Below are 57,671 nucleotides of genomic sequence, written 5' to 3' on the forward strand. Positions count from 1 at the left end.
TAGAAGAAAATAAGGACACTAAAAATTTAATTATACACTCAGACCAAGGATTTCATTACCAACATAGTACTTGGACTAAAAAACTAGAAAAAATGAATATTAAACAAAGTATGTCAAGAAAAGGAAATTGTCTAGACAATTCTCCAATGGAGAACTTCTTTGGCATCTTGAAACAGGAAATGTTTTATGGAGAAGATTTTAAAAGTTATGATCATTTGAGAAATGAGATTGAAAAATATATTAAATGGTACAATGAAGATAGGATTAAAACAAAATTAAACGGAATGTCCCCTGTTATGTACAGATTACATTCCGCTTAAAAGATTATTAAATTATTCCGTGTTTACGGGTTCAGGTTATTATCGTGCGACTTTTCTACTCTATTTAATCAATTCTTTTACAACTGATTCATCTATTGAGTTTTCTCCACCAAATACATTAACTTTTTCAAATTTTGAGTCTTTGATAGCTTGTTTTGTGCTTTCAGGTACTTCGTTTGATTCTGCTAATAATATTGGGCAATCAATGGAGCCTATTACTAAGCTGTCTGCAAAGTTTGTTCCGTTTGCGATGTTAACTTCTTTTCTATCTTTGAAGCCGTATTCGTAGATTTTCTTTGCTGTTTCGTAACGGTTTGCTCCGGCAATTCTTGTAGGGTTTGGTAGTTTGTTTGCTACTTCCTTAGAGATTGTCTTTTCTCCACCTACAATTATTGCTTTATTGATTTGTTTCAATACTTCTTGTGTTGCTTTTGGTATGTTGTTTGGTTGTACAAGTAGTATTGGCATGTTGTTTTTATTTGCTAGTGGTGCTACTGTCAATGCGTCTGCGAATGTTTCTCCGCTTGCGATGACAGCTTGTGTTGTTCCTGTGCGTTTGATTATTTCTTGTGCAATCTTAGCGCTTGTTTCGTATCTGTCAGATCCAGCTATTGTTTGTACGTTGTATTTTGATAGGCTGTTTTTAGCTTCATCTACTGAATGGTTTCCACCTATTACAACTACATTTTTTGCTCCTAATCTCTTGATTTCTTGTGCTACTACTGAGTCTAATTGATCTTTTTTAACTAGCAAGATTGGTGCTTTTAATGCTTTTGATAATGCTGATGCTGACAAGCTGTCTGCGAATTTTTCGTAGTTTGCTATGATTACTGTTTCAGCTGAGTTGTAGTATTTCTTGGATACTTCTACTGCTGTGTTGATTCTGTCAGCTCCTGCAACTCTTGTTGTTGCTTTTGGTGTTTGAGCTGGTGTTTCTGGTGTTGTTGTTCCAGGTACACTTGGTGTTGGTGTTACACCTGGTGTTGGTGTTGGTGCTGGTGTTGGTGTTGGTGTTCCTGGATTATCCTTACCAGGTTCTACTGGTTTTGTTGTTCCTGGATTATCCTTGCCAGGTTCTACTGGTTTTGTTGTTCCAGCTTTTTGAATCTTTGCTATTTCGTCTTTGATTTCCTTAGCTAATTTGTCAACTTCTACTTGAGTTGCGTCTTCTTTCTTAGTTAAGTCTTCAGCTTTTTTAATCAAATCTTGTAATGCTTTTTGTTGTTCGTCAGTTAATTTAACTTCTTTCTTGTCCAACAAGTTTTGTGCGTCATCTTTTTGACCGATAAGTTGTTTCTTATCAATTTTCTTAACTTCTTTTTCTTTAATCTTAGCCAAAGCATCTGTCAATTTCTTGTTAACTTCATCAACCTTGTCTTGTGGTTGTTGTTCATCAATAGCAGTTTTTGCTTGTTCAATTAATTTGTTAAGTTCAGCTATTTGTTCATCAGTTACATCGTATTTTTCTCGAACTGATACTATTGAATTTGCTTTTAGCATATTTTCTGTCAATTCTTTTGTATTAACAGGATCTTTTGCATTAGGATCTTTTCTGTTGATTACAACATCTTGTAATGTTTCGTTTCCAGCATCGTCGTATGCTTTGATTTGGAATGTGTTTTCGCCAACTTCCAATGGAACTTCTATTTCGAATTCTCCATCAACGCCTTTTTTATCTTCGAATTTATCCCAAGTCTTGTCAACTCTTGAAAGCATATTTCCGTCAAGAGACATTTCCAAATAAGTCATGTTTTCATGACCTTTTACTTTGATCTTAGCCATTGGAGCTTTTTCATCTTTATGTTCTACAGTGTATTCAACTGTTGGAGCTACGAAGTCTTTTCTGATTCTTCTGATGATAGTATCTTCTATATCAACTCCGTGAATATTTGATCCTTTAGCTTTGATTTGTAATTCGTAAACACGTCCATCTTCTAAGCCAGAGATGTCTAATTCGTGATCAAATGAGAAATTGCCATCTTTTCCTTTTTTGCTTTCGATTTTATGAACTACATTATCAACTGGTTTACCATCTTTTGTAATAGTCAATGTTAATTCACTTAATTTATCGACATGAGTAACATTACCTTGTACATGAATCTTCTTGTAAGCGTCTTGGTTTTCTTTGTTTTCGTATTTACCAAATGCAGCATAGTAACCAGGGTTTTCTACTTTGATTACAGGTAAGTTGTAAACTGTAGTGTCTTTTGGTTGTGGTTGTTCTGGTTGTGGTTCTTCTTCTTTTGGTTCTTCTTTTGGTTTAACTATGACTGGAATTGTGTATTCAGTTTCCTTGTCGCCAATTTTTACCTTTACTTTAATTTCATATTTACCAGCTTTGTCAGTAGATTTAATATTGTCTAATATTATAACTTCAGCACCTTCTGGTAAGTTATCGATGTGTTGTTTGATTTCATCTAATCCTGGTATTTTATCATTTACTTTCAATTCAAATGGTTTGACTTCGATTTTAGGAGTCACTCCTGTGTTTACTTTTTCTCCAGCAACATTTCTTGAGTTATCCCAAGCGTAAATGCTTAAGTTAGCCAAGTCAAATCCATCAGCTATTTTGAATGTATAAGAGTAATCTCTATCGATACCAACATCTTTTCCAACTTGTTGTTCATACCATTGACCAGTTTTAGTATTTTCATATCCTACGCTAAATACTCCTGCCAAGTTATCTTTTGCAGTTACAGTTATTTCTCTGTTATCTTTATCGTATTTGTAGCTTAATTTAGGTGCTTCGTTGTCTAATACTATATTGTATTGATATTTTTGTTCCTTATCCTTAGCATCCTTGTAGTCTACGTGACCTTTGATTTGGTAGATATATTGTCCTTGTTCAACTGGATTTCCTTTTGAGTCTTTGAAATCCCAAGCAGCTCCACCAGGAACGTATTCGAAATTGTACTTGCCATTGTCTTTGTACAATCCATTGACTTTTAGAAGAATTGGGTCGATGAATAAGTTTCTCAATGTATTGCCATCTTTATCTAAGATGTCGTATTTTACATCAAGAGCGTTTCTCATGATTGTGATTACTGGTGCAACTTCTTTATTCATTCCATCTTGTTTGTTTGAGTTTACGAATACTGTTGGTTTGCCTTCTACATTCCAAGCGTTCCAGTAATTCCATCCACCTTTTTCTTGTCTTCTCATAAATCCTGATTTGTCTATTCCACCATCTGGATATACTATTGGTTTGTAGTTTACTTGATCGCTGAAATCAGGCATATTATCCAAGAATTGTGGTTGTGACCAATCTCCTTTAAATCCAGTATAAGGCACTGAAAGTGTAGGATTAGTTTTTGATTCGAACATTACATATCCTTGTGCGAATTGATTTTTGTCAATTCCTTCTGTAGATATTGTTGCAGTGTAAGTTACTTCACTGTTAGCTTTTACTGTAACTTGTGGTAATGTTTCTTCTTTTACACGTGATGAATGTTCTGTGTATCTTCCATCTTTTACTTCATCTTTTAATGAGATGTATTTTGGTGTAAATGTGATGTCTTCTTTTTTAGAGTAGTTTTTCAATTTGAAAGTTGCGTTGAATTGTTCTCCAACTTCACCTAATTCTAATTTACCGTCTTCTTTTGTATCTTTTCCACCTGTAGCTGTTACAGTTGCAAATGTCTTAACAACATTTTCAAGGTTTACAAGTCCTGCACCTTGTTGTTTTGGTGTGTACAATGAAGCGCCTTTTACTTCTGTGTCTTCTATTGGTGTAGCTGTGTTCATCATTACCAATACTGTCAAGTATTCTTGGATTGGGTCTGGTTTACCATCAGCAGTTCTATTCAACAAATGATCTTTGTACAATCTTTGCATTACTAATGCACTTGCACCTGCAACTTGTGGAGTTGCCATTGATGTACCACTCATCATTGTATATTTGCCATCGTTAATTGTTGAGTAGATTTGTCCACCAACACCTGCGATGTCTGGTTTCAATCTCAAATCTGGTGTGATTCCCCAAGATGAGAATTCACTCATTTGTCCACCCTTGTCATTTTTAACAGATTTTACTTCTGTAATGTTGATTTGTTGTTTTGGGTTTTTTTCTAATAGTTTTATTAATTGTTCTCCAGCTTCACTACTAATAAATACCGAAGGAAAATCCTTGTTTTCCATTCCTGACATAAATGATAAGTTACTGCCACCATTATTGTAGATTATTATACCGGCTGCATGTTTTGATTTTGCTAATTCAGCCTTATGGTTAAATGAAGCAGATCCTCTTTGTGCAAGAACGATTTTACCTTTTACATCTTGACCTTTGTAATCTGCATCTTCATTTCCTAATCCAACATGAACGTATTCACAATCTCCTGTTGTTGTCTTTTCGTCTGCACCTTCTGCAATACCTGTTGAGATTGGAGTGTCTTCTTGTCCTTTAATTACAACATTTCTTCCTCTAAGTTCTACGTTTTCCATTGATGCTACAGAATATGATGGATCTGCAACTGCAGGGTGTCCTGTAGTACCAAAGTCAGGGTTGATAGCTAAGTTTGTCTTACCTTCGCCACCCCAGTTTGTAACACGATCGTTACCCATGGCAACTGCGCATACAACTCCTGCAGCTTTTGCTTTATTGAATGCTTCATTTGTAGGAGATATTCCTTCTCTACTGTAACCTGAACCCATTCCCAAACTCATGTTCAATACGTCTGCGCCAAGTTTTACAGAATCGTCAATTGCCTTCAACCATACTTCTTCGTAAACTGTAGATACTAATGCATCGTTGCTGAACACCTTCATCGCTAATAATTGTGCATTTGGTGCTACTCCTCTTACTCCTCCAGTTTCTGTATTACCATTTGCAGCAACTATACCAGCTACGTGCATTCCGTGATATCCACCAATACCAGAATCTCTGATTTCTTGAGATTCATCAGCATAGTTGTATCCATAAGGAATCTTGTTGCTGAACCATTTACCTTTTAATTTGTTTGCATCAATAACTTTCTGAACGTCTTCTTTGCTCTTATATTTTTGAAAATCATTAGATTCTAATTGAATATCTTTGTGAGTTGGATCAACACCAGTATCTATAATACTAATTAACATGCCTTGTCCTGAGAAATCGTATTGATCCCACAAAGTATTAGCCTTAATCATTCCAGGAGCTGAAGCCAAAGATGGAGATGCTCCTACTTTTGGTCTTTCAGCCTTCATTTGTGTTGTGACTTTTTTAACTCCTGGTTGTTTTCTCAATTTGTCGATGTCTTTTGCTTTTACTTTAGCTGAGAAGCCTGTTATAACTGCAGAAAATTCATCGTCCTTGTCAACTTTAACGTTTTCTTTCTTCAACTTAGTTTCGATTTTTTCTGAAGTTTTCTTTACCTCTGCTTCAGATGCCTTTACAGCTTTTGAGAATCTCGCACTTTTTACGTTTGGTTCTCTTTCGATAGCAGCCTTGTCACTTGTTTCTACGATTACTTTGACTTCTTGGTCTGCTTTTACGCCTTGTTCTTGAAGTTTAGCATATGTAGTACTGTCTGTTTGGTTAGTTGCAAATGTTGTTGCACTTGGTAATGCCAATGAAAACAATAACACACCAGCTAAAAACTTTTTGGAATATGGTTTCATATTTCCCTCCTATTTCTTATATGCAAAATTAGCAAGAAATTTGCCTTTTTTGCTCATACCATAATTTTACTTAACTAGCTAAAAAATGTCAAACTATTTATAAATTTCAAAATTAATAAATATACTTCTATCGTTTTCATTAAAATAATGATTTGAAATCTTATAATCCGTAAATTAACTTGTTTTATCGAGACAAATTACTGATTATTTTTATTACTCATTGTTTTTATATTATTTAACTGAATAATAATGAGTAAAATAGTCGGGTTTGTTACATTATTTTCCAAAATTATTTTTTGCATAAATTGGTGCGTAAAATCTGTTACCATAAATTTTTCAAATTTTGTTACTATAAACCACAACACAAATACTCTATAATAGAAAAATAGGAGGACGACATGAACACTAAAAAAATTACTACAACAGCGATTTTTATAGCGCTTACAACTTTTTTCACAATGATAGTCAAAATTCCTGTGTCACCTGCGATGGGTTACGTTAATCTCGGAGATTTCATTATATTATTATCCACTGTCGCTTTTGGGCCAGTTATCGGAATGATTGCCGCTGCGTTTGGATCAGCCTTGGCGGATTTATTGCTCGGCTATGCAGCGTTTGCACCATTTACATTCGTTGTCAAAGGTTTGATGGCTCTTGTAATGGGATTGTTCTTGAAAAAAGTCAACAATCAAAAAATATCCACAGTTCTAACTGCGGGTGTTATCTGTGAATTGGTGATGGTTGTTGGATATTACTTCACATCTGTAATTCTTTACGGAAATAAAACAGCAATCGCTACAATTCTTCCAAACTCAGTACAAGCGGCTGTAAACTTCGTGATATTCGCACTTATTTGGAAGAGATTTTTGAAAATAACTGAATCTATGTTGAAAAATTAAATACAAACCAACAAAACACAGCCTGTCACTGATTAGTGATTAGCTGTGTTTTGTTTTTTGTTGAATGCAAAAAGTATCACGTGTGCGAGGACAACTCCGCATATCACATCGATGATGCTGTGTTGTTTGACAAGCATGGTGCTTATGCAAATTCCCACACTCCACAACAAGAAAAATACCTTCGATTTCTTGTTGTCTTTCAATATTTTTCTGAATTGATTGTAGATTATCACGGTTGTCGATACGTGAATGCTCGGACACACGTTATTCGGGGCATCAACCTGTTGAATTTTTCTGATTATCCACGAACAAATATCATTTCCAGTGATGTCTGTAACTCTGATGTCAAGTGCCGTCGGATATATCACATAAATTATCAGTGATATGAACATCGCAGCAAACATCGGGATGATTATGTTGTAGAGGTCGTCGTACGATTTTCTCTTTAATAGGTTGACAAATGGTATCACTAGCATCAAAAACCACGACGAGTAAATAAGTATCGCTGGTTTATAAAAGGGAATGTAGTCGTCTAGTTTCGAATATACTATGTGATAATTTCTGTTGGGTAGTTTTTCCATTGAAAAAAACCACACCAAATACACTGCATAGACTGCGATTATGAATTTGAGTGGGTTTTGATCGTAAATTCGTTTAATGTTTTTCATTTTAATAAAAGTTTCTTCTTTGATATCCTCTTGCTATCGCTATGATTGGCTTGTAGTCTGTGATTTGCGATAGGATTTTGTCCTTCACAATGTCGACAATTTTCTTGTCGTCCATTTTTTCATCGATGTCTACTCTGATGTCGAATATCATCTCGTCGCCTTCTTTTTTAGGACAAATTCTAAAATCGTTCAATATCCAATCTTCGTTGACATCTTTGATGATTTTTTCGACAATTTCGTGTAAATTTTGAACTTTCGGATTGTTGACTGCCAACGGATCCATGTGAATTGTCGAATACACGCCCTTTTTTTCTATCAAATCTCTCTCGATTTGGTCTACCAATGAGTGAAGTTTGATGAATTCTTCGGAGCTGTCAACTTGGACATCCGCAGTTATAAAGATGTGACCTGGACCATAATCGTGAACTCTCAAATCGTGTGCGCCGTAAATTCCATCGTAAGATGTGATGAAATCAGTGATTTCTCGTTCGAATTTTGCAGATGCACCTGTTCCCAAAAGTTTATCCACAGTGTCTGTTATCATTTCGTATCCGTTTTTGATGATGATAAGTCCTCCTAAAAGTCCGATGTAGGCATCTACATTAAGAGAAGTTAATTTGAACACAACAACTGAGATAAGTACGATGGATGTTGAAATACAGTCGCTTCTTGAATCGACAGATGTTGCCATCAACAAATCGGAGTCGATTTTCTTGGAAATTTTGTGGTAAAATTTGCTAAGCCAGAACTTCGCCACAATCGCTATTATTAGAACTACCAATGAATAAATGTTGAATGTGATGGCTTCCGGATGAATAATCTTTTTAAATGATGCAACTACAAGTTTAATACCGATGTAGATGACCAAAATCGTAATCAACGACGAGAAGATGTACTCCAATCTCGAGTGACCGTACGGATGTTTCTCGTCTGCGGGTTTCGTACTCATACTGAAACTTAGAACCATAAGAACGATGCTGAAACAGTCCGACAAGTTGTTGATAGCATCGGCCATTATCGCGATGGAATTGGTCAATAATCCTATTATTAGTTTTGTTGAAAACAAGAATAGGTTGATGAATAATCCCACTGCGCTGCTTAAATTTCCGTAAGATCTACGAGTAGCGAAGCTTTGCGTGTCTTCGTAATTTCTCACAAATTTTTGAATCAAATAATCTATCATAAAATCCTTCCTTAAAATATAATTATCATATTATTATATCAAAGTTTAGCAATAATTTTCAAAATTTATTAAAATTTTACAGTTTCCTTCAGAATAATCAACTTGTCTCCTGCGTTTAACGTGACACTTCCCGTAGGAACGATGATTTCGCCGTTTTTTGCTTGAATCATCACCACAAGTTCGGAATCAATCATGTCGATATCCTTCAATTTCTTACCATTCCAGTTGTTCTTGTCGCTGATTGTGATTTCAACCAAACCGTAGCCTGTCGGATCGAAATACGATTTTCCTCCAATAACAACAGTGTCATTCGCACAAATCACAGTGTCTCCACGCGGAATTACAAGTTTGTTGTTACGGATAATTTTCGCAACGATAATATCGAAATTAAGCCCAATCTCTTTAACTTTCTTACCAACAAGCTCACTATGCTCGTTAATTTGTGTTTCAATAAATCCGACATCGCTTTTCGAGCTGTAGTAGTTGAAAGTTTTAAGCACCGTATCGTCAGGGTCAATCATGTCCGTTTTTCTACAAATAATCGGGAAAAGGGAACCTTGTATCAAACAAGACAACAGACAAATCACGAAAATTATGTGGAACAAATCGACGGATAATTTGGCGTTACTATTGATTACCATAATCGCAAACGCAATCGCAGCCGCTCCTCTGAAGCCCGCCGCAGAAATTACGATGAGCTGATTTTTCTTGTAGCCAAATGGTTTCAAAAGCAAAATACTTGCCAATGGTCTCGCAATAATTGTGATGAAAACCATCACCAAAAAAGCCACAGGAGTAGCCTTCACGATACTTTGCGGATTTGCCAACAGTCCCAATAAAAAGAACAAGCCAATCTGCATTATTCCCGAGAAACCATCGAAGAAGAACACGACCTCTTTTTTCCTGTAATATTCCAAATTCCCAATCATAATCCCCAAAACATACACTGATAGAAACGCATTTCCACCCAAATTCTTGCTAATCGCAAAGGTTAAAAGTGCGCAGGAAATGATGAGAACTGTGAATAGTCCATCTTCTGAAAAATCGATCTTGAAAATCAATTTTTCGGTCAATTTTGCCATCACAAATCCAATCAATAGCCCGATACCAACTTGAAGAAGAATTAGTTTGAACACAGAAGTCTTGGAGCCTACCAAAATCGACAAGAAAATCATAGTCATTGTGTAAGCTGTCGGGTCGTTGGAGCCACTTTCGATTTCAAGCATGGATGCTGTGGAATATTTGAGGTTTAAATTCTTGCTTCGTAAAATCGAACTCACCGAAGCAAAATCCGTAGAACCAACAACTGATCCCAAAAGCATAGACTCCACGAAACTGATTTTAAGCACGAAATAACAAAAAACTCCCGTAAGGACAGATGTCAACACGACACCTGCACTTGCCATGATGACTCCTTGTGTTGTCACTGGTTTTGCCATTTTCAAATTTGTACCGAAACCACCGTAAAACATGATAAACAACAGAGCAACGCTCGAAAATTCGTCAACAAATTTGAAATTATTGAAATCTTTACCGAAAAAATTAAACGATATTCCTAGTAGAATAAACAATAAAAACGATGGAATACCGAATTTATCTGAAAATTTGACAGCCAAAAGCGCCAATAACAGCACAATGGCAACAATTAAAATATACATAAACCCTCCTTGGGGAAATTGATAAATGAATTAATAAAAAATGTTAAATTAATTATAGTATATCATAATCGATATTTATTTTAGTTTGATGAATCAAAAAAGCACCCACATTTTTACATGCAGATGCTTTCTTATTAGTGAATACAAACTTTTATTTTATCTTTAGATTCTTCATCTAGCTTTGCAGCTTTTATCCTGTTATTTTTTAAATATTTACCCCAGATAACCACGAACGCGAAAGCAACGAATGTTACAAATGTTAAAAAGTAAAAGAATAACCTATAACCTTGTGCTCCTGGATTATTATCTATTAATTTTCCTGCCATAACAGAAATAAATACTTCTGGAACGGCTCCAGCTGTCGATATTAGTCCCGCCGCAGTACCAGAATATTCTACAGGAATTCCTCCTTCTGTCATCATAGTCCAGCTCATAGCCATATTCATATTAAAAAATACAACTATAACCGTGAAAATAAATGTAATTATAAATAAAAGGGATGGATTTACAGGAACCAATAATAATACTATTTGAGATAGTAATACTACAAAGTAAGATATAAACATTACCTTATAAGTTCCTATATTATCAGTTAAATATCCTCCGAAAATATTTCCTCCAATTGATCCAAATTTTCGTAATACTCCCAAAAAAGCTCCAAAAACCACCGTAGCTTGGAATATATTTGTCGCATAAGGAATATAATAATACAAAGAAATACAATAAATGTGATTGCAAAATGATATTATACAAATAATCCAAATACTAGGATTCTTAATCAACTTGCCTATTCCTTTAAAATTTGATCTAGCTGAATGAAATACAGTATTCTCATCGTTTATAAAATGATATGCACAAATTGCTGTGATGATGTTTGCCAATGAATAAAACAATATTACATATCTCATGGCCAACAGTTTATTATCCATTCTCACTGCCGCTATATTAAATAACCATATAGCAATTAATGCAATTATACCAGCAAAAATATTTTTAAATCCTTCGAAAAATCCAAAAGCCTTTCCTTCACTGTCATTATCTGACATTATACGAATTGCCTTTACACAAGCAGGCCAAAAAGCAAAAGTAGTGGATATCCCCCATACACAATAAATCAGAACAAGTCCTTTAAAACCGATAGGCAATAAATGTAGTAGTCCACCAATTCCAGTGGCCGTTAATGATATTACAATAATTTTCTTTAGTTTAAGTCCGTCAGCTATAAGCCCACCAAACAAATACGAAAAAATACCAGTAATACCTATTATTGTCCCAAACATTCCCATCTGTGTATTAGTTAAATTATAAGTTTTTAAATAAACATCGTAATAATCAAACCTAAAAAATGGCAATCCTCCTATGATTGATACTGCAATCGCAATTATAAGGATTCTTCCAAAGTTTTCCTTGAATTTACCAGTTATACCCATTTTATGCATAAATTTATCCATAAAATATTCTCCTAATTCTATTTTTCATTAATAGATTCAATATGATAAGTGTCTCCTTTATCATAAGTCTTTGAAAAGATAATGAAATTATCATAGTAGAATCTTCCGGCATAAACGCCTCTTTCACATCCTTGATTACTCATTTCAAAATCTTTCCAATTTCCAACTTTGGATTTTACATCATCTTGTGTTACAGTCTTACCAATTAAATTTTCGGCGTTTTTTCTAACAATATTATTATCAGAACTATTTTCTGTTGCTGTAACTTTGTTTTCTTGACCAGGATTTGAGTTCTGGCTCATTTTAGTAACTCCCCAGAACCCTCCAATAATCAAAGCCAATGAAACAATTACTATTCCAATTACTTTACTATTTTTGTTTTTTGTCATCTAAAATATTAACTCCGTCTCTTACATCGTTTCCTTTTTCATCTACTACAGTATCTCTGTACTTGTCATAGTGAACTTTTTTACCAGTATGATCAATAAATTCATTGCCAAGATTAGACCATGGAATCCATCCATTTCCCCATTGCTTGATAGTTTCTATACCTGTGGATTGGCAGATGTAAGCTATACGTGCAGCTCCCCAACTATCACCACAGAAAAATGCAACAGTTTTCGAAGTATCTAAGTTATAATCTTTCATATGTTTTAAAAGTTCATTTTGAGTTCTAGCAGTGTTGTCTATATTTTCAAAATACATTCCTTCAGTTTCACTATATTGTGGACACCATATACTATTTTCGATCTTACCAGCTAAATCATGGTAGTTATATCCTGTATAAGTTCCTTCAAATTCCTTTTTACCTCTATTATCAGCTACTTGACCATCTTTCTTTCCAGTTAAAATATCTTTGATATCATTCGTCCATAAAATTTCATCTGGATTTTTTATTTCTTTTGTTCCAAAATCATCTATTGAATTTGGTACAACCAAAGTATTTTCATCTTTATCTAATTCATAGCCATTATATTTCCAAGCTGTTAAGTTACCACTCATTGCGTAAACCTTAACTCCTAATGATCTCAACATAAAACCAATACGAGCTTGAGGGGAGTTTTGAGTACCAGATACTATTACAATAGAATCTTTGTTAATTCCATATTGAGGACACAATTCGTCTCTAAATTGTTCCAATGAAATTAATCTCCATTCTTTAGCATAATCAGACCTTTTTTCTGGAACATATACACGAGGTCTTTCATAAGAATCTGTGTTAATATGAACAGCTCCAGGAACATGACCTTGTGAGAAATACGATGAAGCTTTTGCATTACCCCAACCAACATCAACAAGAACAACCTTATCAATACTGTCTCCTACAATACTTTTAGCATCTTCTGATAATTCCTTAGTTTTTCCTGTCTTATAATCTGAAATATTTTTTACAATTTCTGATGGAATAAACATATCAAAATTTTTGTTAGATTCAACATTATTAGCATCATCTATTAACTTATCAGCCTTAAGTACTTTTATATTATTAAATCCTTTGTTTTTTAGATAATCTGCAACAAAAGCTGATTGTTTTCCTTGATAGTCATAAATTATTATATTCTTATCTTTTTCAATCCCTTGATCCTTAGCTGCTCTGTCCAAATAAGCATCTCTTGGAGCTTTTTCTGAATATTCACAATCTAACCAGCGTGATGAAAATGATAATGCATTTTTCAAATGTCCTCCATTTTTTGCACCTTCTAATTTCCAACCAGAAAAACTTTCTTGAGTTCTAGCATCAATCAATAAAGTTGAAGTATCTTCTCCCTTTATAACTTTAAGAGCATCTTTTTCATTAGCTTGATCAAAATCACTCATTTTAGCAGTGTTTTTGTAAACTTTTGAAACTTTTTCTTCTTTTTCCTTTGATTCTTCATTTTCAGCAGGTTTTGCTTGTTCTTCAGTCTTAGTAGCAGACTTTTTTTCTTCTGTTTTGTTGTTGCAAGCACTAAAAGTAGTACATACAAAAACTATCGCTAACATCATAGCGAAAAATTTCTTTTTCATTAAATCTCTCCTTGTTATATTTTCTATAAATTAACAAATAAAAAAATTTATTAATTTTTTAACTAATATTATTATTCTATCATTTATTGCAAATTTTACAAATTTGTACACTATTAATTATAGATATCAATTTAGTGTATTTTTATTATTTAAACTAATGGCTTTTATTGTTAAAAATAGTTGTTAAGTTTGTTTTTGTGACGCTTAGATTTATTAAAATAAATTCTATTTGATATTTATTGTTATTTATGAAAATAAAAGCACAAATTAAATTTCAAAAACTCTCATTTATAGAGAATTTCAATAAATAAACCTACATTATTTTATGCATTTGGGATATAATAAGTATATAGAATATTTTAGGAGGGATTACATAATGAAGAAATTCATTAAAGCTTTAACATTGTTTGCCATGATTTTAGTTTTGGCAACTGGTTGTCAAAAGGCGGCTCCAGGAGCTGCAAAAGGTCCTGGTACTGCAAAAGACGGTAACGAACAAAAAATTGAAACTGCAAGTATGAAACTTGTAAATGCTGTTAACAAAGGTGGATATGAACTTGTATCTACAGAAGACTTGAATTCTTGGGTTGAACAAAAGAAAGACATGGTTATAGTTGACACTATGCCTGCCAAATCTTTTGACAAAAACAGAATTCCTGGCGCTGTAAATGCTGAATTGCCTATGAAAGCAGACGAATTAAAACCAGAACAAAAAGAAGCTTTCTTGAAAGCTTTGGGCGAAGACAAGAACAAAACTGTTGTCGTATATTGTGGTTTTGTTGGCTGTGCTAGAAGTGATGTCGGCGCAGTTCTTGCAAAAGAAGCTGGATTTACAAATGTATATCGTCATCCAGGTGGAATTGTTGCTTGGATGGATGCAGGATATAAAATCGAAGGTTCTGCAGCAAAATAAGATATTTAATTGGGCAATATTTAATATATTGCCTAATTTTATGCCAAAAAATATAAAGGGGGATGTTTTTTGAAAAAAGCATTAAAAATTTTACTTTTATTGGTATTTGTGTTTAGTAATAAATTATAAAAGAAAATCGGCTCTTAGTGAGCCGATTTTTTAGATGTTTTCTGAGTTTTTCTCAGTTGTGTTTTGTTGTTTTTCTGTAGGAAGATTTTGTTTTTCTTCTGGATTTTGTTTTTTGTTTTCTTTGTTTTCTTTATTTTCTTGTTGTTTTTCTTCTTGTTGTTTTTCTTCTTGTTGTTTATCCTCTGCTTTTTCTTCTGGTTTTTTATCTTCTACAGGTTTTTTGTTTGTTGATTCAGCTGTTTCTTTTTCACCAATTTCTTCTTCTGTTTCTTCAACTGTTTCTTCTTCTGATTCTTGTTTTTCAAGTTCTTCGTCACTTGGTATTTGAGGAAGTTGTCCTTTGAAGATTATTTGTCCGTTTTTCTTTTCAAATTCGCTTATGTGGAAGTTATTTGTTGTGTCTTTAGTGTATATGCTGACTTTTTCTTGTCCTATTTGGAAGATTCTTGAAGTGTCGTTTATTTTATAGTGAGATTTCAAGAATTCTATTACTTCTTCTATTTGCAAGTCTGATTTGTATGTCAAATCTTCTTCTGGGTGTTGGAACTTGTATTTCAATGTTGCGACTACATCTTTTGCAGTGAATCCTTTCAATGCTCCAGATTTTTCCATTTTTATCAAGTCTTTTATGCTTAGTGCATGGTAGTGGTCTCCATGTAGCCAGTAAAATACGTTGTCTTGTTTGTCTTCTGTTCCCATGATTGCGATTCCATCAGTCAATTTTCCATATCCTGTCATGTTTCGTAGATTGTCGTTTAATACTGCTTCGATTCCTTCGACTTTGTTAGCTTTTATGTCGTCATAATTGAATACATCTTTGTCTTCTACTTCTACATTTCCCACATCGATGTAATCTTTGATATATTCTGCATTTGGATAGTGATCTTTCGGATTTACTCTAACTACTGCAACTTCTTCATCTCCTCTGTACAAATGCCAGTGATCTTTGTGGTCTACGATTTTTGTGATATTTTCTGGCCATTTGAATTCATTATTGTTTGTTTGTGAATTGTTGTGGCTTCCTTCGTAGTTTCCAAAATAAGCATTTGGATAAAGGTCTTGTGGGTTGGTGTATGTTATCGCTTCGTTTCCGTTGGAGTCGTAAATGTGATAGTGGTCTTCGTGTTTTAAAATTTTTACGATATCAAATCTGTTAATTTCATTTACTGTTCCGTCTTTTCCCAATACTTTTGTTATTTTTAGTTCTTGTATTTTTTGTTCTCTTGTTTTTTCTGTTGGTTTTTCTTCTTTTTTGTCTGGTTTGTTATTTTGTGGTGTGTCTGTTGGGTTTTCGCCTGGATTTTCTTGTGGTGTGTTGTCTTTGTTGTCTTTTCTTGGTTGTTGTGGTTGTGTATGGCTACCTACATATGTTCCAACTGCTACATCTGGATATTTGGAAGATGGATCTTCATAAGTTATGAATTCTTCGCCATCTTTTGTGTAGATGTGCCAATGATCGCCGTGTTTTAGAATCTTGACTACATTGTGTTTTTTCTTGTTGTCTTCTACTTTTACAAGCTTTTCGTCTTTTATTAGCTTGTCTGAATTTTGTTTGGCGAGAGTTTTCTTAGAAGATTGTTTTTGTTTTTGTCTATCTTCTCGGATGATTTTTTCAATCATTTGTTTTCTGTTGGCGTGAGTTCCAACGTACTGTCCATACTCTGCGTTTGGATACAAACTTCTTGGGTCTGTGTATGACACGAATTCATTGCCTTTTGATGTGTAGATGTGATAATGGTCACCGTGTTTTAAAATTTTGATAACTCTTTCGTCATTTTTTTCAATTGTTTGTTTTATTTTTTGTTTTTCGTGTGCTATTGTTCTAGCATCCATTCTTTTATTATTGTGTTTTCTGTGATCACCGTGACTTCCTACATATGTTCCTACTTTTATGTGTGGAAACATTGCTGAAGGGTCTTCGTAAGTTAGATATTCTCCACCATTTCGTAAATAAACATGCCAGTGATCGCCGTGTTTTTTGATTGCAACGACATTTTGACCTTTGAGTCTATTTTTACCAACAACGCTGACCATTTCAAAGTTGGATGTGTTTTGTAATTTATTAGGGTCTTTGTATGTGATTTTTTCCCTGCCGTCTTTGGTGAACACATGCCAATGGTCTCCGTGTTTTACGATTTTTGCGATATCTTCTTTTTTGATTTCAGAATCTATCAACACTTCTGTCGTCTTGTCTTTTTTTATTGTAGATTGTTTGTTGCGGTCAGTTGTTTGTTCAACTTTTTTTGTAGACTCGTTTATTTGCTCTGATTTTTTTTCTGGTTTAGAAAAAAGTGAACATGAACTTAAAATGGTTGAGCATAAAACCACAGCCAATATTATTTTTTTATTACTATTTTTCATTTTTACTCCTATTTTCTCTTTATTATTAATGAAATTATCAACCAAACGACTGATAACAATACAATTACAGATCCCGGTCTAAGGTTTAATGCATACGATATGAAAAGACCCAAATACACGAAAATAACCGAAAATATTATTGAAACGATTAACGTGTTCTTGTAAGTTTTGGTGTATTGCATAGCGCTAATACTCGGTAATACAAGTAGTGATGAAACTATGAGGGAACCTATTGTTTTCGCTGAAATTGATATAGCTATTGCCGACAAAAATGTCACACAAAAATTTATAAATTTTATATTAATGCCTAATATGCTAGCGGCTTTCTGATCGAAAATACTTAAGTACAAGCTCTTATACAATAGACTATAAGAAATCAAAACGAAAGCTGACACAGCTATTACCAAATAAAATTCTTCATCACTTATGGTTACAATTGATCCAAACAAATAAGATGAGATGCTGTTGGTGTTTTTCACCATGGATGAAAATATTCCTGCAAGACCAATGGATGCCGCAAGTATTATAACCGTTGATATTTCCTGATATGATTTCAACCTATTTCTGATAACTTCAATAGACAGCCCTGCAAAAACACACGCAATGATTGCCGCCAACAGTGGATTGAATCCCAATGCAAGTCCAATAGTTAGTCCTGCAAGTGATGAATGAGAAAGTGTATCTCCAATCATCGATAGCCTTTTTAATAGAACGATCTGTCCCATACAAGGAAGTATTATTGCTATCAACCCTCCAACGATAAATGCTCGTTGCATAAATTCGTATTCAAATATATCCATATTCTCCTCACAGACTAATCTCGTTATTATTTATTATCATTGACTTTTTATCCTTAATTTTAATAGCATAATCAATGTATTTTTTCGCCAAATCAAGCTGATGAGTTATCACAACAACAGTTTTGTTTTGATTTTTGAGAGTTGACAAGTTTTGGAAAAATTCATCTGCAAACTTCTTGTCTATACCACTTGTAGGCTCGTCCAAGAAAATAATCTTCGCATCTTTTATAAGTGCCAAGACAATTCCAAGCCTTTGAAGTTGTCCGCCAGACAATTCATCCAATGCTTTCTTCCTGTGTTCAAAAAGTCCCACTTGTTTTAAATATATACTTGCATCAGTCTTTTTCTTCAAAAAAGACAAATGAATCTTCACAGCTTCCTCAATCGTAGTCGGAAAATTCCTATACGATAATACAGAATTTTGGGAAATATACGCCAAATCTCTAAAATGATTATCCTCTTTTATATCTGTACCAAAAAGTTTTATCTCTCCATCGTAGTTATTGAGATTGTTCAAAATAAGATTCATCAAAGTAGACTTACCAGCTCCATTCTCACCAACTATTGCGACAAAATCTCCTTCTTTTACGGAAAAATTCACATTATCTAAAATCAGATTTTTGTTGTATGCAAAAGATAAATCTTGGACAGAAATTACCTCACTACTCATTAAAAGCTTCCACAAGTGATTTTAGATTTTCTTCCATAAGCTTCAAATATCCCTTGGCAACTTGATTTTCATCTAGATTTTCCATAGTGTGCAAAGTAGATGTTTTCGTGTTGGTGTTTTTTGCCAAAGTCTCTGCAACTTTTGGTGTAGCCTTTCCTTCAAAAAATATTGTAGAAATATGCTTATCCTTCACAAAATCAGCTATAGTTTTGAGTTGTTTTGCAGTAGGTTCATCCTCTGGAGAAATACCAGTCACAGCAACTTGTTTCAAACCATAATCATCTGCCAAATAATTAAATGCAGCGTGAGAAACCACGAAATACTTCTCCTTGCTCTTTACCTTAGAAAGTTCTTGCTCGAATTTTTTATCCAACAAATCAAATTTGGCTGTAGAATCTTCTAAATTTTTCTTATAGAAATTTTCGTTTTCTGGATCAATCGAAGACACCTTCTCATAAATAGTATTCAACATTTTTTCAGCATTCTTCACAGAAAGCCAAGTGTGTGGATTGATAGCTTTCATATCAGAACCCTCACTTGAAGAATCCAACAAAGTTAGCCCCTTTGATAAATCCAAAAACTTTCCATCATCATTCATAGATTTTTTCAAATCATCAACAAAAGACTCCATTCCAGCACCATTGTAGACAACCAAATCTCCCTTTAAAATATCCTTCATATTATCTGTCGTAAGCTCAAATGAATGCGGCTCTTCGTTCGTCTTGATAATAGTCTTGACATCCATCTTGTCTTGTACAATCATCTTCGTCAAATCTGCCACAGGAAAAAATGTCGCATAAACAGTCTTCTTTCCACTGGTTTTTGTTGTATCTTCTTGTTTTGTGTCTTGAGTTTTTGAATCTTGTTTGTTACAAGCAGTCACAAAAACCAAAACTAGCGCCAAAAGCACCAATAATTTTCTAAATTTTTTTATCATAAACTCCTCCTTAAATGCAAATTATTTGCAACAACTAATATAATACACCAATTGATAATGATTCACAAGTATTTTTTTAAATTTTTTAATTTCCACACAATTGCACACAAAAAACGGTAAATCTCGTATGAGACTTACCGTTTCGTTGGTTTAATTTTAGGAAATGATATATGAAATTAAGGTTATCTGTTAAAGTTTGTGAGAATAGCGTTGAGCTTTTCAATGGAGATTTTGATATCTTCTAATCTGGATTCAACTCTGATTAGAAGAAATGCTGTCACTGAAATGGGAAAGCCGACGTTACCGACAAAACTTAAAAATTCGTCCATTTGTTAATCCTATTGTATATTCATTGGTTTCTTGTCTACAGTTATGATATCTGCTGAGATTTTCTTGTTGTAGGCTCCTGTTTTACCAGCGAATACTTCTGTTTGTAAGATTTGATCCATTGCATTTTTGATTTGTTCATCAGTTTTTGCACGATCATAGTTTGTTAAATTGATTGTCATTGTTTCATTTGAATCATTGCCTATCTTGATTTGTAAATATTCTTGCATTTAAATACCTCCTAAAGTTCTTTTTCTTCTACTACAAATATGCGTTTTTCAGATGCAGAAATCAATGAATTGATTGCATCTGCTGCGTTTTTCAATTTTTCATCAGTAACATTTGATGCTAAATTGCTGAATGTTTTGGAACTTTTCTTGTTTTTTCCATCTACATTGTTTAATGAAGTGATTTTTAATTTTTTCATTTTCACTCCCCCTTTCATTTATACATACATTTGGGGGTGTGATTTTACTATTCTGATTTGAAAAATTTGGGTATAATGTAATTAACACAAGAAAGGTTGTGAAATTTATGAAAAGGTTATTCAAAATTCTACTTACAATTGTAGTCGTCTACTTAATTGTCGGCTGGACTTACAATCACCCAGTTCAATATTTTTGTGGAAAACACAGGCTGTATTCTTTTATGGAACAGCAAGGAACTAATAAAGATAATATTTTGAAGATTTCATCAAGCTATAATTATAAGACTGAGGGTTATGATTTTGATGTGATTTTTAAGGATGATCCATTGGTTGAATATCGTTACAGTTATCATTTGACTCATTTTAGATTGTCTAATTTGACGCATTTGTTTGAAGATACCAACAAAATCAGTGTTGATATTTACGAATACGCTACAGGAAGTCCTATCGGAAACACCTATTTCAAAAAGGCAAAATACATGAAATACACTGATGGATGGCATTAAGAGGTGAATATGAAAAATAAATTATACAAATTTATCAAAATTGTGATCTGTATTTTCGTGATTTACAATGTTGTGTGGTGGGTTGTTGATCATCCAATTCAAAGCTATTTCGCAAACAAAAAACTCGACCAAGTCCTCGCTTTACAAGGAACTGACAGATCCAACATCAAATCAATAGAAAAATATAATTATGCAAGTAAGAATACTACATATTTTACAATATATTTCAAAGATGATCCCAATACACAATACGAGTACCGATATTTCTTGTACTCCAATGTTTATTTGAATCCTAGGAAAAATAACTACAACAAAATGTTTTGTTTTGCTTATGATATGAAACTAAAAAAAGAAAAAAACATGTACGACAATCACAACTACCTTGCAAGAAAGCCGTTCGCTGATTATATTAAATATCAAAAATGTTTAAATACATGGAAATAGTTGCCAACTAAAAAAGCTCATCTAATAAGATGAGCTTGTTGTTTTTATAAATTGTAGTAAATTTGATGTCGTATTATTTCACATTCAATTCTTTTTCTAGTGCTTCAGTCAGAATTTTGGAGAAATTAATATTTTTATATTGTCCGAGCATGTTCAAGTGATTTGGTATAGTAAGTGTTTTTTTGGTATTAACAACTTTTACCTTCGAAAATTCGTAAGGTAACCACACGTTTACATATACAACAAATTCTCCTTCTTTGAGTTCTTTCATTATATCTTCTATATTAGAAGCTTTCTTGTATTCATCTTCTTCAAAATCATAAAAAATTAATCCGAAAACTTCTTTGATATTTTTCAACGCTTCTTCGATTGTATCTCCTTCGGCATAAATTTCTTCATAATCATAGCATTGAGCAAAATATCCTCCTTTTTCTTTGCTCATTACAACTGGATACAAAATATCATTTTTCATAATATCACACTCCTAAATTTCGAGAGATAGTGGCTGGTTTACCAACCAGCCTGTTTGTATATGCTCTTTAAAGTTTTTGTTGTAAAATCTCCTATGCAATTTAATTTTAACACGTATAAAACACGTGTCAATATTGTGGATTAAATTTGTTTATTTTACCAACTAAAAAAGCTCATCTAATAAGATGAGCTTGTTGTTTTTATAAATTGTAGTAGCGCAACGACTGCTGATAGGATAATTGCTACGTTGTAATCTAGTTCGAAAATATTTTTGGCGAATGTTGCCATTAATATTGCAAATACTGCTAAATTTACGAACAGCACATATTCTAGATTCGATGTTTTGTGTTTGATGATTTTGTAAGTTAAATACACAAACATTAAGATAAGCACTGCTATTATAACTGGTATTACAATATTCATGTCTACTTGTTGCTCGAACATCATGTTTTTGTACATTACGTGTCTTTGCATTCCCATTTTATGTTTGGTGAAATAATGCACGATGAATATCGCAAATAAAGCAATGATTTGGATTACAGATAATATTCTTCTAAATATTTTCATTATTTTGTTGCTCTGTCGTTTGGTAATTTGTCAACTGTTGTGAATTGTACATCCTTATCTTTTGGATCTCCAACTTGTACTGGAAATTCCTTGTGCATTTGCCATTCATTCCATCCACCATCGAAGATTGTTGGGTTCAATCCGTTTTCAAATGCTATAAACCATGGCAAAGTTGCTCTCCAACCTGTTCCACAGTAGAATGACATTTCTTTGTCTGTAGATATTCCTTGTTCTTCCCACATTTTCTTAACTTCATCGAATGATTTGTAAGTTCCATCTGGGTTTGTGTAGTAAGACATGTCGGAGTTGTCTTTTCCTGATTTTCCCCACAATGCGCCTTTTGGTTCACCAGCTTTTGGAATGTAAGAATATCCTGATTCAATTCCCTTCCATTCTTTTTCACTTCTGATTGAAATTAATTGGAAGTTCTTGTCGTTAGCAAGTTTGTCTTTTGCTTGATCCAAAGAAATCAAATATTCTGGATGAGCTGGGATTTTTGTTCCAAAATCAGTTGCTGCGACTGGCTTGTTTTCAGTAGTTTCTGTTTCAAATCCTTTATCTTTCCAAGCTTTAATTCCACCGTTTAAAATCTTAACGTGTTCAACGCCTGCATACATATAAGTGAATGCAACTCTTGTTGCTCCAGTATTTGGTCCGTAAACTATAACTGTCTTGTCTTTTGTAATTCCTTGTGATAACAATGCTTTTTCGATTTCCTCAGGAGATCTCAAATTCCACAATGGACCAACTTCTACTGAATCTGTGTTAACGTGGATTGCACCTTTGATGTGTCCGTTACCTTTTAAATAATCTGGGCTGTCCTTAGCTTCTCCCCATGTTGCTTCAACAACAACGTAATCTTTTACATCGCTTTTTCCGTCGATTACATCCTTAACATATTGTGGATCAACGAAAATTTTTCTATCAACTTCTTTATTTGAAGCTTCTTCTTTCTTTTCTTCTTTTTTTTCTTCTGATTTTTGTTCTTGTTTAGTGTTATCTGTTTTGTTGTCGTCTTTTTTAGAACATGCAGTAAAAGCCATGCTCACAACTGCAACTAATAGCAATAATTTGTATAGTTTTTTCATAATTCCTCCTTGAATTAATTTATCGCATATATATTTTACCATATTATTTTAAAATTATTTATTGGTTTTTTCTATAAATTAAAAAATGGTATAATATAGTAAATAAGCAGGTGATTTAATGACACAAAAATCTGAAAGTATAGAAATAATGTTCATACTAACACTAATCGGAGGATTCTTGGATAGCTACAGCTACATTACTCGTGGAGGAGTGTTTGCATTCGCACAAACAGGAAATCTCGTGTTACTCTCGATAAATATTTGCTACGGAAATTTGGACAAAATAGCCCGCTATATCATGCCGATTATCGCATTCATATTGGGAACAACTCTGGTTAGAATTTTTGAGAAAAAATACAAATACATGAAAATCGTACATTGGAGACAAGTAATCATAGTGTTCGAAGGAATAATCCTAGCATTAGTTGGATTTGTACCGGAAAATTTGAACAAATTAGCATGCCTTTTAATATCATTCGTCTGCGCAATGCAAATTGAAGCGTTTAGAAGATTCAATGGAGTTGATTTGATGACAACAATGTGTACAGGAAATTTGAAAAAAGCAACCGACAGACTCATCGACTACTTCTACACAAAAGATAAAAATCTTCTCAAAGCATCATTTACAACATATGCTGCAATCTTGATTTTCATAATGGGATGTACAATCGGAACACTCACATCGTTTGTTTTCTCGACCAAATCAATCTTCATACTTCCTGTAGTCATACTCATTGCATTCATCATAATGCACGAAACAGAAAGGAGCAAAAAATGAAACAAATGAAAAATCCAAATGAAACAAATGGATATGTAATGCTCTACACAATGCAAGATAAAAGATCACTAGACGTATTAAAAAAAGAAAAAAGATTCATCAACAAAATGGAATATGCAAGTGAACATTTAGGAGACATCTACGAATTTTTCAGAGAAAAATACACGTATTTCGTCAAACAAGCAGAAACAATCGTCCCCAAACCAGACGATGTAAAACTACCGATTTGGTGTTCAGTCAGTAACAGAAACTGCATGAGACCAGACGAAAACTCCGTAGCATATTGTTTAAAAGTTCCTGCAGAAAAGATAGTCTATCTTGACGGATCAAAATGGGACTACGTACTCAACAACCACTACGTCCCAACAGATGAAGACGATTTGAAACAATACTACAAATATTTAAAAGACCATAGAATGCCCAACCCATTTATAATAGGCTCCGAAGATTATAGATATTTGTATCCTGAAGAATACAAAAAAATATATGAAAGCTACAAAAAAATATTCGACATAGATAATTGGAACATCTTCCAAGTCCAAGGAAACATCTGGGAAATCACAGAAGACATGATCATCAAAGTATTCTACCATGACGACCCAATAGACATATCAGAAGAAAATTTAATAGACTATTTGTAAAATGAAAAAATCATCCAAAGCTAAGAATATCATACGGAGAAAATAAGTATAAATCCAAGTGAAATAAGCCGTTAAAAAATCGCACTGTTTGAGCGTCAGCGAGGCTCTCGATTTTAGGCTTATAAGCTTAGGATTTATTTATTTTTGTAGTCTAGATATTCGTGCTTGATGATTTTTAATAAAAATAATCTAAGTTAAGCAACTAAAAAAATCATCCAAAGCTAAGAATATCATACGGAGAAAATAAGTATAAATCCAAGTGAAATAAGCCGTCAAAAATCGCACTGTTTGAGCGATAGCGAGTTTGCGATTTTAGGCTTATAAGCTTAGGATTTATTTATTTTTGTAGTCTAGATATTCGTGCTTGATGATTTTTTGTTTTACACACTGAAACTACATCTGTAGATAAATTCCAAAAAGTAGATTACCAAAATTACTTACAGATTTTCCTTGGAAAAATCCGACAAATTTCGCCGAAAAAATTCTCGTAAATTATTACCTGTAATTTTGGTTTTCTACTCATCTTTGTTCTTCCCTATAAAGTATTTTAATAAGCATCAAAAAAAGCAGTTAAGCCTTATTGCTAAGAATATCATACGGAGAAAATTCAAGTTGTTTCAAATCGAAGAAACCCGGCTAAAATTTGACCGCCGAACGTAGTGAGCTTCAAATTTTAGGGTTTCGAGATTTAGAAATAACAAATTTTCGTAGTCTAGATATTCGTGCAATATGCTTAACTGCGTAAAACTTATCTATGTTAGCAAAGCAAATTCAAACAACAAACTTTTCTACACAAAATCCCTCATTTCAAAATCAAGTATGTTGATAATTTACAAAAAGTAGATTACCAAAATTACTTACAGATTTTTATGAAAAAAATTCGACCAACTTGACTCTAAAAAAATACAAGGTAGATTATTACCTGTAATTTTGGTTTTCTACACATCTTTTCTTTTCCCTATAAAGTATTTTAATAAGCAGCGAAAAAAGCAGTTAAGCCTTATTGCTAAGAATATCATACGGAGAAAATTCAAGTTGTTTCAAATCGAAGAAACCCGGCTAAAATTTGACCGCCGAACGTAGTGAGCTTCAAATTTTAGGGTTTCGAGATTTAGAAATAACAAATTTTCGTAGTCTAGATATTCGTGCAATATGCTTAACTGCGTAAAACTTACCTATGTTAGCAATGCAATCGTGCTTGATGATTTTTTTGCTTTACAAACTGAAACTACATTTGTAGATAAAAAAAAGCAGCTAAGCATATGTGTAATATGCTTAACTGCGTGTATTTTACCTATGTCAGCAAATCAATTACTTACCTATGTCAGCAATTACCTACTTCTTTTCTCTTTTCTTAAAAAACACAAAAAATGCACCAGTAATCACGATTAAACAAGCGATGCTTATTAAAATATGCTCGTTGTCTATTCCCGCTTGTGGCAATATTTGTGTACTAGCCAACATTATGTTATTTTCTGTTTGACCGTAGCTTATGTTGTATCCAATGTGCATCAGAAACATCATCACTGCTAGCACATATATCGTTAATTTCTTTTTCATATTCTCCCCCCATTACCCTCACAACTATTATATATTTTGTACTAATATTTTTCAATATAAAATATTTTTTTCTAACACATTTTAGTTGGGTCGACGTATTCGTCAAATTCTTCTTCTGTTAGAATTTCCAAATCTAGCGCTGCTTGTTTTAATGTTGTGTTGTTTTTGTTCGCGTATTTTGCAATGGTACTTGCTTTGTCGTAGCCAATTTTCGTGTTAAGAGCTGTGACTAGCATCAACGAATTTTTCAAATAATAATCGATGACTTCTCTGTTTGCTTTGAGTCCTCGAAGACAATTGTCTGTAAAAGATTTCGTAGCGTCTTTGATAAGCCTTACAGATTGCAATGCGTTGTAAATAATCACAGGCATGTAGACGTTGAGTTCGTAGTTTCCTTGGCTTGCTGCGACTTGAATTGTCGTGTTGTTGCCCATTATTTGCACACAAACCATTGTCAATGCTTCTGCTTGTGTTGGATTTACTTTGCCAGGCATGATTGATGATCCTGGTTCGTTTGCTGGAATTGACAATTCTCCGATTCCACATCTAGGACCACTCGCCAAAAATCTAACATCATTTGCAATTTTCATCAAATTATTGGCAAGGGCTGTGATTGCTCCATGAGTAAAGCTTATTGCATCTTTTGATGTTAGTGCATGGAATTTGTTTTCTGCAGTGACGAATTCTCCGTTTGTTTGTTTGTTGATTTCATCTACTACCATTTGGTCGAATCCTTTAACTGCGTTGAGTCCAGTTCCCACAGCTGTAGCTCCAATTGCAAGTTCATTCAATGCTTTGCTTGCTTCAATGATGTGTTGTTTTCCTTTTCTAATCATGAAAAGCCATCCAGATATTTCTTGTGACAATCTTAGTGGTACTGCATCTTGCAAATGTGTACGTCCGATTTTTATTATGTCTTTGTTTTCTTCCATCAATTTTTCCAAGACTTTTTCAGTGTTTTCAAGTTCTTCGATTAGTTCTGAATCAATCATGTGTTTTAATGCAATGTGGATTGCAGATGGAAATGTATCGTTGGAACTTTGGGATTTGTTTACATCATCGTTCGGATGAATGATGTTTTCTCCATACTTTTTGTTTGCGATATGAGCGATGACTTCGTTCACATTCATGTTGGATTGCGTTCCAGATCCAGTTTGCCACACAGCAAGTGGAAATTCATTGTCGTGTTGGTGATCCAAGATTTCATCACACGCACCCACAATCAAATCCTTCTTTTCGTCTGATAATTTTTCCAATTTGTTGTTTGAAATCGCACAGGCTTTTTTTAATCTTGTAAGTGCTTTGATGACTTCAAGTGGCATTTTTTCTGTTCCAATTTTAAAATTGTTGAAACTTCTTTGAGTTTGCGCTCCCCACAACACATCGTCATTTACTTCGATTTCTCCGATAGAATCCCTTTCAATTCTCATTTTTTCCTCCAATTACAATTCAAAATTTATTTGTTCTCTATTATTAATCAAACTTTTGTATCCTAGATAAAGCGACAAGAAACTTGCAATGTTAACGCTCGCACAGATGGCTATCATCACAGAAATCTGATAAATTATCGCAGTGTTCGGGCTAACTCCGGATAGGATTTGTCCTGTCATCATTCCAGGAAGACTTATAATTCCCATCGCAATCATGCTGTTCAAATTCGGTAGTATCGCCATTTCTACCGATTGATTTACGATTGGAATTAAAGCTGTATCTGCTTTTACTCCCAAATTAATCAGCGTTGTGATTTTGTTTTTGTTCAGTTTCAAATTTTCGTTTAAGTAATTGACTCCCAAATTCACAGCCGTCATCGTATTTCCGAAAAGCATTCCAGAAATTGGAATCGCGTATTGTGCATCGAAAATCGGTTTTCTGATGACAAATCCAACGTAGAAACACTCCACGAGTAATCCCGAAAATAATATACTAAGTCCTATAATCACCTTGAATTTGTCCGATAAATTATTTCCTTTGAACACTTTTAAAGTGCTGAATGTCGCCATTATCAATATGTAAATTATTACAAATAAATTGTTGTTCGCATTTATAACATAAGTTAGGATGAAACCTACGATAATAAGTTGCACAGTCATTCGAAAACTCGCTATTATCAGTGTCTTTGCTTTGTTGATGCGGCATTTTTTCATTACGAATAACACAAACAACAAAAGCAGATAAATTAACACAAACCTCGTCCATGGTATTTTAATTATTCCCATTTCAATCTCCTAAATCTATTGTTTTGTCTGCAAATTCATCCACCAAATTTCTCGCGTGACTCACAACTACAAGAGTAATATCATTGTGTTTACAATAATCCACGATATTTTTCATCATATTAAAAGCAGTATTGCTATCCAATGCGCTTGTCGGCTCATCCAATAACAAAACCGCAGGTCTCATGCTAAGGGCAATTGCCAAGAACACCCTTTGCTTTTCTCCGCCGGAAAGTTTCTCAACATCGAGGTTTACATCGACATCGAAATCTGCGATTTTAAGAAATTTCACAATCTCATCGTCTGTTAAGTTTTCCAAATCTCGCAGTTTATAAAACTCATGGAAATTTTCTTTTATTGTCATGTCGAACAAGAAATTTTCTTGGGAAGTCATCATGATGTTTCTTCTCAATTCAACAGGCTTGATGTTCAAAATATTCGTATCTTTGTAGAAAATGCTTCCCGATTTCATCTGTAAAGTGTTATTGATAAGTTTGAGAAGAGTGGACTTGCCGCTTCCACTCTTTCCCACAACAAAAACTATTTCGTTTTTATTTATAGTAAAATCATCGTATTCCTTGATGAATTTAACATTTTCAAATCTCAATATTTCCATTTAAAATTCTAGTTGCTCCTTGAGTGCAGCCTTGAATTTTTTCAGAATTTTCTTCTCCATTCTGCTGACAGTCATTTGCGAAATATCCAATTCCTCTGCGATTACGATTTGTGTTTTCTTGTCAAAATATCTTCCCAGAAGAATTTTCCTTTCAACTTTGTTCAAATCTTGCATGCATCTATTGATTAAATCTCTGTTTTCGAACTTCAGCATGTCCTTGTCTTCTTCTCCAATCAAATCGCTAAGATTAGTTTCCCTGTCTTCATTTGATTGATCGATCGATTGATCCAATGATTGTGGGGCGTAAACCTTCGCTCCTTCCAACACTTCCAACACTTCTTCGTTTGATATCGACAGATAATCTGCGATGTCTTCAACTGTTGGAGATTTTTGCATTGTTTGTGACAAATGAACCTTAGCTGTCGCAACTTTTTTGTTGAGTTCTTGAATTCTGCGTGGAACTCTGATGACCCAGCCTTTGTCTCTGAAATATTTTTTGATTTCTCCGACTATTGTAGGAGTTGCATAAGAGGAGAACTCGTAGCCTTTTAATGGATCGTAGCGGTCAATCGCATAAATCAGTCCGATACATGCGACTTGGTACAAATCATCGTATTCGATTCCCCTTCCTGTGTATTTTTTTGCTAATATTTCAGCGATATACAGGTTTTTTTCCACGAGAGTATCCCTTGTTTTCTTGTCTCGTGTTTCTTGGAATTTCAAGAATAATTCTTTAATATTTTCCTGTTCTTCTTTACTAATTGATTTATTCGCCATAATATTATTTCCTATTCTTGATAACTTTTATCTCACTTCCATTGATTTCGTATTCATCCATTAATGATTGGATAATCATTTCTGATATTTTATCCTTTTCGTTGTGTTCACGAGGATTGGATCCGTCTAATTTGAAAATTAAACTAAGAGATTCATTGTCAATAATCATCGTGCAGTCGATGATTTCGGATCTATTTCTCTGCAAATTCAAGCACTCACTAGCACACAATTTGATATCTTCGATATCATCTAGTGAAAACCCACATTTCATCGCAACGAAAGATGCTGAAAGTCTTATAAGAGATACATTTTCTTTTTCATTTTGAAAACTTAATCTGAATTCTTCCATTATATCTCCTTTATTACGAAAATCTTGTCCATTTCAGTTATAGTGAACACTTTGTTGACGTGTTTTTTGATGTTATCAATGTAGATTTTGTGGTTGTTATCTTTGATTTCGTTATACACTTTAATCAACGCACCAAGTCCAGTTGAATCTATAAATGAAAGATCTGTCGCTTCTATTCTGATGTCTTTCGGATTTTTGTTGTATTCTTCCAATAAATCATCTCTGAATTCGTCACAAGTATTGATGTCCAAATCACCTTGAACACGCACAATTATCTCATCTTTTGTGACTATATCGTAATTTAATTGCATAATTTTCTCCTTATTCTTCAAAATATTTAGCTACAGCTACTATTGCATCTTCGCCCTTATCTGTATTTTTCAACAATACACCAGATGTGTTTCTTGAAAGTGTGGATATTCCTTCTGCTTTTATTCTGATAACCTCAGCTTGTTTGCTAATCAAAAGAATCTCATCTTCGTTTTTCAATGCCTTAGCACACGCTACATCTCCTGTTTTCTTGGCAATCTTGTAAGTTCTGATACCTTTTCCACCTCTATTTTGAGTAGTGTAGTTGGACAATTCAGTCTTCTTACCGTAACCATTTTCACTGATAACTGCCAAGAATTCATTGTCTTTTACCAAATCAAATGAAATAACCTCATCGTCTTTGTTAAGAGTAATAGCCTTTACTCCGATGGCATTTCTAGATAAATCTCTCAATTGATCCACATTAAATTGCAAACTCATTCCTTTTTTAGTGACGATAATTACTTCTTCATTCTTTTCGACAAGTTTCACATCGATAAGCTCGTCACCCTCGTCGAATTTGATAGCTATGATACCAGTTTTTCTGATATTTTCGTACAAACTCAACGAAGTCTTCTTCACTTTACCTTTTTTAGTGATAAATATTATAAATTGGTCGTTTTCTTTTTCCTTATCCAATGCCAAAACTTGTGTAACATTTTCGTCGGCATCTATTTGGATAAGATTGATGATGTTGGAACCTCTCGCTGTACGGCTTGCTTCTGGTACTTCGTAAGCTTTTAGTGAGTAAACTTTTCCTTTATTAGTGAAGAACAACAAATCTTGGTGAGTTGTGGTTGCGAACATATCTTTGATGAAATCTCCGTCTTTCATTCCCATAGCATTCACGCCACGGCCACCTCTGTGTTGAACCTTATATGCATCAGTTGAAATTCGTTTGATGTAGCCTTTGTTAGTGATAGTGATGAACATGTCTTCTTCTTCCAAAAGTTCCATGTCTTCAAAATCTCCGTCATCTCGTAGAATTTTAGTTCTTCTATCGTCTGCGTATTTTGTTTTAATTTCTGATAATTCGTCTTTGATTATTTCTAACAACATGTGTCTATTATTCAAAATTTCTGTCAATTTTTCAATCAAAGCACTCAATTCGTCAAATTCATTTTGTAGTTTTTCTTTTTCCAAACCTTGTAATCTTTTAAGTCTCATGTCCAAGATTGCTTGTGCTTGGATTTCTGAAAAGCCAAATCTTTCCATCAATTTTTCAAGTGCATCATCATAACTTGTTCTGATAATGTGGATAATTTCATCGATATTGTCGATTGCTTTCAACAATCCTTCAACGATGTGAATTCTCGCCTTCGCCTTGTTCAAATCGAATTGCGTTCTTCTTCTAACGACTATTTCTTGGTGAACAAGATAATGGTCGATTAATTGTTTGAATGTCAAAACTTTTGGAACGCCATTTACAAGAGCAAGGTTGATTATCCCAAATGTAGTTTGCATTTGAGTGTACTTGTACAAATTGTTAAGCACGATATTTGGATTGGCATCTCTTTTTGTTTCGATGACAATTCTCATACCTTTTCTGTCTGATTCATCTCTCAAATCGCTAATGCCTTCTATTTTCTTTTGTTTTACAAGGTCTGCGATTTTTTTGATTAAATTGGATTTGTTGACTTGGTAAGGAATTTCTGTGACGATGATTTTGAATCTGCCCTTTGATTCCTCGATTCTAGCTTCTGCTCTTAGTCTAACTTTTCCACGTCCTGTAGTGTATGCATTCTTGACTTCTTCAAGTCCCATGATGTTTCCACCTGTTGGAAAATCAGGAGCCTTGATGTATTTCATCAATTCTTCAATTGTTATATTTGGATTGTCAATCGTTGCTATTAATGCATCAATTGTTTCTCCCAAATTGTGTGGAGCCATATTTGTCGCCATACCAACAGCGATACCACTGGATCCATTTACGATTAAATTTGGAAATCTGGATGGAAGTACAACTGGTTCTTGTTCTTCACCGTCGTAGTTGTCTTGGAAATCAACAGTGTCTTTGTTGATGTCACGCAACATTTCAAGTGCAAGTTTGTCCATACGCAACTCCGTGTAACGAGGTGCCGCAGCTCCGTCACCGTCGATTGAACCGAAGTTACCTTGGCCATCTACAAGTGGATATCTCATGTTGAAATCTTGTGCAAGTCTTACAACTGCATCGTAGATTGCAATGTCACCATGAGGGTGATATTTACCCATTACTTCCCCTACAAGTCTTGCGGACTTGGAGTATTTTCTATCTGGGAACAATCCTTGTTGTTGCATTCCGTAAATTATACGTCTGTGAACAGGTTTCAATCCGTCTCTTACATCCGGAAGCGCACGAGATACAATTACACTCATAGAATAATCCAAATATGCACTTTCCATTTCTCTTTTCAAATCAGCTGGTTTTATATTGAGTTTTCTTTCTGTCATATTATTCTCCTAAGCGTCAATGTTTTGTGCATAAACAGCGTTTTGTTCTATAAATTCTCTTCTTGGTTCTACATTGTCTCCCATCAAAACATCGAATGTGTTGTCAAGTTCGTTCTCGTCTTCACCGTCGATTTCAACTTTGATAAGAATTCTGTGTTCAGGATTCATTGTAGTATCCCACAATTGTTCTGCATTCATTTCACCAAGACCTTTGTATCTTTGAACTTTGATGTTACTTCTTTCGCCGTATTTTTCCAACGCTTCTTCCAATTCTTGTTCTGTGTAGCAATATTCCATTACCTTAACACCTTTGATGATTCCGTAAAGTGGTGGTTGTGCGATGTATACGTGACCTTTTTCCACTAATGGCTTCATAAATCTGTACAAGAATGTAAGTAGTAGAGTTCTAATATGCGCTCCGTCGACGTCGGCATCGGTCATTATTACGATTTTGCCGTAACGAAGTTTACTGATATCGAAGTTCTTGCCGATTCCCGTTCCAAATGCAGTAATCATCGCTTTGATTTCTTCTGAATTTAGAACTCTTTCAAGGTGAGCTTTTTCTACATTCAAGATTTTACCTCTCAATGGCAAAATAGCTTGGAATTTGTTGTCCCTGCCACCTTTTGCAGAACCACCGGCAGAATCCCCTTCGACAAGGAAGATTTCGTTGTATTCGATGTCAGAGCTTTGGCAGTCGGCAAGTTTTCCAGGAAGTGTCGTATTGTCAAGCACTGATTTTTTACGAACCAAATCCCTCGCACGTCTGGCTGCAAGTCTTGCTTTTTGTGATGCCAATGCTTTTTGGATAATTGTTCTTACGATTTTTGGATTTTCTTCAAAATAAAAACTCAAATGCTCATAAACAACGCTGTCTACAACAGTTCTAGCTTCTGAGTTACCCAATTTTCCTTTAGTTTGTCCTTCGAATTGTGGATTGTTAAGTTTTACTGAAACAACCGCAGTGATACCTTCTCTGACATCATCTCCAGACAAATTATCGTCTTTTTCTTTTAATATATTTTTGTTTCTTGCATAATCGTTAAGGGCACGCGTAAGTGCGGATTTGAATCCTACAACATGCGTTCCGCCGTCAACTGTTTTGATGTTGTTAGTAAAGGAAACTATCGTTTCATTGTAGCTTTCAGTATATTGCATAGCTATTTCAACTTTTGTAGTGTCCTTTTCTCCTTCGATATACATTACCTCGTGATCCAAAGGCTTTTTCGATTTGTTGATGTATTCTACAAATGATTTGATACCACCTTCGTAGTGGAACAATTCCTTGTAGCCGTCTCTTTCATCGGCAAATTCAATCTTCACGCCCTTGTTCAAAAACGCCATTTCTCTGAATCTTTTTGCAAGGACATTTCTATCGAAATTCAAAGTTTCAAAAATCGTATCGTCCGGCATGAATTCAATCGTAGTTCCAGTTCCTCTGACATGTTCCTTTACAACAGTAAGTCCTGTTACAGTTTTTCCTTTTTCGAATCTTTGCTCATACATCTTGCCGTCTCTTTTTACTCTGGCAATAAGGTATGTACTCAAAGCATTTACACAACTTACCCCAACTCCGTGAAGACCACCTGAGTATTGATAAGCATCGTTTGAAAATTTACCACCTGCGTGAAGCACTGTAAGTACAGTTTCAAGAGTTGATTTACCTGTTTTTGGGTGTGTTTCAACAGGAATACCAGAACCGTCATCTTCTACGATAATGGAATTGTCTTTTTTAATAGTAACCTTAATCAAATCACACACGCCAGCCAACGCCTCGTCAATCGAGTTGTCGACTACTTCGTAAACCAAATGGTGTAGACCTTTTTCATCTGTAGAACCGATATACATCCCTGGTCTGACACGAACCGGTTCCAATCCTTCTAATACTGTAATCTGATCTGCAGTATATTCTCTATTTTTCTTCATTATATTCCTTTCATAAAGTTATTCATCAAATAATTGCCACTGATATTTGACTTGTAAACTCCTCTATTAGTTATGACTATAGACCTTATAGTAATGCTCTCATCCTCATTCACAAATTCCACGTTTTTCGTATAATCCAAATCATCCTTCTTGAAATCTGTGAAGAATCTATCCGAAACATTAACCACAGCTATAATCTCTTTTTCATCAATTAATGTGTTGTTGCCAATATCCAAATACATATCATTCACCTATTTTTATCGTGTACAAACCTTCCGGTGCTCTTTCTGATGTAGTCAGAAAAGCTTGGAAATCCTTGATATATCTGATGATGTAGTTGATTCTGTAATCGTCAAGTTCACTGAATACATCATCTAATAAAATAATTGGCATTCTATCATTATAAAATCTACTCAAATCCAATTGCGCAAGCTTCATCGATAAAATAGCAGTTCTCACCTGAGCCTGAGATGCAAAAAACTTAGCCTGTTTGTCGTTGATTAAAACATCCAAATCATCACGATGGATACCTAAATTAGTTTGCTTATTTTCCAAGTCCTTTTCCAAAATATCTCTCAAACTCTTGTAATAAGTGTTTTTTTGATCAGTCATATCCTCTACATATCTAATCGAAAATTTATTTTCCATGTACAAATCGTCATTCTCATCACTCAAATTCTTGCACACATTTTTTGCGATAAGATGAAGTCTTTCGACATAACTTTTTCTCTTGTGCATAATGTATGAACCAAAATCTGATAATTGAATATTCAACGCCTTCAACTGCTCATTAAAATACGAATTGTACCTGTGGTTTTTGATGAGCTTGTTTCTCTCATCCAACACTTGATTGTATTGTTTCAAAACAGTCCTGTAATAATTGTCCACACCACTTATGGACTCATCCAAGAATTTTCTTCTCAACGATTTCGACTCTTTAATTATCTTCAAATCGTCTGGCTTAAACACAATACACTCAAAATATTCGTTGTATTCTTTGATAGTATTCACAAAAGCTTCGTTCACATTAAGTATCTTTTCGTTACTTTTAATAGTAATATCTATCTTATCCTCAAAACCATCATCGTAGACATCCATGACAATACGTGCCTCATCTTCACCGAACTTAATCAAATGAGAATTGGTATTGGTTTTGAAACTTTTTCCCTTCAAAGCTACATTAATAGCTTCCAAAATATTAGTCTTACCCGAGGCATTTCTGCCTACAATAAGATTTAGACCATCACAAAAATCCAATTCTATTTCACAGAAATTCCTGTAATTATATAATTTTAATTTTTGAACGATCATTATTCGACTACGTACTTCTCTCCTTCAAATTCCACAACATCTCCTGGATAAAGCTTCTTGCCGCGTCTTGTTTCAACCTCGTCATTTACCTTAACCAACGATTCTTTTATGAGTTCTTTCGCCATGCCACCAGTTTGTGCGATGGATGCGAATTTTAGAAACTGTTCCAATTTAATAAATTCAGATTCTATCTTGACACTAATCATTATTACCTCCTGCAAGTTTTACTGGAAGGACAAGATAAGTGTAATTCGTATCGTTAAGTGGCTTGAAAACCATCGGTCTTAGACTTCCACTCATATTCAAAGTAATATCGTCATCATCTATTACCTTCAACCCATCCAACAAATACTTCGCATTAAAAGCTATCCTCAAATCCTCTCCACCGATTTCGCACTTCACATACTCATCGACCTTACCAATATCAGTATTAGATGAAATGTGCAATTCATTTCCCGAGAAATCAAGCTTAACCAAGTTTGCCTTGTCTTCTTTTGCCATCAAAGACGCTCTTTCCAACGCCATTTGCAAAGCTCTCTTTTCTATAGTAACTACAGTCGAGAAATCTTGTTTCATAACTTGATTGTAGTCGATGTATTGACCATCAATTAGTCTCGAATAAACATCAGTGTTTTCCAATTTGAAAATAATATTTCCAGTAATAATGTTAAGAGTGATTTCCCCTTCTTCCAAAATCTTGTAGACTTCATTCAAAGCTCTCGCAGGAACAATGGCCTTCATTTCGAATTCACTCACATTACTCAAACAATCAAGTGAAACTCTGTAACCATCCAATGCCACAAACTCAATTCTATCATTCATAATATTGAACAAAACACCAGTCAAATCAGGTCTTGTTTGGTCCATACTCGTAGCAAATGATGTTTTTCTGATAGAATCTCTAAGTTCAGATTGTTCCAAAGTCAATTTAACATCCTTATCTATATAAGGAAGAGATGGAAATTCGTTGGAATCTTGACCTTGAATGTTAAATTCCGTAGACAAACATTTGATGTTGATGTTATTATCGTCAACTTCTATATATATATCGGCGTCTGGAAGTTTTCTTATTATATTACCTATCATTGACGAGTTGATTACAATTTGTCCTTTTTCGTAGATTTCACAATTTGCTCTCGTATCCACGATAAGTTCCAAATCAGTCGCCACAAGACGTAGACAGTTTTCTTCTGCAATGAACAAAATTCCCTCTAATATCTGAATAGTTGTCCTAGATGACACCGCTTTTTGGGCAATGTTGATATGTTTTAGTAATTCTTTTTGAGATATTTTTAATTTCATATTTTACCTTTCGTTTATACAAATAATAATAATAGTTAGTAATAGTAGTAGTAGGGCTGTTTGTATTGTGGATAACTCAAGTTTGTTTGTAATTTGTGGTGTTTTGTCTATTGATAAAGGTGTGTATATCATTGGCACAAACTGTGCTGTTATCAACATTATCAACTTTTCACAATTTTAGTTTAACACTTTAAAGTTATCAACAACTTATCCACATAGTTATTAATATTAAAATGTGGATAGAAAAATTTAAAATACACTTATCCACAATTTTTAAGTTTAATATATTAAGAATTTTGAATGTAATTGATTAGATTTTCAATTTCTTCGTCAAATTCTGAATTTTTCTTGATATCACTCTCAATTTTCTTGATTCCATGCATAACTGTTGAGTGATCCTTGCCAAAACTTGAAGCAATACTAACCAACGAAATATCCAACAATTTTCTGGACACATACATTGCTATTTGCCTTGGATATGCTATTTGTTTGGAGCGTTTCTTGGATAAAAGATCATCTAAAGTGACATTGTATCTATCACACACGCACTCAATGATTAAATCTATAGTTACAGGTCTCAATTGAGTTTCGGCGATAAGTTGTTTTAATACGTTTTTCGCCAAATCCAATGTAATGTTGCCATCTCCTATCAGAGTTTTCTGACCTACAACATTCATTACTGCCCCTTCCAACTCACGAATATTGCTTTTGACATTCATAGCGATATAATCGATTATTTCAGGTGGAAGTGATGTATTATTTCTATCCAAATACTCGTTTACAATGGCCACACGCGTTTCGTAATCTGGTGGTTGAATGTCTGCCATCAATCCCCACTCAAAACGAGACACCAACCTCTCTTCCAATGTTTTGATCTCTTTTGGAGGTCTATCACTGGAAAGGATGATTTGCTTGTTGTGGTTGTACAATTCATTGAATGTGTGGAAAAACTCCTCTTGTGTACCTTGTTTTCCAGCAATAAATTGAATATCGTCAATTAGAAGCACGTCTATATTTCGGTATTTTTGTCTAAATTGTGAATTCTTTTTCGTAGATTTATCTCCAATTGAAGAGATAAGCTCGTTCGTAAATGATTCACTCGTAGTGTAAATAACCCTCGCTTTTGGGTTGTTTTTAAGTATTTCGTGAGCAATGGCATGCATCAAGTGAGTCTTACCCAATCCGGCTTTTCCATGGATAAACAATGGATTGTATGCTGTGGCTGGGTTTTGTGCGACTGCAAGTGCTGCAGCTAATGCTAGTTCGTTGTTTTTGCCTTTTACAAATGTATCGAATTTGTATTTGGCGATTAAATTCTTGCCGTAAGGGCTAAAATCTGTTTGTTCTTCTGCCTGTTCTTGTGTTTGTTCTGGTTGGGTTGCTACAGGATCTTCAATCTTGTATTTTTCCTCAGATTCATCTTCATTTACTAGAATTGATCGTTGACCATCAATATTTTGGTTTTGAATTATATTTTCGTCTTTGTAGTTATCCATTTCGTAACGGTCTATGATGACTACTTTTCTCTTGACATTACTGATGAAATCCAAGTATTTTTGAATATCTTCGTAGTATTTGTTATAGATTGTTTTTTTGGTAAATCTATTTGGAGAAAGCAAAATAAATTCAGTATTTGTTAAATAAAGAGGTTTTAATGGTGCAATCCACGTGTTGAAGTTCAAATCCGACATTTCCTGTTTAAATGTGTTAGAGATTTTTAACCAGAGTTCATCTTTGTCGGTCATTTTTCACCTCGTTTTTTTAGTTATCAACAAGTTTATCCACAAAATGATAAGTTATCCACATGAAATAAATAGCTATTTTTCAAATTAAACAAAAAAAATTTATAATTTATTCACATTTGCACAACTTATCCACAATGTTTTATAGAAAAATAATTGTGGATATTAAATTAGAATATACAGCAAATTCGTTAAGTTTTGAAACAAGAATTCACATATTATCCACAACTTATCCACAATTTGTTAATAAATGCGTACTTTTCATACTTTTTGATACTTTAATTATAGCAAATCATATCTTTTATTACAAATTTATTGAAATTTTTGATAAATAGTTTCGTGGTTTAAAAAACTTATCCCCAAAATGAGTTTAATATTTTAAATTTTTTATGAATTGTGGATAAAAGTTATCCACAAATTTTTGTGTTTTTTGTTTTTGAGTTAAAAAACACCAACATTTTTATTTTCAAATGTTGGTGTTAGTTATCTATTTATTTCCTATGAACATTGTTTCTTGAATGAATTCTTTTATTTTAAGTCCATATCCCCATTTTTCTGCGTATTGGTCTGTGACTTCCTCACTTTTCGCAAAGAAATTTGTAAATCCTGATTGTTTAATGATTTCTGTTACATCTTCTTCCAGAAGAGCTCCACCAACTCAGGATCCATAAATGTTGTCTAATGATAAGATATCATCGTTTAGTTGTTTTTTTAGAGTGATGTCACTGATGATGAACATTCCGTTAGGTTTGAGAATTCGATGTATTTCTTGATAAACTTTTTGTTTGTTTGGCTCAAGATTTATGACACAGTTACTTATTACCTTGTCTATGGAGTTATCTTCAAATGGCATGTCGATAAGTTCTCCTTGGACAAATTCGATATTTTTGAATCCTTTTTTATCTCGTACTTTACTAGCTTTTTGTATCATGGACTCTAGCCTATCCATTCCATAAATCGTGTTGGAGTTTGGATAAGTTATTCGTGCCATGAAGACATCTAATCCCATTCCACAACCCAAATCTAGTAGTGTGTCGGTGTCTTTTAGCACAAGGTTATCAAGAGGATTTCCACAAGATAGCCCTGATGATACTTCTTCTGGGATTTTTTTTAGTAAATTGGGATCGTAGCCTAAGGATTTGTATAAGTCAATTGATTTTACCTTGGTGCTTGTCTTGCCTGAAGCTATGTTGTCGTAGAAATTTGTTACTTGTTGTCTTATTTCTTCGTCTGTGAATTGTTTACTCATTTATTGTCCTTTCTTTATTATTATCGTTTAATCTTGTGATGTCTTTTAATAATGTTATTAGGTTACTACATTGTTTTTCTGATATTTTATAATACGTCCATTTTCCAACTTGTCTGGATTCTATTATTTGTGAATTGGTGAGTATTTTCATGTGATAAGACAATCCAGATTGTGTTAAGTTCAATTTTTCTAAAAGTACACATGCGCATTGTTCTCCATCTTGTAACAATTGTAAAATATCTATTCTTTTTTCATCGCTCAATGCTTTAAATGTGTCTGCTATTTGTTTGCTATTCATTTTATCGCCTCATATCAAATATTTTTGATATATTAATTATATCATTTTTGGGATAATACATCAAATATTTTTGATATGAGTTAATTAAAATTTTTTTCTCAAATAATTGGTATTTGTCAACAAAAAAGCTTGACAAGAGCCAAACTGATAAGTATAATTGGAGTAGTGTTTTTATAGGCAAAAGTCCTTATATTTTATACTAGGAGGTGCGATTGATGAAAAGAACTTATCAACCAAATAACAGAAAAAGAAAAAAAGACCACGGATTTAGAAATAGAATGGCTACTAGAGGTGGAAGAGCTGTTTTAAAGGCTAGAAGAAGAAAAGGTAGAAAAGTATTATCAGCTTAGGTCACATTCATTGTGGCCTTTAATTAATTATGGATAAGAGTGTAAGGTTAAGAGATAACAGGGAATACAATGTTGTCTACAAGAGGGGAAAGACTTATTATAATAGAAACTTCTCTTTGGTAGTGTACAATTCAAAAAAAGGAACTCGAATCGGATTCTCTGTTACTAAAAAATACGGCAATGCCGTCGAAAGAAACAGAATCAAGAGGAAACTGAGAGAGATTGTAAGGCTTAATTTCTCTGAGTTTGACAAGGGCTTGGATATGGTTATTATCCCGAAGAAAAACACTGAAGACTTAACTTACAAACAGCTAGAATCTGCATTATTGCACGTTTGTAGAAAGGCATCGAATAAAAAATGTCAAAAGTAATGATATTTTTAATCAAATTCTACCAAAAAGCTATATCGCCGTATTTGGGACAGGGAAAGTGCAAATACTATCCGACTTGTTCTCAATATGCATTGGAAGCTTTCAAGAAAAAGCCGTTTTTCAAGGCGTTAGGGCTTACTATTTGGCGAATTTTACGATGTAATCCATTTTCAAAAGGCGGATATGACCCACTAAAATAAAAAGGAGTTGTAGAATTGCAAATAATTGCAAATGTATTTGGAACTATTCTTAGGTTCATATATGAAAACATCTCACATGTGATGGGTGAACCTAAAAGCATATCGTATTTTGCGATATCAATTCTTTTATTAACACTTATTTATAAGCTTATAACTCTTCCGGTAACTATTCATACGCAAAAAACTCAAGAACAAAATGCTTTGATGCAACCGGAAATGAAGGAAATTCAAAGAAAGTACAAGAACGACCCACAAACTCAACAATTAAAGATGCAAGAATTATATAAGAAATATAATTTCAATCCTTTAAGTGGTTGTTTGCCAATTATCTTACAAATGGTTTTGGTTTTGGCATTATTTAGAGTAATGAGAGAACCAGGCAAGTACATGTTTGATAATGTGTCTAAGATTAATGAGATCGCTCGTAATTTCTTCTGGATACCTGATTTGACTAAACCAGATCCAGTATTGTTTGGATTGCCTTTAATAAATGCTTTCACTCAATTTTTAGTAGCAAAGATTAGTATGCCTGCTAAGAGTAAGGATAAGAAGTCAAATGAACCTGATCAAATGGAAATGATGAACAAGTCAATGATTTATTTCATGCCGATATTTATGTTCTTCATTTCAAGCAAATACGCTTCAGGTTTGATCCTTTATTGGGGATTTTCAAACGTTATAGAAGTTTTAATAAGGTTAATAATTAAAAATAAAGACAAAAAAGATGTTGCGGAGGAAGTTAGATGAGAAGCACAGTAATTAGTGCGAAGACTGTTGAAGAATGTGTCAATAAAGCTTTGGATAAGCTTCAAGCTAATCGAAACGAAGTTAACATCGAAGTTATAGATGAACCTAAACAAGGTTTTTTGGGCTTGTTTGGAGCAAAGGACGCTGTCGTTAGGGTGTCATTAAAAGACGATGTTAAAGAAAAGGGAACGGACGATTTCGTGAAGAATATCCTAAACTCTGACTCTAACTCAGTTGAAACAGAACAAAAAGAAGATAGAAAAGTTGTAGAAGACAAGAAAGTTGTAGAAGAAGTTGAAGAAACTGAATCTACAGAAGATGATAATGATGAAATCGTGGAAACAGTAGAAATAGAAGAAACAGTAGAAATTGAAGAAACTGAAGATGTTAAAGATTCTGAAGAATCTAAACAAGAGTCTGAACAAGAAGCTGAATCTGAAGAATCTGATGTTACTGAAGAATCTGATGTTACTATCGATAGAAACGACGAACTTTTCATCACTAGCAAGAATTTCTTGAAACAAATGATAGAAGATATGGGAATTGATTGCGATATCGAATCTAGAACTGAAGGAAATATGATTAAGTTCAATATTTTATGTTCACAAGAATCTGATATCGGAATTATCATAGGAAAAAGGGGAGAAACATTAGATTCTCTTCAATATATCGTAAACTTGGTTACTAATAGAAATGCAGACACTTATATAAGAGTTATTTTGGATTGCAACCAATACAGATCAAAAAGAGAAAGATCTCTTCAAAAATTAGCCAGAAGATTAGCAGATAAGGCTATTCAAACAGGTAGAGATATCAAGCTTGAACCTATGAATCCATACGAAAGAAGAATCATTCACACTTATCTTCAAAACGACGAAAACGTGAATACATTCTCTCAAGGCAATGAGCCTAATAGAAGAGTTATTATTAAAAGAAAATAAATTACAAGACTACATATCTTAGGTATGTGGTCTTTTTTTGTGAGATGTTTAATTTGTTGAAATTAGGCTCTTATTTATTTGTAATCATTTTGTATGATATAATATAATATTGCTATAAAGAATGAAAGGATAGACTAAATATGGACGATTGTATTGCAGCTATTAGTTCTGCTACTGGTGAAGCGGGAATTGGCATTGTTCGAATGACTGGAGAGGGTTGCGCGGATGTGCTTGATTCTGTGTTCAAAAGGGCTAATGAAAATGCTGATTTTATAAATAGAAAAATGACTTATGGCCACATTGTTGACGATAATGAGATCGTCGATGAGGTCTTGGTTTGTTATATGAAGGCTCCTCACACATACACTCGTGAGGATGTCGTTGAGATTTACACTCACGGTGGGGTTGTCGCTGTGAGAAAGGTGTTGGAAGTTCTATTAAACAACGGTGCAAGGCTTGCTGAGGCAGGTGAGTTCACTAAGAGGGCTTTCTTAAACGGTAGGATTGATTTGTCTCAAGCTGAGGCTATTATCGATATGATTAAGGCGAAGACTGACAAGGCATACTCTGTGAGTATGAAGCAGTTGGAGGGTAGTGTTAACAGAAATATCAAACAGTTGAGAGATAAGCTGTTGGATATGCTATCTCATGTGGAGTATTCGATTAATTTTACTGAAGATATGCAGGACGAATTGGACAATACTCCTGTTTTAAATGAGGGCAAGGAAGTTTTGGATAAACTCAAAAAGCTTTCTGAGAGTGCAAACAGAGGTAGAATTATCAGAGATGGTATCAATACTACGATAATTGGTAAGCCAAATGTAGGCAAATCTTCTTTGTTGAATGCTTTGTTGAAGGAAAACAGGGCTATTGTTACGGATATTCCAGGAACTACTCGTGATGTCATCGAAGAATACATCGATTTGGACGGGATAAGCCTTAAGATTAACGATACTGCTGGTATTAGAGATACTGAGGATATCGTGGAGAAAATCGGTGTCGAAAAATCGGTGTCGTTTATTTCTGATTCGGATTTGATTATTGCGATTTTTGATTCTTCGAGAGAGTTTGACGATGAGGATAGGAAGATTTTGGATCTTATTAGAGATAAAAAGTCGATTGTTTTATTAAACAAGATTGATTTGGATGGTGAATTTGATGTCGATGAGAACTTGGAAGGAATCGAGGTTATTCACACTTCAATCAAAAACAACGAGGGTATCGAGGATTTAGAAAACAAGATTATAGAGATGTTTAATGATGGATATATTGAAGCTAATAACGACAATATTATTACTAACATTAGACATAGAGATATTATTAACAAAGCTATTAAATCTTTGGAGAGTTCTCTACACGATATGGAAGCTGGCGTTCCTATCGATTGTTTCGAGGTTGATTTGAGAAATGCTTGGGAAATCTTGGGCGAAATCACTGGAGAAACTGTGGATGACGATGTATTGAATAAGATTTTTAGCGATTTTTGTATAGGTAAATAAAATGGATAGATTATATTATGAAAATCCCTACGATGTCGTGGTTGTAGGTGCAGGTCATGCAGGTTGCGAGGCTGCGTTGGCTACGGCGAGATTGGGATTAAAGACTGCGATTATGAGTATTAGTTTGGATTCGGTGGCTGATTTGCCATGTAATCCGAACATTGGTGGCACTGGAAAGGGTCACTTGGTTAAGGAAGTTGACGCATTAGGAGGCGAGATGGGTCTTGTTATCGACAAGACTTACATTCAATCGAGAATGTTGAACACTTCCAAAGGTCCTGCAGTTCACTCATTGAGGGTTCAAGCGGACAAGAGAAAATATCACGATGAGATGAAAAGCGTGTTGGAAAACACAGAAAACTTGGATTTGATTGAAGCGGAAGTCGTGGATATTGGGGTTGAAGACAACAAAATAAAATCCGTAACTACTGCACAGGGAGCGATTTTCCCAACAAGGGCTGTGATTTTGGCGACTGGGACATATCTGAAAGGCCTTGTGATGATGGGTGAATACACTTATGAATCAGGACCTCATGGTATGAAATCATCTAAGAAATTGTCAGAATCTTTAAAAAATTTGGGAATTGAACTTAGAAGATTCAAGACTGGAACTCCTGCGAGAGTTCACAGGGACAGTTTGAACTACGAAGTGATGACTGTGCAACCTGGTGATGACGATGTTATTCCATTTTCATTTTTGAATGACGGCAAGGATATTTCAAAGAAGCAAGAGCATTGCTATTTGACGTACACTACACTTAAAACAAAACAAATTATTGAGGATAATTTGGAGAGATCTCCGATGTATGCTGGTATTGTGAAGGGTGTGGGTCCACGTTATTGTCCTTCGATTGAAGACAAAATCGTGAGATTTCCCGACCGTGATGAGCATCAAGTGTTCGTAGAACCTGAGGGGTTAAGCACGAAGGAAATGTACATTCAAGGCGTGTCATCGACTCTTCCAGAAGAGGTGCAAAAAGAAATGTACAAGACAATCATTGGTTTCGAAAACGTGAGATTTATGAGAAGTGCGTACGGAATCGAATATGATTGCATCGATCCTACTATATTAAAGAGGACTTTGGAACATTTGGAAATCAATAATTTGTTCTTTGCAGGACAAATCAACGGATCCAGTGGATATGAAGAAGCTGCCGGTCAAGGAATTATCGCTGGAATCAATGCTGCTATGAATTTGCTTGGCAAAGAGCCATTCGTATTGGATAGATCAGACGCATATATTGGCGTATTGATAGATGATTTGGTAACCAAAGGAACTAACGAGCCATACCGAATGATGACAAGCAGATGCGAGTATCGTTTGACTTTGAGACAAGACAACGCCGATTTGAGACTTACTGAAAGAGCACACGAGATAGGGCTTGCGACAGATGAAAGATACGAGAAAATGCTTCACAAGAAAAAGACGATTGACGAGGAAATCGAGAGATTGAAGTCAATAATGGTGACTCCAACAGAAGAAACTAACGAAAAATTGAGAAAACTTGGTTCATCTGAACTTAAAACAGGCATCACTTTGTTGGATTTAATCAAAAGACCAGAATTGACTTACGATAAAACAGAAGAATTTGACGTTGAAAGACCGGAATTACCAAGGTATTTGAGACTACAAGTGGAAACTCACATCAAATACGAAGGCTATATTGCAAAACAAATGAGCCAAATCAAGCAATTTAAAAAGCTTGAAAACAGAAAACTGGATATGATTGAAGATTACAAGGAAGTTATGGGGCTTTCCAATGAAGCTGTACAAAAACTCAACGACATCAAACCAGAATCGTTGGGTCAAGCGAGCAGAATTAGCGGCGTCAGCCCTTCTGACATCAACGTTTTATTGATTTATATGGAAACGAGGAAGAAATAATGTCACTAAAAGAAACATTGAACGATTACGATATACAATTGGATGACAATCAAATAGATTTGCTGTTGAGATACATGGATTTGGTTTTGGAAAAGAACAAGGTAATGAACTTGACAGCAATCACTGAAGAAGAAATGTTTCACGTGAAACATTTTGTGGATTCCTTGTATGTGTTGAATTTGTTCGATTTTGAGGAAAACAAAACTATAATTGACGTGGGAACTGGGGCAGGATTTCCAGCTATTCCAATCAAAATAGCGCGAAATGATTTGAAGTTCACATTGCTCGACAGTTTAAGAAAAAGAGTAGATTTCTTAAAGGATGTTATAGATGAACTACATCTGACAGAAATAAAAGCAGTCCACGAAAGAGCAGAGGAATGCACGAGAACTGCTGAATACAGAGAACAATACGATTATTGCATATCACGAGCAGTGTCAAAGCTTGATACGTTGGCTGAGTTCTGTCTACCGTTTGTAAAAGTCGGAGGATACATGATAGCCATGAAAGGAAAATCTGACGAAACAGACGTAGGAGAAAATGCAATCAAAATCCTCGGTGGTAAAATAGAACAAACTATTGATTACAAAATAGATGACGAAGACAGAAGTTTGGTTGTAATCAAGAAAATCAAAGAAACTCCGAAGAAATACCCTCGTGGTGGTGGCAAACCAAAGAAGAATCCTCTATAAACAACGGGTTTTGAAAAGAAAATACTTCACAATAATAAGCAGAAAACCAGATTGACTCAAATATCTAGCTTACGAAAACAAACAAATTCTAAGCTTGTGAATCTAAAATCGCAAACTCGCTATCGCTCAGACAGTGCGATTTCTTAACGATTCACTTCGCTTGAATTTGTAGTTGTTTTCTCCAGATGATATTTTCCGTCAATCACGGTAATCTGCTTTTTTGTTTGCGTGGATTTTGATTGTTACGAAATAGGAATTGAATATTTCACAATGATAATCAGAAAACTGGATTGAATATTAACAGGGACAATATTATAGTTATTGCTAAAAGTAGAAGAACATTTTTGCACGAATATCTAGACTACGAAAATAAATAAATCCAAAGCTCATAAGCCTAAAATCGCAAACTCGCTATCGCTCAAACAGTGCGATTTTTGACGGCTTATTTCACTTGGATTTATGCTTATTTTCTTCGTATGATATTCTTAACAAGAATGAATTCTACTTTTTTGTTTCGATAGATTTAAGAGGAAACGAGGAAAAATATTTTTCGTAAGATTTTCAATGCTATGAATGAGGGAAGAATGTTTTTCTATTTTTAAATCAAAATGTTTCACGTGAAACATTACAAACAAATTTTTATTAGTGATATAATTTATTTGTAAGAGAGAGAAAAAAACGACGCTCTGAGAGGCGTTTTATGGCAGGTAAAATAAAATATAGGTAATAACCTATGGAGGAGATATGAAAGTTCAAATAATAGCTGTAGGGACGGAATTATTGCTTGGTGACACTTTGGACACGAATTCTAACTATCTTTCTATTAAAATGAGGGAGTTGGGGTTTGATGTTTACAAGAGGGTTGTGGTTGGAGATAATTATGACAGGCTTTACAAGGAAATTGAAGATGGTTTACAACAAAATGATTTAATTATAACTACTGGTGGTTTGGGGCCGACGGAAGATGATATCACGAAAAAATGTTGCTGTGATTGTCTTGGTAAGAAAATGGTTCTTAACGAAAAAAGTTATGCGAAATTAAGGAGGTATTTTAACGAAGACGAGAAGGCGATCCAAGGCAATATCAAACAATGTATGTTCCCGGAAGATGCGATTGTTTTTGAAAATTTTAATGGGACTGCTGATTGTGCAATGATTGAGAATAACGGCAAGAGAATTCTGTTCTTACCGGGACCTCCAGCTGAGATGAAGCCTATTTACGAAAATCAAGTGCAACAAGTATTGGAACAATTTGCGACGGACTGTATTATTTCTGAAACGTTGAACATCTCTATTCTTGGAGAATGGGACATGAATGAGAGGGTCAAGGATATCATTGAATCGTCAAATAATCCTACGGTCGCACCATATTTTAAAAAGGACAAGAGAATACTTCGAATAACAGCAAAAGCATCAGACAGACAAACTGCCCTTGATATGATTGCTGAAAAGAAACAAGAACTTCGAGATAGACTTGGTATGTATGTTTTTGGAGAAAATGACGAAACAATTGAAGAATCAGTCTACAAGGTGTTGAAAGAATACGATTTGTCGATTATGACATCAGAATCCATTACAGGTGGTATGATTGCATCCAAACTTGTGAATGTGTCTGGAGTTAGCGATTATTTGAAAAGGTCATTGGTGGTGTATTCTAATGAAGCAAAGATTGATTTGCTTGGCGTTAAGGCTGAAACTATTGACACATACGGTGTTGTTAGTGAGAATGTTGCATTTGAGATGGTTGAGAGGATGTTTGAAAAATTTAATGTTGACTGTGCAATATCTACAACTGGTTTCGCGTCAGGAGAAAATGCTGGGCTTGTATACGTTGGATTGGGCTACAAAAATACGATAAAAACGCTAAAATTACAGCTTCATGGAGAACGCAATAAAATCAGAAATAGAGTTTCAAATCGTGCACTGGCAGAGTTGAGGCTAATGATTTTAGAAAATGTTTCACGTGAAACATTTTAAAACAAAATACAACTTTATTTGTGCTATAATAAATATGAAAGGAGCTGTAAATTTGAAAACAATATGTGTATTTAATCAAAAAGGTGGAGTGGGCAAAACTACTACCGTCGTTAATTTGTCAGCAGCTCTTGGTTTGAAAGGAAAAAAAGTGCTTGTAGTGGATTTGGATCCACAAGGTAACACTACTTCAGGCTTTGGAATCAACAAGTTTGAGCTTCAAAAAAGCATATACGATTTGATGGTTCACGAAGATTTTGATGAGGATTTCATCATCAAAACTGAAGAAAAAAACGTGGATATAATCCCAGCAACGTCTGATTTGTCAGGTGTTGAGGTGGAGCTTATAAACACTAATGACAAGGAAAAAGTGTTATCTAAGATACTTTCTAATGTAAGTGGATATGATTTTTGTTTTATAGATTGCCCTCCATCTTTGGGGACTTTGTCTATAAATGCGTTGGTGGCGGCAGATTCTGTCCTCATACCTATTCAATGTGAGTTTTACGCGCTTGAAGGTGTGAGCCAGTTGATGAATACTATTAATTTGGTGAGAAGTTCACTTAACGAAAACTTAGAAATAGAAGGTATCGTTATGAGTATGTTTGATGGTAGAAATAATCTTAGTTTGGAAGTGGTGGAAGAGGTCAAGAAATACTTCAAAGACAAGGTGTTTACGACCATGATACCGCGTAATATAAGGTTAGCAGAAGCTCCAAGCTATGGAATGAGTGCGTTATCTTACGACAAAAATTCCAAAGGATCTATTGCTTACAAGAGACTAGCGGAGGAATTTTTATAATGGTTAGGAAAAAGGGATTAGGAAGAGGCTTAGACGCTTTAATACCACAAAATATTATAGAAACGACAAGTTCTGATTCGATCGTTAAAATCGAATTATCGAAAATAATTAGAAGAGAAGATCAACCAAGAACACATTTTGAAAAAGACAAGATACGTGAGCTAGCAAATTCTATCAAAGAATACGGCGTTATATCTCCGATTATCGTTCGTAAAAAGGATGATAAGTACGAGATAATCGCTGGAGAAAGAAGATTTCTGGCGAGTTTAGAAGCTGGATTGTCTGAAATTCCTGCGATTATAAAGGAAATGGAAGATAGTGAAGTGGCAGAAGTGTCGCTTATCGAAAACATTCAACGTGAAGATTTGAATGCTGTTGAAGAGGCCGTAGCTTATAAAAACTTGATGGAAAACTACAACTTAACGCAAAAAGAATTGGCAGACAAATTGTCGAAATCAAGGTCATATATAGCAAACACTTTGAGACTACTAAACTTGGATGAATTGTCACTGGAACATTTGAAAAAAGGTGACATAACATCATCACAAGCTAGAAGTTTGCTTGCTATTGATGATATGAAAAAGAGAAAAGCGTTGTTGGACAAGCTATTATCCAAGAAGACAAATGTCAGAGAAATTGAAAAAGTGTCCAAGGAAACAGACCCGTTTTTGTTGGATTTGCAAAACAGATTTTTGGAGAAATTCTCTACAAAGGTTAGAATTAAGCCAAGAAGAAAAGGCGGAAGTATAGAGATAGAATATCTATCTAATGAAGATTTAGAAAGGATTATGGAGATATTAGAGCTATGATGTTTATGGATCAAACTTTAGAAGAATTTATTAAAAATGTAAACTCAAAGGAACTTCCAGGTGGGGGTTCTATCAGTGCGTTGACTGCGCTTTTGGGAGTAGGTATTGGAAACATGAGTTTCTATCTAACTGAAGACAAGAAATCTTTCAAAGCATTAGACGAGAAAACTCAACAAGAAATCAGATCTTATGTAGACAGACTTACTGAAATTATCGAAGAATTAAAGGGAAAAATGGTTGAAGATACTAAAAGTTTTGACTCTGTTCTTCAAGCATACAAGCTTCCTAAAGAAACTGACGAAGAAAAAGCATACAGAAAGAAAATGATAGCCGATGGATACATCATCGCTACAGAATCTCCAATGTCTTCTGCTAGAATCATGATGGAAGCATTGGAGCTTGTAAAACAAATTGCAAAATATATCGATAAATATGCAATAACTGACCTTTTAGCAAGTGCATATTTATTACATTCTAGTATGAAATCTGTAATGTTGAACGCTAAGATTAACATGAAACAACTTGGCGATGCATCTGCTGTTTCAGAAGAAATCACAACATTAGAAGACAAATCAGAAGTTTTATTGAGAGAAATTGAAGAAGTTTCATACAAGAAAATAGGTGAGGTATAATGGCTTATTTCGATAATGCTGCGACGAGTTTTCCAAAACCAGAGATAGTTTACGAAAAACTCGATGAAGCAACGAGAGAATTTGCCGCAAATCCTGGAAGAAGTGGCCACAAGTTGTCACTTAAAATGGACAGGGCGATTTTTAATTCTAGAATGAACATAGCAGAATTTGTCGGCGGAACGAATCCTCTTAATTTGATTTTCACATTGAACTGCACTGACAGCTTGAACATTGCGATTAAAGGTCTTGTAAAAAAAGGAGACCACGTCATCACAACATCTTTGGAACACAACTCAGTTCTTCGACCTCTTCACAAAATGCAAGAAGATGGATTTATCGATTTGACAGTTGTTTATGCGGATGAACGTGGGATTTTGGATGTCAACAAAATCGAAGAAGCGATTACTGACAAGACGAGAGTTTGCGTGACGACTGCGATGAGTAACTTGACAGGAACTATCGTAGATTTCTGCAAAATCGGCGAAATCATGCACGCTCACAACATCTTATACATCGTCGATGCTGCACAAGCGATTGGGTTTTTGGATTTCGATATGAAAAATATGCCGATAGATGTGTTGTGTTTTCCTGGACACAAATCGTTGTTTGGACCTATGGGAACGGGCGCTATGTATATAAAAGAAGGAATTGATGTCAAAAGCTTGAAACAAGGTGGAACTGGATCGCACTCACAAGATTTAGAACAGCCTGACGAATATCCTGACAGATTAGAAGCTGGAACTATCAACGGACCTGCAATTTATGCGCTTTCTGCCGGAGTTGATTTCATCAAACAAGAAGGTTTGAAAAACATCAGAGACCACGAAAATCGTCTTAAAAACAGATTTATAAATGGTTTGAAAGATGAAAAAGGAATCACAATGTACGGAAGTTTGGATGAACACCAAGGACCGGTTGTGCCTGTAAATGTCGAAGGAATAGGATCTAGTCAATTGGCATACATCCTAGATGACAAATACGATATCGCAACGAGAGCTGGAATTCACTGTGCGCCGCTTGCACACAAGACTATTCACACACAAGACATCGGTGCTGTTAGGTTCTCATTTGGCCATTTCAACACTGAAGAAGAAGTGGACAAGGCGATTGAAGCGTTGAAAGAAATCAACCGAGGAGATAAAGATGGGGCAATCTAGTGCTATGAACACAATATTGATAATTCTTATGGTGTTTGTGGTATTAGTTTCCGTGATAAATTTCCGCAAAATCAACATCGTCAACAAAAAAGTTAACAGAGTTAAAAGAAGATATGATGCGCTTTTCAGAGCACAAGATGGTGACATTGAAGATATTTTAAACCAAAATTCTACAGATATCGTGGCAAATCAAAAAAGAATCGAAGAATTGTCCAAAACATTGGAATCTGTGGAAACTTTACAAGCAATATCACTTCAAAAAATCGGCCTTGTTAACTATGATGCGTTTGAGTATTTGACTAACAAACTTTCATATTCACTATGTTTGTTGGATGCCAATGACAACGGGCTAATAATCACATCGATTTTCGGAAGAGAACAATCTACAAGCTACATCAAAATCATAACAAACGCTAAATGTAGCGAAAAACTAAGCGAAGAAGAAAATGAAGCTTTGAAGAAAGCTTTGAAATAACATTGTAATAAAGGAGAAGAAAATGGATATATTTGAATCATTGAAATCAAAAATTTCAGGCAAAAACTTAAAGATAGTATTTCCTGAAGGAGAAGAATTGAGAATTTTAAAAGCAGTAGCGAGATTAAACGAAGAAAAAATCATAACTCCTGTAATTTTAGGTGACGAAGACAAAATAAAAGAATTAGCAAAAAAAGAAAACTTGAACATCGAAGGGGTTAAAATCATCAATCCACTTACAGCTTCTGATTTCGATGAAAAAGTAGACAAATTTGTTGAAAGACGTAAAGGCAAAAACACTGAAGAACAAGCAAGAACAATGCTTAAAGATGTGAACTACTACGGAACAATGATGCTTTATTGTGATGAAGTAGACGGTCTTGTATCAGGTGCTGTTCACTCAACTGGAGACACTGTAAAACCTGCACTTCAAATCATCAAAACAAAACCAGGCACAAAACTTGTATCAGGAGCAATGGTTATGATTGGACCAAACGGTGAAAGATACGTATTCTCTGATATTGCCATCAACATCGAATTGTCCGAAGAACAATTGGCAGAAGTTGGCGTTGTAAGTGCAGAAACTGCAAAACTTTACGATATAGATCCAAAAGTTGCATTCCTTTCATTCTCCACAAAAGGCTCTGCAAAACATCCATTTGCAGAAAAAGTTGCCAACGCTACTAAAATCGCTCAAGAAATGGCACCAGATCTTCCAATTGACGGGGAATTACAATTTGACGCAAGTATCGTTGAATCTGTAGGAAAACAAAAAGCTCCAGGATCCAACGTAGCAGGTCATGCAAATGTGTTCGTATTCCCAGATTTACAAGCAGGTAACATCGGATACAAAATCGCTCAAAGATTAGGAAAATTCGAAGCAATAGGACCAATCCTTCAAGGAATGGCAAAACCAGTTAACGATTTGTCTCGTGGTTGCAACGAAGAAGATGTGTATAAACTAGCTCTTATCACAGCTGCTCAATCATTATAAAGTGAAAAATAATAGACTGTTCACGCTAATAACATATGTCGTATTCTTGTTGTTCTCGGGATTTTTAGTAGAAATCGTATTATCAGGCAAGAGCTTTACAAGAATAATGCTAATAGTTTTCGTAGCATCGTTATTAGTCGTGACTAAAATGATTTACGATAGAAGAGATGAGGACATATCATCATTGAAAGAGTTGAGATTGTATTTGATTGCAAGTGCAGTAGTTTCTATAATGGCAATCGTGAAATATTTAAAAGAATTTTCATTTAGTAGAATATATATGCCATTTGCATTTGCAATAATTATACATTTAGTTTATACAGTAATATACAAAAACAAATCAAAAACACAAAGATAGGTGCAAGCCTATCTTTGTTTTTAAGGAGATAAAATGGAGTTAATTAATTTCATATATTTGTTCTTCTTTTATGCGGTTTTCGGATATATTTGGGAAGTGATTTGGGTTAGTAGTTGTCAAAAGAAACTCACAAACAGAGGCTTCTTGTACGGGCCACTACTTCCAATATATGGGTTTGGTGCAGTGTTCATCACACTTTTTGTTGATCACGCAATAGCAAGGTTTAACGATTCTTACATCGTAATATTTTTCTCGGGACTTATAATTGCAACTGCGTTGGAATTCGTATCGGGATATTTGATTGAAAAAATATTCAAAGTAAGATACTGGGATTACACAGAAAGATTTATGAACATAAAAGGGCTAATATGCCTCAGATCATCACTGTTTTTCGGAGTAATGTCCATATTCATGATGAATTATTCCAACAAATACATACTTGAACTCACTGAAAAAATCAAAAACTCAAACTACAACTTCGTGATTTACATTCTAATCGCTATATTTTCTGTAGATGTTGTAATTTCAGTAAAACAAGCTTATGGATTTAGGTATATAATTCAATACCAAGAAAAAATGGAATCCTACTTGGAAGAAATCAAAAAAGATGTCAAGCTCAAAGCGTTGGAAGGATCACAAACACTTGAGGCTGATTTGTCGGAAATAAAGACTGCTCTTCGAGACAGAATAGAAAATGTTGAAATCAAGAAATCCTTCATAGAAAACAGCGCCAAAATATTGGAAAACAGAATAGCACGAGAAACCAACCTCAAAGAAAAGCTCAAAGAATTGTTGGATGAAAAAGTTGAAAGCGACGAAAAAGTCGAATTAATTAACAAGAGAATCGACAAAGTCTACAATAGAAGACTTAAAAGATTACAAACTCACCAAAAAAACATCCAAAGAGTTGCAAAGAGAAACGATATAACTTACAAGAAATAAAAACAAGCAGATGTCTTATATGGCATCTGCTTTTGTATTTGAATTATATTTATACGAAATTAAACTGCATAAAATCTCATTATTTCTTCGGCGCTGTTTTCGCTGTTGTCGTTGTTTATTTCCAACTCAAAATCTTTTGATTTGACAGCGTAATTGATGTCGTAGTATTTCGTAATCAAGCTTTCGATAACACTATCGTAGTCTTCGTTCTCTAGTTTATCAATCAAAATAGATGAGTTGTTCTTGCCAATGTATTTGGATAAATGATTTATTCCTTTTTTTATATCTTCCAAAGCATGAGGATTTTTCAAATAATCTGTTTTTATTCTATCAATTCTGTTTTCTAGGCTTGAATTTATCATAACCTGATGATGTGAACTGTTGTATTTTTGTCTCAAAGATTTTGGAATATTCAAGCTTCCTATTTTGCTACTTTCACATTCCACAAAAACAGGTTCATCATCGAAACTTTTTAGCTTATCAAAAAGCAAACTTTCGAACATTTTTTGTGATGGTTGATTTTTCAATCCGGCATTTCCAAGAATGGAGCCTCTGTGATTTGCAAGTTGTTCCAAGTTGAGGACGTTTTTGTGAGAACTTTCCAGAAAATTCAGAATTTCTGTCTTGCCAACTCCTGTGTAGCCATTGATATTTACGTATTCGTGTGAATTTATAAGCTTCTCTAGGTTTTCGATAATATATTTACGATACGATTTGTATCCGCCTTTTAGCCTGTAAATACCAAGTCCCATTGATTTCATTATGTTAAAAAGCACAGTACTTCTCATTGATCCTCTGTAGCAGAATAAGCACACGTTGTGATTTTCACTCAAATCCAATAATTTCACGTAGATGTCTTCTAGTTTTACAGATGCGTAACGCACTGCCAATTGCTTCGCGCACTCGTGATCACCATTATCATAAATCGTTGAGATTTCCACTCTTTCATCGTTATTTAGTATTGGAATATTGATAGCTCCGGGGATAGTTTCCTTCTGAAACTCGTATTCGCTTCTAACATCGACAAATATTATATTTTCCATATTTATAAGTTCTTCATAAGTATTCGCTACGAACATTTTGGCCTCCAAAATACTAATTATACACCTTTTATTGCGTTTGTAAAAGAGATTTTAGGCAAAAAAAGAACTTGCAATCGCAAGTTCTCAATTAAAAATTAAAATACATTCTAACAAGTCCAAGTATCAATATATGAACTGGATAGAATAGATAGTTTACCAATTTGTTTTGTTTTCCACGTTTTCCGTTGTATGTCACAGTAAAGGCGAATCCCAAGAAAGAATACACTTCTTTGATAATCGACAAATATCCAAGACCTGCGGAAATCACTGGCTTGTCGTAGAAAATGTAGAACAAGTAAGCTAAAATTATCGCGTGATAATCGTAGTCCAAGCTTAAATACATTGCCAAGAATCCGAAAACAGCGACGATTATTACAGATGCACCGTACCAAAGTATCCTGTTCTTAAATTTATCTTTAATATAATCAATTATCCACACAGTTACAAGACACAATGCCAACGTGAACATCATATTGTTCCAATACGGATCGAACAACACCTTCGATGTGAAAATATCGAACGGAACCTCTGAAATCACCGCAAAAACCAACAAGTTTCGAAGATATTTCGCCCTGTCGTGTGTCTTGAAAAATCCTTCAACTATGAAAAATATAAATATTGGAAATGCAATTCTTCCTAATATCGATAGAAAATTCGAGATATACAACAATGCTCCTTTTCCATTTAAAAAATGCGTTACAATCGAGTTGTTAACATGATCAATCAGCATCGATGTAAACGCAATGTATTTTAGCTGAGCTGCGTTGAATATCTGAAATTTCTTTAATTTATCGTGTTCAAATCTTTTATTAATATCCATTAGTCCTCCTTAAAAA

At 34.3% G+C, this 57,671-nt stretch carries 59 protein-coding genes; 24 read left to right on the forward strand and 35 right to left on the reverse strand.

The window, feature by feature from the left end:
* Positions 1-320, forward strand: a 320-nt coding sequence (locus ACU68Y_RS02100) for an IS3 family transposase (RefSeq protein WP_002841965.1), incomplete at its 5' end; no start/stop codon positions are given.
* Positions 321-380: 60 nt separating this feature from the next.
* Here ACU68Y_RS02100 and ACU68Y_RS02105 read toward each other — a convergent pair.
* A complete protein-coding gene (locus ACU68Y_RS02105) occupies positions 381-5,915 on the reverse strand; it encodes a cell wall-binding repeat-containing protein (RefSeq protein WP_446755408.1) in 5,535 nt (1,844 codons plus the stop codon).
* A gap of 398 nt (positions 5,916-6,313) precedes the next feature.
* On the opposite strand from ACU68Y_RS02105, the gene ACU68Y_RS02110 reads away from it, so the two are divergent.
* On the forward strand, positions 6,314-6,814 hold the full coding sequence (locus ACU68Y_RS02110; RefSeq protein ID WP_316448855.1) for an ECF transporter S component: 501 nt from the start codon (positions 6,314-6,316) through the stop codon (positions 6,812-6,814).
* Positions 6,815-6,846: 32 nt separating this feature from the next.
* On the opposite strand, the gene ACU68Y_RS02115 is transcribed toward ACU68Y_RS02110, so the two are convergent.
* The 6 genes from ACU68Y_RS02115 to ACU68Y_RS02140 form a co-directional block, all read right to left on the reverse strand.
* On the reverse strand, positions 6,847-7,482 hold the full coding sequence (locus ACU68Y_RS02115; protein ID WP_446755410.1) for a phosphatase PAP2 family protein: 636 nt from the start codon (positions 7,480-7,482) through the stop codon (positions 6,847-6,849).
* A gap of 1 nt (position 7,483) precedes the next feature.
* Positions 7,484-8,665 (reverse strand): cation diffusion facilitator family transporter, encoded by a 1,182-nt coding sequence (locus ACU68Y_RS02120; RefSeq protein WP_446755411.1) that lies wholly within the window; start codon positions 8,663-8,665, stop codon positions 7,484-7,486.
* A 68-nt stretch (positions 8,666-8,733) separates the two neighbouring features.
* Positions 8,734-10,323, reverse strand: coding sequence for a potassium/proton antiporter (locus ACU68Y_RS02125; protein ID WP_446755412.1), 1,590 nt, complete (start codon positions 10,321-10,323; stop codon positions 8,734-8,736).
* A gap of 134 nt (positions 10,324-10,457) precedes the next feature.
* On the reverse strand, positions 10,458-11,774 hold the full coding sequence (locus ACU68Y_RS02130) for an MFS transporter (protein WP_446755413.1): 1,317 nt from the start codon (positions 11,772-11,774) through the stop codon (positions 10,458-10,460).
* 17 nt (positions 11,775-11,791) lie between these two features.
* Positions 11,792-12,163, reverse strand: coding sequence for a hypothetical protein (locus ACU68Y_RS02135; protein WP_446755414.1), 372 nt, complete (start codon positions 12,161-12,163; stop codon positions 11,792-11,794).
* Complete coding sequence (locus tag ACU68Y_RS02140; RefSeq protein WP_446755415.1) at positions 12,144-13,781, reverse strand: sulfurtransferase; 1,638 nt, start codon at positions 13,779-13,781, stop codon at positions 12,144-12,146. The genes ACU68Y_RS02135 and ACU68Y_RS02140 overlap by 20 nt, the downstream gene beginning before the upstream one ends.
* A gap of 376 nt (positions 13,782-14,157) precedes the next feature.
* On the opposite strand from ACU68Y_RS02140, the gene ACU68Y_RS02145 reads away from it, so the two are divergent.
* Positions 14,158-14,694, forward strand: a complete 537-nt coding sequence (locus ACU68Y_RS02145) for a rhodanese-like domain-containing protein (RefSeq protein ID WP_002839880.1) — start codon at positions 14,158-14,160, stop codon at positions 14,692-14,694.
* A gap of 159 nt (positions 14,695-14,853) precedes the next feature.
* Here ACU68Y_RS02145 and ACU68Y_RS02150 read toward each other — a convergent pair whose 3' ends face one another.
* From ACU68Y_RS02150 to ACU68Y_RS02180, 7 genes are all read right to left on the reverse strand, one after another.
* Positions 14,854-17,184 carry a hypothetical protein gene (locus ACU68Y_RS02150; protein ID WP_446755416.1) on the reverse strand — a complete coding sequence of 777 codons (2,331 nt, stop codon included), beginning with the start codon at positions 17,182-17,184 and terminating at the stop codon, positions 14,854-14,856.
* Between the two features lie 8 nt (positions 17,185-17,192).
* Positions 17,193-17,984 carry a metal ABC transporter permease gene (locus ACU68Y_RS02155; protein ID WP_002839883.1) on the reverse strand — a complete coding sequence of 264 codons (792 nt, stop codon included), beginning with the start codon at positions 17,982-17,984 and terminating at the stop codon, positions 17,193-17,195.
* A 7-nt stretch (positions 17,985-17,991) separates the two neighbouring features.
* Positions 17,992-18,654, reverse strand: a complete 663-nt coding sequence (locus ACU68Y_RS02160; RefSeq protein ID WP_446765319.1) for a metal ABC transporter ATP-binding protein — start codon at positions 18,652-18,654, stop codon at positions 17,992-17,994.
* Positions 18,647-19,591 (reverse strand): metal ABC transporter solute-binding protein, Zn/Mn family, encoded by a 945-nt coding sequence (locus ACU68Y_RS02165; protein WP_446755418.1) that lies wholly within the window; start codon positions 19,589-19,591, stop codon positions 18,647-18,649. The genes ACU68Y_RS02160 and ACU68Y_RS02165 overlap by 8 nt, the downstream gene beginning before the upstream one ends.
* 182 nt (positions 19,592-19,773) lie before the next feature.
* Positions 19,774-19,920: a YvrJ family protein gene (locus ACU68Y_RS02170; RefSeq protein ID WP_002837622.1), complete on the reverse strand. Its 147-nt coding sequence runs from the start codon at positions 19,918-19,920 to the stop codon at positions 19,774-19,776.
* A gap of 9 nt (positions 19,921-19,929) precedes the next feature.
* Entirely contained in the window at positions 19,930-20,148 is a 219-nt protein-coding gene (locus tag ACU68Y_RS02175; protein ID WP_002840949.1) for a DUF2922 domain-containing protein, read from the reverse strand.
* A gap of 11 nt (positions 20,149-20,159) precedes the next feature.
* Positions 20,160-20,345, reverse strand: a complete 186-nt coding sequence (locus tag ACU68Y_RS02180) for a DUF1659 domain-containing protein (RefSeq protein WP_446755419.1) — start codon at positions 20,343-20,345, stop codon at positions 20,160-20,162.
* Between the two features lie 107 nt (positions 20,346-20,452).
* Here ACU68Y_RS02180 and ACU68Y_RS02185 point away from each other — a divergent pair, with 107 nt between their 5' ends.
* Positions 20,453-20,851, forward strand: coding sequence for a DUF3139 domain-containing protein (locus ACU68Y_RS02185; protein ID WP_446755420.1), 399 nt, complete (start codon positions 20,453-20,455; stop codon positions 20,849-20,851).
* 9 nt (positions 20,852-20,860) lie between these two features.
* Positions 20,861-21,295: a DUF3139 domain-containing protein gene (locus ACU68Y_RS02190; protein ID WP_094203105.1), complete on the forward strand. Its 435-nt coding sequence runs from the start codon at positions 20,861-20,863 to the stop codon at positions 21,293-21,295.
* A 73-nt stretch (positions 21,296-21,368) separates the two neighbouring features.
* Here ACU68Y_RS02190 and ACU68Y_RS02195 read toward each other — a convergent pair whose 3' ends face one another.
* The 3 genes from ACU68Y_RS02195 to ACU68Y_RS02205 form a co-directional block, all read right to left on the reverse strand.
* Entirely contained in the window at positions 21,369-21,767 is a 399-nt protein-coding gene (locus ACU68Y_RS02195; RefSeq protein ID WP_002839861.1) for a type II toxin-antitoxin system HicB family antitoxin, read from the reverse strand.
* A 176-nt stretch (positions 21,768-21,943) separates the two neighbouring features.
* Complete coding sequence (locus ACU68Y_RS02200; RefSeq protein WP_446755421.1) at positions 21,944-22,333, reverse strand: hypothetical protein; 390 nt, start codon at positions 22,331-22,333, stop codon at positions 21,944-21,946.
* The gene (locus ACU68Y_RS02205; RefSeq protein WP_446755422.1) at positions 22,333-23,421 is read right to left on the reverse strand and encodes a sulfurtransferase; all 1,089 of its coding nucleotides are present in this window, start codon (positions 23,419-23,421) and stop codon (positions 22,333-22,335) included. Before ACU68Y_RS02205 ends, ACU68Y_RS02200 begins: the two co-directional genes overlap by 1 nt.
* Before the next feature lie 118 nt (positions 23,422-23,539).
* On the opposite strand from ACU68Y_RS02205, the gene ACU68Y_RS02210 reads away from it, so the two are divergent.
* Both ACU68Y_RS02210 and ACU68Y_RS02215 read left to right on the forward strand, forming a co-directional pair.
* Entirely contained in the window at positions 23,540-24,199 is a 660-nt protein-coding gene (locus ACU68Y_RS02210) for a YoaK family protein (protein ID WP_002837584.1), read from the forward strand.
* Positions 24,196-24,840, forward strand: a complete 645-nt coding sequence (locus ACU68Y_RS02215; RefSeq protein WP_446755423.1) for a DUF3841 domain-containing protein — start codon at positions 24,196-24,198, stop codon at positions 24,838-24,840. Before ACU68Y_RS02210 ends, ACU68Y_RS02215 begins: the two co-directional genes overlap by 4 nt.
* 1,335 nt (positions 24,841-26,175) lie before the next feature.
* Here ACU68Y_RS02215 and ACU68Y_RS02220 read toward each other — a convergent pair.
* The 16 genes from ACU68Y_RS02220 to ACU68Y_RS02295 all read right to left on the reverse strand — a co-directional run bounded on the left by ACU68Y_RS02220 (position 26,176) and on the right by ACU68Y_RS02295 (position 40,925).
* Positions 26,176-26,400 (reverse strand): LPXTG cell wall anchor domain-containing protein, encoded by a 225-nt coding sequence (locus ACU68Y_RS02220; RefSeq protein WP_230582894.1) that lies wholly within the window; start codon positions 26,398-26,400, stop codon positions 26,176-26,178.
* Between the two features lie 71 nt (positions 26,401-26,471).
* Positions 26,472-27,830, reverse strand: a complete 1,359-nt coding sequence (gene fumC, locus ACU68Y_RS02225) for a class II fumarate hydratase (RefSeq protein ID WP_446755424.1) — start codon at positions 27,828-27,830, stop codon at positions 26,472-26,474.
* Positions 27,831-27,842: 12 nt separating this feature from the next.
* Positions 27,843-28,616: an ABC transporter permease gene (locus ACU68Y_RS02230; RefSeq protein ID WP_002840844.1), complete on the reverse strand. Its 774-nt coding sequence runs from the start codon at positions 28,614-28,616 to the stop codon at positions 27,843-27,845.
* 1 nt (position 28,617) lies between these two features.
* Positions 28,618-29,229 (reverse strand): ABC transporter ATP-binding protein, encoded by a 612-nt coding sequence (locus ACU68Y_RS02235; RefSeq protein ID WP_311432972.1) that lies wholly within the window; start codon positions 29,227-29,229, stop codon positions 28,618-28,620.
* Positions 29,230-30,006 (reverse strand): SigB/SigF/SigG family RNA polymerase sigma factor, encoded by a 777-nt coding sequence (locus ACU68Y_RS02240; RefSeq protein ID WP_316531645.1) that lies wholly within the window; start codon positions 30,004-30,006, stop codon positions 29,230-29,232. It lies immediately after the preceding gene.
* A 4-nt stretch (positions 30,007-30,010) separates the two neighbouring features.
* Positions 30,011-30,355 carry an ATP-binding protein gene (locus tag ACU68Y_RS02245; protein WP_446755425.1) on the reverse strand — a complete coding sequence of 115 codons (345 nt, stop codon included), beginning with the start codon at positions 30,353-30,355 and terminating at the stop codon, positions 30,011-30,013.
* Complete coding sequence (locus ACU68Y_RS02250) at positions 30,355-30,666, reverse strand: STAS domain-containing protein (RefSeq protein ID WP_002837630.1); 312 nt, start codon at positions 30,664-30,666, stop codon at positions 30,355-30,357. The genes ACU68Y_RS02245 and ACU68Y_RS02250 overlap by 1 nt, the downstream gene beginning before the upstream one ends.
* Before the next feature lie 10 nt (positions 30,667-30,676).
* Positions 30,677-33,097, reverse strand: a complete 2,421-nt coding sequence (gene gyrA, locus ACU68Y_RS02255) for a DNA gyrase subunit A (RefSeq protein WP_446765320.1) — start codon at positions 33,095-33,097, stop codon at positions 30,677-30,679.
* Between the two features lie 9 nt (positions 33,098-33,106).
* Positions 33,107-35,023, reverse strand: a complete 1,917-nt coding sequence (gene gyrB / locus ACU68Y_RS02260) for a DNA topoisomerase (ATP-hydrolyzing) subunit B (RefSeq protein ID WP_446755427.1) — start codon at positions 35,021-35,023, stop codon at positions 33,107-33,109.
* Positions 35,023-35,265, reverse strand: coding sequence for a DUF370 domain-containing protein (locus ACU68Y_RS02265; RefSeq protein ID WP_002839878.1), 243 nt, complete (start codon positions 35,263-35,265; stop codon positions 35,023-35,025). Before ACU68Y_RS02265 ends, gyrB begins: the two co-directional genes overlap by 1 nt.
* 1 nt (position 35,266) lies before the next feature.
* Positions 35,267-36,334, reverse strand: a complete 1,068-nt coding sequence (recF, locus tag ACU68Y_RS02270) for a DNA replication/repair protein RecF (RefSeq protein WP_002837587.1) — start codon at positions 36,332-36,334, stop codon at positions 35,267-35,269.
* A complete protein-coding gene (gene yaaA / locus ACU68Y_RS02275) occupies positions 36,334-36,540 on the reverse strand; it encodes a S4 domain-containing protein YaaA (RefSeq protein WP_002837593.1) in 207 nt (68 codons plus the stop codon). Before yaaA ends, recF begins: the two co-directional genes overlap by 1 nt.
* Positions 36,533-37,636: a DNA polymerase III subunit beta gene (gene dnaN / locus ACU68Y_RS02280; protein ID WP_002837618.1), complete on the reverse strand. Its 1,104-nt coding sequence runs from the start codon at positions 37,634-37,636 to the stop codon at positions 36,533-36,535. The genes yaaA and dnaN overlap by 8 nt, the downstream gene beginning before the upstream one ends.
* A 287-nt stretch (positions 37,637-37,923) precedes the next feature.
* Positions 37,924-39,381 (reverse strand): chromosomal replication initiator protein DnaA, encoded by a 1,458-nt coding sequence (dnaA, locus tag ACU68Y_RS02285; RefSeq protein WP_446755428.1) that lies wholly within the window; start codon positions 39,379-39,381, stop codon positions 37,924-37,926.
* 655 nt (positions 39,382-40,036) lie between these two features.
* Positions 40,037-40,627 carry a methyltransferase domain-containing protein gene (locus ACU68Y_RS02290; RefSeq protein WP_446755429.1) on the reverse strand — a complete coding sequence of 197 codons (591 nt, stop codon included), beginning with the start codon at positions 40,625-40,627 and terminating at the stop codon, positions 40,037-40,039.
* Entirely contained in the window at positions 40,620-40,925 is a 306-nt protein-coding gene (locus tag ACU68Y_RS02295; protein ID WP_002841018.1) for an ArsR/SmtB family transcription factor, read from the reverse strand. The genes ACU68Y_RS02290 and ACU68Y_RS02295 overlap by 8 nt, the downstream gene beginning before the upstream one ends.
* 215 nt (positions 40,926-41,140) lie before the next feature.
* Here ACU68Y_RS02295 and rpmH point away from each other — a divergent pair, with 215 nt between their 5' ends.
* The 17 genes from rpmH (at position 41,141) to ACU68Y_RS02380 (ending at position 55,753) form a co-directional block, all read left to right on the forward strand.
* Positions 41,141-41,275, forward strand: a complete 135-nt coding sequence (gene rpmH, locus ACU68Y_RS02300) for a 50S ribosomal protein L34 (RefSeq protein ID WP_002835948.1) — start codon at positions 41,141-41,143, stop codon at positions 41,273-41,275.
* Positions 41,276-41,304: 29 nt separating this feature from the next.
* Positions 41,305-41,646 carry a ribonuclease P protein component gene (gene rnpA / locus ACU68Y_RS02305; RefSeq protein ID WP_002837620.1) on the forward strand — a complete coding sequence of 114 codons (342 nt, stop codon included), beginning with the start codon at positions 41,305-41,307 and terminating at the stop codon, positions 41,644-41,646.
* Entirely contained in the window at positions 41,634-41,846 is a 213-nt protein-coding gene (gene yidD, locus ACU68Y_RS02310; protein WP_002839864.1) for a membrane protein insertion efficiency factor YidD, read from the forward strand. Before rnpA ends, yidD begins: the two co-directional genes overlap by 13 nt.
* Positions 41,847-41,861: 15 nt before the next feature.
* Positions 41,862-42,593, forward strand: coding sequence for a YidC/Oxa1 family membrane protein insertase (locus ACU68Y_RS02315; protein ID WP_002837585.1), 732 nt, complete (start codon positions 41,862-41,864; stop codon positions 42,591-42,593).
* Entirely contained in the window at positions 42,590-43,534 is a 945-nt protein-coding gene (jag, locus tag ACU68Y_RS02320; RefSeq protein WP_446755430.1) for an RNA-binding cell elongation regulator Jag/EloR, read from the forward strand. The genes ACU68Y_RS02315 and jag overlap by 4 nt, the downstream gene beginning before the upstream one ends.
* 140 nt (positions 43,535-43,674) lie before the next feature.
* Entirely contained in the window at positions 43,675-45,033 is a 1,359-nt protein-coding gene (gene mnmE, locus ACU68Y_RS02325) for a tRNA uridine-5-carboxymethylaminomethyl(34) synthesis GTPase MnmE (protein ID WP_316451079.1), read from the forward strand.
* A gap of 1 nt (position 45,034) precedes the next feature.
* Entirely contained in the window at positions 45,035-46,918 is a 1,884-nt protein-coding gene (gene mnmG / locus ACU68Y_RS02330; RefSeq protein ID WP_446755431.1) for a tRNA uridine-5-carboxymethylaminomethyl(34) synthesis enzyme MnmG, read from the forward strand.
* Positions 46,918-47,610 carry a 16S rRNA (guanine(527)-N(7))-methyltransferase RsmG gene (gene rsmG / locus ACU68Y_RS02335; protein WP_446755432.1) on the forward strand — a complete coding sequence of 231 codons (693 nt, stop codon included), beginning with the start codon at positions 46,918-46,920 and terminating at the stop codon, positions 47,608-47,610. The genes mnmG and rsmG overlap by 1 nt, the downstream gene beginning before the upstream one ends.
* A 744-nt stretch (positions 47,611-48,354) precedes the next feature.
* Positions 48,355-49,587 (forward strand): competence/damage-inducible protein A, encoded by a 1,233-nt coding sequence (locus ACU68Y_RS02340; protein WP_446755433.1) that lies wholly within the window; start codon positions 48,355-48,357, stop codon positions 49,585-49,587.
* A gap of 52 nt (positions 49,588-49,639) precedes the next feature.
* The gene (locus ACU68Y_RS02345) at positions 49,640-50,386 is read left to right on the forward strand and encodes a ParA family protein (RefSeq protein WP_446755434.1); all 747 of its coding nucleotides are present in this window, start codon (positions 49,640-49,642) and stop codon (positions 50,384-50,386) included.
* Positions 50,386-51,195: a ParB/RepB/Spo0J family partition protein gene (locus ACU68Y_RS02350; RefSeq protein WP_446755435.1), complete on the forward strand. Its 810-nt coding sequence runs from the start codon at positions 50,386-50,388 to the stop codon at positions 51,193-51,195. Before ACU68Y_RS02345 ends, ACU68Y_RS02350 begins: the two co-directional genes overlap by 1 nt.
* Positions 51,192-51,827 (forward strand): cyclodeaminase/cyclohydrolase family protein, encoded by a 636-nt coding sequence (locus tag ACU68Y_RS02355; RefSeq protein WP_446755436.1) that lies wholly within the window; start codon positions 51,192-51,194, stop codon positions 51,825-51,827. Before ACU68Y_RS02350 ends, ACU68Y_RS02355 begins: the two co-directional genes overlap by 4 nt.
* The gene (locus ACU68Y_RS02360; protein WP_446755437.1) at positions 51,827-52,984 is read left to right on the forward strand and encodes an aminotransferase class V-fold PLP-dependent enzyme; all 1,158 of its coding nucleotides are present in this window, start codon (positions 51,827-51,829) and stop codon (positions 52,982-52,984) included. Before ACU68Y_RS02355 ends, ACU68Y_RS02360 begins: the two co-directional genes overlap by 1 nt.
* Positions 52,971-53,459 (forward strand): DUF4446 family protein, encoded by a 489-nt coding sequence (locus tag ACU68Y_RS02365; protein ID WP_002838700.1) that lies wholly within the window; start codon positions 52,971-52,973, stop codon positions 53,457-53,459. Before ACU68Y_RS02360 ends, ACU68Y_RS02365 begins: the two co-directional genes overlap by 14 nt.
* A gap of 22 nt (positions 53,460-53,481) precedes the next feature.
* Positions 53,482-54,453: a phosphate acetyltransferase gene (gene pta, locus ACU68Y_RS02370; protein WP_154273450.1), complete on the forward strand. Its 972-nt coding sequence runs from the start codon at positions 53,482-53,484 to the stop codon at positions 54,451-54,453.
* A 1-nt stretch (position 54,454) separates the two neighbouring features.
* Entirely contained in the window at positions 54,455-54,811 is a 357-nt protein-coding gene (locus tag ACU68Y_RS02375; RefSeq protein WP_012291234.1) for a hypothetical protein, read from the forward strand.
* Positions 54,812-54,844: 33 nt separating this feature from the next.
* A complete protein-coding gene (locus ACU68Y_RS02380; protein WP_316517615.1) occupies positions 54,845-55,753 on the forward strand; it encodes a putative ABC transporter permease in 909 nt (302 codons plus the stop codon).
* A 59-nt stretch (positions 55,754-55,812) separates the two neighbouring features.
* Here ACU68Y_RS02380 and mnmH read toward each other — a convergent pair whose 3' ends face one another.
* Both mnmH and ACU68Y_RS02390 read right to left on the reverse strand, forming a co-directional pair.
* On the reverse strand, positions 55,813-56,832 hold the full coding sequence (mnmH, locus tag ACU68Y_RS02385) for a tRNA 2-selenouridine(34) synthase MnmH (protein WP_446755438.1): 1,020 nt from the start codon (positions 56,830-56,832) through the stop codon (positions 55,813-55,815).
* Positions 56,833-56,923: 91 nt separating this feature from the next.
* A complete protein-coding gene (locus ACU68Y_RS02390; RefSeq protein WP_002840097.1) occupies positions 56,924-57,655 on the reverse strand; it encodes a TraX family protein in 732 nt (243 codons plus the stop codon).
* Positions 57,656-57,671: the final 16 nt, after the last annotated feature.

The sequence above is a fragment of the Finegoldia sp. P1-F-LS genome (assembly GCF_052932205.1).

Bases quoted from the DNA above. Each gene is read 5' to 3' on its own strand.
- ACU68Y_RS02205 (WP_446755422.1), bottom strand. From the start codon at position 23,421: ATGAAAAAACTATACAAATTATTGCTATTAGTTGCAGTTGTGAGCATG.
- mnmE (WP_316451079.1), top strand. From the start codon at position 43,675: ATGGACGATTGTATTGCAGCTATTAGTTCTGCTACTGGTGAAGCGGGA.
- ACU68Y_RS02115 (WP_446755410.1), bottom strand. From the start codon at position 7,482: ATGAAAAACATTAAACGAATTTACGATCAAAACCCACTCAAATTCATA.
- ACU68Y_RS02340 (WP_446755433.1), top strand. From the start codon at position 48,355: ATGAAAGTTCAAATAATAGCTGTAGGGACGGAATTATTGCTTGGTGAC.
- ACU68Y_RS02230 (WP_002840844.1), bottom strand. From the start codon at position 28,616: ATGGGAATAATTAAAATACCATGGACGAGGTTTGTGTTAATTTATCTG.
- ACU68Y_RS02185 (WP_446755420.1), top strand. From the start codon at position 20,453: ATGAAAAGGTTATTCAAAATTCTACTTACAATTGTAGTCGTCTACTTA.
- ACU68Y_RS02380 (WP_316517615.1), top strand. From the start codon at position 54,845: ATGGAGTTAATTAATTTCATATATTTGTTCTTCTTTTATGCGGTTTTC.
- ACU68Y_RS02390 (WP_002840097.1), bottom strand. From the start codon at position 57,655: ATGGATATTAATAAAAGATTTGAACACGATAAATTAAAGAAATTTCAG.
- rsmG (WP_446755432.1), top strand. From the start codon at position 46,918: ATGTCACTAAAAGAAACATTGAACGATTACGATATACAATTGGATGAC.
- ACU68Y_RS02245 (WP_446755425.1), bottom strand. From the start codon at position 30,355: ATGGAAGAATTCAGATTAAGTTTTCAAAATGAAAAAGAAAATGTATCT.
- dnaN (WP_002837618.1), bottom strand. From the start codon at position 37,636: ATGAAATTAAAAATATCTCAAAAAGAATTACTAAAACATATCAACATT.
- ACU68Y_RS02125 (WP_446755412.1), bottom strand. From the start codon at position 10,323: ATGTATATTTTAATTGTTGCCATTGTGCTGTTATTGGCGCTTTTGGCT.
- ACU68Y_RS02145 (WP_002839880.1), top strand. From the start codon at position 14,158: ATGAAGAAATTCATTAAAGCTTTAACATTGTTTGCCATGATTTTAGTT.
- yidD (WP_002839864.1), top strand. From the start codon at position 41,634: ATGTCAAAAGTAATGATATTTTTAATCAAATTCTACCAAAAAGCTATA.
- ACU68Y_RS02355 (WP_446755436.1), top strand. From the start codon at position 51,192: ATGATGTTTATGGATCAAACTTTAGAAGAATTTATTAAAAATGTAAAC.
- ACU68Y_RS02240 (WP_316531645.1), bottom strand. From the start codon at position 30,006: ATGGCGAATAAATCAATTAGTAAAGAAGAACAGGAAAATATTAAAGAA.
- ACU68Y_RS02160 (WP_446765319.1), bottom strand. From the start codon at position 18,654: ATGAGTAGTGAGGTAATTTCTGTCCAAGATTTATCTTTTGCATACAAC.
- ACU68Y_RS02130 (WP_446755413.1), bottom strand. From the start codon at position 11,774: ATGGATAAATTTATGCATAAAATGGGTATAACTGGTAAATTCAAGGAA.
- ACU68Y_RS02195 (WP_002839861.1), bottom strand. From the start codon at position 21,767: ATGAAAAATGATATTTTGTATCCAGTTGTAATGAGCAAAGAAAAAGGA.
- ACU68Y_RS02365 (WP_002838700.1), top strand. From the start codon at position 52,971: ATGGGGCAATCTAGTGCTATGAACACAATATTGATAATTCTTATGGTG.
- ACU68Y_RS02210 (WP_002837584.1), top strand. From the start codon at position 23,540: ATGACACAAAAATCTGAAAGTATAGAAATAATGTTCATACTAACACTA.
- recF (WP_002837587.1), bottom strand. From the start codon at position 36,334: ATGATCGTTCAAAAATTAAAATTATATAATTACAGGAATTTCTGTGAA.
- ACU68Y_RS02105 (WP_446755408.1), bottom strand. From the start codon at position 5,915: ATGAAACCATATTCCAAAAAGTTTTTAGCTGGTGTGTTATTGTTTTCA.
- ACU68Y_RS02175 (WP_002840949.1), bottom strand. From the start codon at position 20,148: ATGCAAGAATATTTACAAATCAAGATAGGCAATGATTCAAATGAAACA.
- ACU68Y_RS02170 (WP_002837622.1), bottom strand. From the start codon at position 19,920: ATGGACGAATTTTTAAGTTTTGTCGGTAACGTCGGCTTTCCCATTTCA.
- dnaA (WP_446755428.1), bottom strand. From the start codon at position 39,381: ATGACCGACAAAGATGAACTCTGGTTAAAAATCTCTAACACATTTAAA.
- ACU68Y_RS02215 (WP_446755423.1), top strand. From the start codon at position 24,196: ATGAAACAAATGAAAAATCCAAATGAAACAAATGGATATGTAATGCTC.
- ACU68Y_RS02110 (WP_316448855.1), top strand. From the start codon at position 6,314: ATGAACACTAAAAAAATTACTACAACAGCGATTTTTATAGCGCTTACA.
- ACU68Y_RS02165 (WP_446755418.1), bottom strand. From the start codon at position 19,591: ATGATAAAAAAATTTAGAAAATTATTGGTGCTTTTGGCGCTAGTTTTG.
- ACU68Y_RS02295 (WP_002841018.1), bottom strand. From the start codon at position 40,925: ATGAATAGCAAACAAATAGCAGACACATTTAAAGCATTGAGCGATGAA.
- gyrA (WP_446765320.1), bottom strand. From the start codon at position 33,097: ATGACAGAAAGAAAACTCAATATAAAACCAGCTGATTTGAAAAGAGAA.
- ACU68Y_RS02155 (WP_002839883.1), bottom strand. From the start codon at position 17,984: ATGGATATATTTGAATACGAATTTATGCAACGAGCATTTATCGTTGGA.
- ACU68Y_RS02190 (WP_094203105.1), top strand. From the start codon at position 20,861: ATGAAAAATAAATTATACAAATTTATCAAAATTGTGATCTGTATTTTC.
- ACU68Y_RS02265 (WP_002839878.1), bottom strand. From the start codon at position 35,265: ATGTATTTGGATATTGGCAACAACACATTAATTGATGAAAAAGAGATT.
- ACU68Y_RS02360 (WP_446755437.1), top strand. From the start codon at position 51,827: ATGGCTTATTTCGATAATGCTGCGACGAGTTTTCCAAAACCAGAGATA.
- ACU68Y_RS02120 (WP_446755411.1), bottom strand. From the start codon at position 8,665: ATGATAGATTATTTGATTCAAAAATTTGTGAGAAATTACGAAGACACG.
- jag (WP_446755430.1), top strand. From the start codon at position 42,590: ATGAGAAGCACAGTAATTAGTGCGAAGACTGTTGAAGAATGTGTCAAT.
- mnmG (WP_446755431.1), top strand. From the start codon at position 45,035: ATGGATAGATTATATTATGAAAATCCCTACGATGTCGTGGTTGTAGGT.
- ACU68Y_RS02180 (WP_446755419.1), bottom strand. From the start codon at position 20,345: ATGAAAAAATTAAAAATCACTTCATTAAACAATGTAGATGGAAAAAAC.
- ACU68Y_RS02350 (WP_446755435.1), top strand. From the start codon at position 50,386: ATGGTTAGGAAAAAGGGATTAGGAAGAGGCTTAGACGCTTTAATACCA.
- rnpA (WP_002837620.1), top strand. From the start codon at position 41,305: ATGGATAAGAGTGTAAGGTTAAGAGATAACAGGGAATACAATGTTGTC.
- ACU68Y_RS02290 (WP_446755429.1), bottom strand. From the start codon at position 40,627: ATGAGTAAACAATTCACAGACGAAGAAATAAGACAACAAGTAACAAAT.
- pta (WP_154273450.1), top strand. From the start codon at position 53,482: ATGGATATATTTGAATCATTGAAATCAAAAATTTCAGGCAAAAACTTA.
- mnmH (WP_446755438.1), bottom strand. From the start codon at position 56,832: ATGTTCGTAGCGAATACTTATGAAGAACTTATAAATATGGAAAATATA.
- yaaA (WP_002837593.1), bottom strand. From the start codon at position 36,540: ATGATTAGTGTCAAGATAGAATCTGAATTTATTAAATTGGAACAGTTT.
- ACU68Y_RS02220 (WP_230582894.1), bottom strand. From the start codon at position 26,400: ATGAAAAAGAAATTAACGATATATGTGCTAGCAGTGATGATGTTTCTG.
- ACU68Y_RS02150 (WP_446755416.1), bottom strand. From the start codon at position 17,184: ATGAAAAATAGTAATAAAAAAATAATATTGGCTGTGGTTTTATGCTCA.
- ACU68Y_RS02235 (WP_311432972.1), bottom strand. From the start codon at position 29,229: ATGGAAATATTGAGATTTGAAAATGTTAAATTCATCAAGGAATACGAT.
- rpmH (WP_002835948.1), top strand. From the start codon at position 41,141: ATGAAAAGAACTTATCAACCAAATAACAGAAAAAGAAAAAAAGACCAC.
- ACU68Y_RS02135 (WP_446755414.1), bottom strand. From the start codon at position 12,163: ATGACAAAAAACAAAAATAGTAAAGTAATTGGAATAGTAATTGTTTCA.
- gyrB (WP_446755427.1), bottom strand. From the start codon at position 35,023: ATGAAGAAAAATAGAGAATATACTGCAGATCAGATTACAGTATTAGAA.
- fumC (WP_446755424.1), bottom strand. From the start codon at position 27,830: ATGAGAATTGAAAGGGATTCTATCGGAGAAATCGAAGTAAATGACGAT.
- ACU68Y_RS02250 (WP_002837630.1), bottom strand. From the start codon at position 30,666: ATGCAATTAAATTACGATATAGTCACAAAAGATGAGATAATTGTGCGT.
- ACU68Y_RS02140 (WP_446755415.1), bottom strand. From the start codon at position 13,781: ATGAAAAAGAAATTTTTCGCTATGATGTTAGCGATAGTTTTTGTATGT.
- ACU68Y_RS02200 (WP_446755421.1), bottom strand. From the start codon at position 22,333: ATGAAAATATTTAGAAGAATATTATCTGTAATCCAAATCATTGCTTTA.